The sequence below is a fragment of the Paenibacillus nitricinens genome (assembly GCF_052056485.1).
GTDB classification, from domain to species: Bacteria; Bacillota; Bacilli; order Paenibacillales; family Paenibacillaceae; genus Paenibacillus_AQ; species Paenibacillus_AQ nitricinens.
On sequence record NZ_CP183948.1, the window covers coordinates 5,997,214 to 6,054,884 of the forward strand.

Here is a 57,671-nt window from a genome sequence, read left to right on the forward strand (position 1 = left end):
CTGAATTTTTATTGATAAATTGTTCCGTTCTTTGGTACATTTTCTCATCACCAACTGCTACAAGTACATCATGTTCTCTGAGGATGACATGAGGACCTGGGGAGATCGTTATATTAGCACCTCGGCGAAGCGCTATAATCGTAGCACCTGTATTCTGCCAAAATTGTAATGCTCCAATGGTTTTGCCAACCACATGTGATTCTTCATGGATTGTGATTTCTTCCGGATGGTACGGCTTTAAATTCTTCATCCGGTCTGATGCTTCGATAATTCCAGTGAGTACCCTTTCGAACTTACCGTCGAGCTTCTTTTTTTCAAGCAACAATTGCTCTAGGTCCTGTTTCAACGAATAAGCTGATTTCAGATAGTTATTCCTGGTAATATACTCATACGCCTTTTGATCAGAGATGACAATAATCTCTTTCCCCTGTGAAACAAACACTATATTCTCATCCTTCAATAATCCCATAGCCTTACGAATCGTCTCGGGAGAAACATGATATTGCCCTGCCAATAGAGAACGCCCGGAAAGCTTACTCTGTACGGCAAATTCCCCGCTTACAATTCTTTGTGCAATATCAAGGGCTATAGACTTATAACCGGATATTTCTTGCATGGACATTGTCGATCTCCTTACTCTGGCGTGAATTATAAACATGCTCAAGTATACCTTTTTTCACTCACCAAATAAAGATGTCCTGCCTTATACAAACATTTGATATACCAAAAATAAATTTAACGATACAACCAGACCCGAGATAACCCAGCCGAGCGCAGCTGTCATCTTACGGTTCACTAACCCGCCCATAATCTGACGATTGCTTGTAAACACAACCAGTGGCACCAGTGCAAAGGCAATCCCAAAGGACAAGATCACCTGGCTGATCACGAGCGCCTTCGTTGGATTTACACCAAAGCCGATGATCGCCAAAGGTGGAATAATTGTAATCGCACGGCGTAAGTACAGGTTAATTCTTTTGTTGATGAAGCCTTGCATCACTACATCACCAGCCATAGTTCCTACAGAAGAGCTCGATAGTCCTGCGATGAGTAGTCCTAAACCAAAGGAGATGGCCGTTACAGGTCCAGCTAAATGACTAAATTGCTGAAACGCAACATCCAAATCCTCAACCACGATACCATTTTTGAAAAATAATGCGGCTGAGACAATAACCATTGCCAGATTCACTGCCCCTGCAATAATCATTGCAATAATAATATCTATGAATTCCAGTTTAAAGATCTGTTTCTTCTCCGCTTCATTTACTCCGACAATTCGGTTCTGTGTAAGGGATGAATGTAGATAAATGGCATGTGGCATCACGGTCGCGCCTAGAATTCCTGCGGCTAAAAGGATGCTATCCACCCCTTCAAACTTAGGTGTGAACATGCCTACAGCAACTGCCCCCATATCCGGCTTAGCTACAATAACTTGAAAAGCAAAGGCTAATACAACTATAAGAATCATTGCAGCAATTCCTGCCTCAAGGGAACGGTAACCCCGGCGCTGAAGCTCTAGGATAGCAAATGAACCCACCGCAGTGATAAGTGCTGCCGGCAGCATGGGAATATCAAATAATAGATAAAGCCCCAATGCCGCCCCGATAAACTCCGCCAGATCCGTAGCTATAATCACCAGTTCACTTTGAATCCATAAGAAGATCGAAACACTCTTCGGAAAACGATCATGAGCGATCTCCGGCAGGTTCTTTCCTGTAGCAATACCTAGCTTGGCGGATAACGCCTGAATAAGAACGGCCATTAAATTCGAGGCTACAATCACCCACAATAAAAGATAGCCGTATTTTGAGCCTGCCGTAATGTTGGTGGCAAAATTACCCGGATCCAGATAAGCAACCGCAGCGATAAACGCTGGACCTAAGAAAGGCAGTAATCTTTTAATGCCTTTGGTCTCCCCATTAAGTACGGCCTGCGCCGAAATGGAGTTTTTATGTTGTCTCATTTGCGGTTGTTCTATATGTGGTTTTTCTATTAAAGTTTGTTCCAACATGTCAATTCCTCCTCTTGCCCAAAAAAAGTTGTCTATATACACGAAAGTTTCCTATGTGCAACTTATATTTAAAGTATATGCTCATTCCTGAAAAATGTAAATATGTTTCATAAGAAATTTTCATATGCTTGTCCACCTACGACCAAGAACAAAAAAAGCTGGACGATGATCAGAAATTACCCGATCTTCGCCCAGCTTAAGCCAATTACTCCGAAATGCTTATGGTGTGAGACTTTGAATATCTCTATGTGCTGTGAATTACGAATTTTTCTTCCATGTATCCTTCAGCGGTACAATTCGGTTCAGTACCAGCTTATCTGCTGTGGTATATTTCTTATCCACACAGAAGAATCCATGCCGGATGAATTGAAATTTATCTTCTGGAAGTGCACTCGCCATGGAAGGCTCCAACAAACAATCTTTCAGAATGGTTAGAGAATCTGGATTAAGATACGCGTCCCAGCGTTCATCCTCTTCTTTAGGACCCTCGTTATCTTTTAGCAACCTCTCATATTGATGAACTTCCGCCTTGATCGCGTGCTCAGCCGATACCCAGTGGATGGTCGCCTTAACCTTCCGTTCATTAAATCCGCTTCCACTCTTCGTTCTCGGATCATAGGTGCAGCGAAGCTCTATAACTTCTCCAGTTGCTTCGTCCTTGAGCACCTCATTGCACTTAACGAAGTAGGCGCCCTTTAACCTAACCTCATTCCCTATGGTCAGCCTGTGATAACCTTTGGGTGGCTCCTCCATGAAATCCTCTTGTTCAATATAAAGCGTCCGTGAAAAAGGAACTTCCCTTTCCCCAAGCGTCTTATCCTCACTGTTATTCTCAATCTTCAGCCATTCGCTTTGATTCTCAGGGTAGTTAGTAATAACTACCTTTAGAGGCTTTAGAACAGCCATCACGCTAGTTGCCTTCGCCTTCAAATCTTGTCTTAGCGAATGCTCCAACATGGCAATATCTACAATGGTGCTATTCCTAACAAATCCAATTTCCTTCACAAAATTCCGAATACTCTCCGGCGTAAAACCTCTTCTCCGCAGTCCGCGAAGCGTTGGAAGTCTTGGATCATCCCAGCCATCCACATAATGTCCTGTAACCAGTTGTCTAATATACCGTTTGCTAGTAACGACGCCGGTGATATTTACGCGTCCGAACTCCCTTTGCTTTGGAGCCTCAGGGGTATCCAGTTCATTCAGCACCCACTCATACAGTGGTCGATGATCCTTAAACTCAATCGAACATAGGGAATGCGTAATCCCTTCGATCGCATCTTGTATAGGATGGGCAAAATCATACATCGGATAGATGCACCAATCGTTGCCTGTTCTATAATGCTCCGCATGAATGATTCTGTAAATCACTGGATCACGCAAGTTGATATTAGGTGAGCTCATATCTATTTTGGCCCGTAATACTCTGGCTCCCGTCGGATAGGCTCCATTCCTCATCTCCGTGAATAACTTCAAATTCTCTTCCACAGAACGCTCCCGATAAGGACTGTTCGTTCCCGGCTCCGTAAGCGTTCCTCTATAAGCTGACACCTCTTCAGGTGATAAATCGCAGACGTAGGCTTTCCCTTTTCGGATTAACTTTACCGCGCTATTATATATTTTATCTGAATAGTCTGATCCGTAGAAAGTATGGTCTGGCGGGTAGCCCATCCATAGCATATCTTCGCAAATAGCATTTACATACTCCAGATCCTCTTTTAAAGGATTGGTGTCATCGAACCGCAAATGGAACTTTCCGCCATACTTCTTCGCCGTCGTATAGTTCGTGTGAATAGCATACGCGCTGCCAATATGCAGATACCCATTAGGCTCCGGTGGGAATCTCGTGCAAATATCTCTACTGTAAGTCCCAGCTTCCAGCTCTTCTTGAATCAATCTGTCGATGTAACTCTCTGCTAATACTTCCGGTTCCTTGTTCATTGTTATTACCTCCTGTTTATGAGTGATATCCGCTTTGTTCATCTGCAAAATAAAAAGAACCTCACCTCCAAGACTTATGGTCTTGGGGACGAAATTCTCGCGGTACCACCCCAGGTTCATTAATATGTCGCCATATTAATCTCATCAAGTACGGCAATGCATCTTACGCAGTGCTTATACTCTAGCTCTATAACAGGAGCTCCCGTCATACCATCCCCGTCGATCGGTTCCGATATGCCGCTCAGAGGCTTGTTTCGATACAATCGTCCTTACCCTATTCTCATCATCCAGGGCTCTCTGTGAAGGAATGAATGTATTTACTCTTCTCGTCATCGCGTTTAATTATTTTGTATAGGATACCAAATAGAGGGTCCTATGTAAATGGTGCTTTCACTTCTATTTAGCTTACTCTCTATTCCTCGCTCAAAGCCGTTATCAGTTCCAATACCACTTCATTATCCGGCTCTACAGCCAAAGCTCTACGCGCGTATTCCAGTGCAGCCCCTTCAGCTCCAAGCTCATAGTTACAAATGGCCATGCTATAAAGCACTGATGCTAACGGTTCTTCCGTGTTGATATGCTTAGAACGCTCTAAGTAGACTAATGCCTCCTCGAACTTATCCATTTCATACAGCAGTAATCCAGCGTCCAATGAGAGGTCATAGCTCTGTTCCATCGGATAATAACCTGTCCACATGAGCTGTATGCCTTGCTGGAGATCCAGCATTTCTTCATCACTAGCGTCGGGTAACAGCTCCGAAATCTTCTCAGCACTATGGATAAACCATTCCGCTTCGTACCCACCCAAACGCCAAAAGGCCAAAATTTCCTGCAGTCCCATCGTATCTAATTGCAGATCCATCCATTCCTTCATACTGAAGAAATCATCCGGACCAAAACGCTCTATAAACCGCTTGTAACCCAGCCGAGTGTTCGTATAACTTTGAGGGGCTTCCACCATAAGAATACATCCAATGTTCAGGTTCTTATAGTGATGTGTAGTAAATAAAGAGTGTGCCCCTTTTTGTTCCAACATATGCTGGATCGCATGATAATTCGCCGTTAAGGAGAAACTACCGTGATGAATTAGCATAGGCGGTTCCGCAAATTCCCAATTCTCTATTCGGTGATCCCCCTTATCCGCTGTAAGGAGTACGAACCCTTCTGTAGACAACCTAGCCAGCCGCTCCAGACAAGTAAGCCCCACCACAGGAAACAGAATATGTGAATCCTCCAGCTTCTGCTGATAAAGTTTTATAACATCGTGATAAGGGTAAGTCTCCGCTTCGTAACTAGCCCCACGACGATAATGATACTGTGGAATGATTGTGCCCAGAACATCTGAGGGGTTATCCGAATCTGCATCCTTTGAATACTGAATAGATACCTCACATTCAAATATTTTACCTTCATCCACATAAATCAATTCCTGCGGGATACTATCAAAAAAATAATTCGCAACAAGCAGCAGCGGCTGCTGTAAATCACCGGGCCTGATACTGAGCTTCGCACGTACTAAATACAGTTCAGTATCCTGTACTGCATCAAAACGTGCGAAATCAAGAATACCCTGCTCTACGAATGGAAGTAAGCTTGGGTGCTGCTGCCAGCTGGTTATATTTTTAGCAGGCAAATCACTCATCACATAACGAAAAGGAGGAATTGGAGTCCCTGCGTAATCTATGATTTCGCAAAGCTTCTCAAGGATATGAAACGCTAATCGTCCCGCCCCTGCCCCTAATTCCAGTATGGTAACTGTTTCAGAGAAATGTCCTTGTCCAGCCCGATCTTGCAGAAATCCGAAGATCATTTCCGCATAGGCAGTCGCTATCATAGGATTACTCGTAATATACTGTGGGACCTGATCATTATTCCAAGCCTTTAATCCCTGTTCCTCATAATAAGCTCGTTGCAATTCCCAAATTGGCGCTTCACTGAAGCGATAGCGCTGCCCTTCTTTACCTGTCATCTATTTCTTAACCTGCTCTCTATATATCTTGTTGAACATGCAATGATCCTTACTCCGCTCTCAAGGTACGTGATCTGAAAATGACATATTCGGCCTCTGCCGGAATGGAAACGGAAAATGACAATAATGCCGCTTTGGAGGTTAACGAATCAGGCCCTTTTAACGTTTGGTAGTAAGAGTTCCCTTTACTGTCCACACTCACCAGCTCCAGTTCCGCATTCCCTTTAGGGATAACAAAGCCAGAAGTATTTTGCACGCCTAAGGTTAGTCTGAATTCTTTCCCAGATGGAGTCTGTGTTAGCTTAAATGGATATAACGGATATGGATGGGCTGTCGTTTCCACTGGGTAAGGGGCAAGCGCTCGATCCGCCTCAGGCTTTGCCCATTCCTCGCCTTTTCTGGCGCCAATACCAAGGGTTAATTTATTCACATTATTGAACTGAGTTTCCCAGCGAAATGTCTTTAACCCCTCTAGAATAGGGGATGCTGGAACAAATAGGATTCCATCCTTGATCTCTGGGGCGATCCCTAATGAATCTTCTGTCTCCCCATTAAATTCTGCCTCAAGTTGCCCTGCTTTAATCTTTCCAACCGATCGATCCAATAGTGAAACCGTAACACTATTCGTTAACGCGTCATAGAGCAAATCTGCACCAATCGCACTCGAGAAAGCCCGAATCGGCACCATTAATTTACCTGATTTAAAATAAGGAGCGAGTTTACCTGGAAAAAGGACGTAATACCCCCCGTATGATAGTGGCATTACCTGAGTCCCTAACTGAACAGCTGCCGACACCGATGTAGGTGTAACCGCGGAACCCGCGGCGAACATGATTACCAATAGACCTATGACATAAGCTCTTATTCTCCCTAATCGTTGCAAGGACTCCTTAATGTGATTCATCTCAAACCCCTCTCCCTCTCTACTCCGTCTAGAACAAAGCCTCTATTAGTAATAATCAATGATCCCCTTCCGCATGTCAACTTGTTCCACTTCTGCTATTCATCATAAAAGACAGGATTCCGCATATATTTTCATTGAGTTATTTAGAATCATGAAAGGAGTGCGATGGATGACTGCAGATGGACAGGATTCGCCAAGAAAGACAAATATCCCCCAGCCCATTCGAAGTGATGGCGCAGGGGGATTAGATAAAGGACCGCGTGATATCATGCGGGATTTGGAGAATCCGGACATGTTTGTCCCTCCCGTGACCGATGCCGGTCTCGTCCCCAATTTAAAATTTTCTTTCTCCGATGCACATATGCAGCTTAATCATGGTGGCTGGTCGAGAGAGGTGACGGTCAGAGACCTCCCCATCGCCACTACACTAGCTGGCGTCAACATGAGCCTAACCCCCGGTGGAGTACGTGAACTCCATTGGCATCAGCAAGCGGAATGGTCTTATATGCTGCTAGGTCGAGCTCGAATTACTTCCGTAGATCAAAATGGTCGAAACTTCATCGCAGATGTGGGGCCAGGTGATCTATGGTATTTTCCGCCAGGTATTCCCCACTCTATACAAGGTCTTGAAGAAGGCTGTGAGTTTCTGCTAGTATTCGACGATGGAAGTTTCTCTGATCTAAACACCTTGTCCATTTCCGATTGGTTTGCCCATACTCCGAAAGAAGTTCTTTCGGCTAACTTTGGGGTGCCTGCCGCTGCATTTGACTCTATTCCCACCGAACAGGTCTATATTTATCAGGATCGGGTTCCGGGCTCATTGCAAAGTCAAAAAGTAGAATCTCCATACGGTGAGATTCCACAAACCTTTAAATATTCCTTATTGGCTCAGCCTCCGCTGAAGACTCCCGGCGGGAGCGTCAGAATTGTCGATTCCAGTAACTTTCCGATCTCCAAAACCGTCGCTGCCGCATTGGTAGAAATTGAACCCGGAGGGATGAGAGAGCTGCACTGGCATCCAAATAACGATGAATGGCAGTATTATCTTACCGGAAAAGGACGCATGACCGTATTCGCTGGAAATGGTGTAGCACGAACCTTTAATTATAGAGCAGGTGATGTAGGATATGTTCCTTTTGCGTTTGGACATTATATTCAGAATACAGGCGATGACTCCTTATGGTTCCTTGAAATGTTCAAAAGCGATCGTTTTGCCGACGTTTCTCTGAATCAATGGATGGCTCTCACTCCCCAAGAATTGGTTCAAAGTAATCTGAACGTTGGACCAGAGGTTATAAACGCCTTAAGGAAAGTGAAATGGCCCGTTGTGAAATACCCTGAGCCAAGTAAAAACGCCTCCGGCTTTCCTAAAGGACGATAAATGTTATGCTGGAAATATAAGGATAAGGTATAAAAAGAAAAGGATACTTCACCTGGTAACTATTCACCGGTCTCCGCAAATCGTTTGATTCTTTCCTCAATCTGGTCACGCACACGCTGGAACACTGCCCACTTCTCTTCATCGGTCCCTTGCGCTTTTGCCGGATCATCGAAGCCCCAGTGTTCCCGTTTGACCTTCGGAGGCGTCATTGGACATTTATCCGCAGCGTCCCCACATAACGTAACGACTAGATCAGCATTATTCAGCAGATTAGAATCAATCATATCCGAGGTCTGTCCGGTGATATCTATGCCTACTTCGCTCATGGCTTGTACAGCTTTTGGATTTAGACCATGGGCTTCAATTCCAGCGCTATACACGTTCCATGCTTCCCCTAGATAACGCTTCGCCCAGCCCTCAGCCATCTGACTCCGGCAAGAGTTTCCTGTACATAAAAAATAAATCGTTTTCTTGTTCATCTTGATCTTCCCCTTTTCAAATTAAGTAATCAACAACCACAGATAAAGACCTAAAAGTGTAATAAACAACGTTGGAATAGTTAATATAATACCCGTCTTAAAATACGTTCCCCAGGATATCTTCACCCCTTTGGCCGAAAGCACATGGAGCCACAGCAGCGTTGCTAGTGAGCCAATCGGGGTGATTTTAGGCCCTAAGTCTGAACCTATAACATTCGCATATATTAACGCCTCTTTAATAACTCCGGTTGTATGCGTTGCATCAATTGCGAGTGCGTCAATCATTACAGTAGGCAGATTATTCATCAATGATGAGATCAATGCAGCAATGAACCCCATACCCATAGTTGCAGCGAATAGACCCTCATCAGCAATCATTCCTATCGCCTTAGCGAGCAGATCAGTTAGACCCGCATTCCGAAGTCCATATACCACGACATACATTCCAATGGAGAAGAACACAATCGCCCAAGGTGCTCCTGTAAGCACTTCTTTCACCTTGACGGAAGGGCTTCTTCTCGCGAGGAGCATGAACACAATTGCAATGATTCCCACAACCACTGATACCGGAATCTTCAAGAATCCACTAACGAAATACCCTATTAAAAGAATAGCCAGTACAATCCATGATAGACGGAACATCTTCTTATCTTTGATAGCCTCTTGCGGATCTTTTAGCTGGGAATCATTAAATCGCTTCGGAATACTTTTACGAAAAAAGAAATAAAGCACTACGATACTCGCCATCAACGAGAATAGTGTAGGTACAATCATTTTCCCCGCATACTCCATAAAGGTAATTCCAAAAAAGTCAGCCGATACGATATTCACAAGATTGCTAACCACAAGCGGTAATGAGGTAGTATCCGCAATAAAGCCGCTAGCAATAATGAATGGAAATACTTTTTTCTCATCAAAATTCAGCGCTCTTACCATAGCAAGTACAATAGGGGTAAGTATTAGAGCCGCTCCATCATTTGCAAAAAAGGCAGAAACCAATGCACCAAGAACGATGACATACACAAACATTCGTGTTCCGTTCCCCCGTGCCGCTCGCGCCATATGTAAAGCAGCCCATTCAAAAAATCCGATACTGTCTAAAATCAAGGAAATTAAGATGATTGCAACAAACGCCAACGTAGCATTCCATACCATCTGTGTTACATCCAGAACATCATTAAAGCTAACTACCCCAGCTAGTAAAGCAATGATCGCTCCGCCGCAGGCTGACCATCCAATCGATAAATTTCGAGGCTGCCAGATTACAAAAATTAAAGTGACTATAAAAATAAGTATGGCTAGCATGACCACTTTCTCAACACTCCTATAATCTGCGAATGAATCCTATATCACCATATAACTATATAGTTATATACACTCTAAAAAAACCACAACTATATTTTAGTCACAGCAAGGTGCTTTAACTTCTTTATTCAAACTAGCCAATATCGCGGCTGAACTGGGCATTTGTTGAAGAACAGCCCTAAGATGCGGTTTATCCTCGACATTTAATGAATAATGCACCCACTGTCCTCGTTTGCTTTCTTTCACGATCCCTCGACTCTTCAATTTCCGTAAATGCTGACTAATCGCCGGCTGGGATATATCAAAAATATCAAGGAATTCACACACGCACCATTCCCGTTCTTTCAAAAGTGATAGCATGGCCAGTCGCGTCTTATCTCCTAAGAGCTTCAAATCATCTGCAATATCCGTCAGTGATTGCATCCCTACTTCTCCTCCTTCCAATATATATATAAGCGAATACTTATATTGTAATGAACTAGACATTGAGAAGCAAGAATTTATTTTAAATTGTCTTGCTTACACCACTCGTGCTCCAGCATACTGAACATCAAAGAATCACGCCAGCCATCTTTTATGAGTAAAGCATCTCTTAATCTGCCTTCATAGGTCATGCCAATCTTGGTGAGCACCTTGGATGATCCACTATTTCGAGGGTCACAGGTCGCGTATATTCGATGTAGATGCAGCTCTTCAAAACCAAACTTCAACATTAGTCCGGCTGCTGCTGTAGCGACTCCCTGTCCCCAGACATCAGGATGGACAATATAGCCGATTTCACCGCTTCTGTCCGTATGGCTTCTTATATTTAGTTCAACCATGCCGATCAAATTTTCAGTTCCTACTGCAACTATGGCTTGTGCGAACCTAGTTCTGGGAACTTTTTGAGAGTCATCTAGTGCCTGACTCACAAAGGAAAGGGTTTGATCAGGAGTATTTGGGCCCCAGGCTTGAAAACGACACACACGATCCTGTGAACAATACGCATGAACATCTCTCCAGTCCGTTTGCTTCAATTCGCGTAAATAGATTGGATTTAGATCTTGCATCATCATCCCCCTCTAAGTTTCCCTTTAGCTTTATCCCATTAGCTATTCATGTGGTTTAGGTTCTAGGAATCGTTACAACAAACTGTGTTCCTTCTCCAACTTTACTCTCCACTTCAATTCTACAATCATGTATTTTCAGAATCTTCGTTACAATGGAAAGTCCAAGTCCATTCCCTTTAAGAGCGCTGCTACGCGCCTTCTCCACCATATAAAATCGATCAAAGATAAGCGGAAGTGCTTCCTCAGGAATGCCTTTTCCAGAATCTTTAATATATACCTTCACAAATTGCGCGTTCATCTCAATTTCAACATGAATGGTACCTTCTTGCCCCGTATATTTTATAGCATTATTTATTAAGTTCTGCCAGACCTGATCAAATAAATCTTTATCCACCGTGATCTCGCAAGGCAATAAATCCAATTCAATCATAATATCTTTCCGTGCCCATTGTGGTTCCGCTAATACGATCGTTCTTCTTAATTGTTCATCTAATTGGAATGTGGTGGGATTAACCGGATGGTGTTCTGAATCGAGTGAGGCTAATCGGAGCAGATTATCACTAAGCCTAGATAATCGTAAGGTTTCCTCATAGATAATATCCAGATGCTCTTTTTGCTCTTCTAATGGAATGACACCGTCTTGTAGCGCTCTTGTAAATCCTCTAATCGATGTAAGTGGTGACTGCATTTCATGAGAAACATTGCTGACAAAATCATCACGAACTGAGTCCATTTTCTGCAGCTCACTTGCCATACGATTAAAGCTCTCCATCAGTTCACCAAATTCATCCTTATTACGATAGGTCAATCGGACAGATAAATTACCTGACGCCATTTCCTTAGCTGCAACAGTCAGCTTCTTAATAGGCTTCACAATATACCTGGACATGAACAAAATAAGCAAGCTTCCGATGACTAGTACAGCTAATAGTGTAAACAGAAGCGTAATTCTCAAGCCTCTTACAATCGATGAAAAATCAATCTTGATAATGAAAGCACCTTTCCCATCATCTATCTTAGGAATCCCTACGATAGCAAGTCCGCCCCTACCCGATAAAAAGACCGCATCGGTTGTGTTGGATTTGAATAAGGTAGCAACCTTCTCCTTGTCTAATGAAAAAACAGATTCACTTGGCTCATTAACAACCGCTATATCAACACCAAATCGATTAAGCAGATCTGCAAATGCGTTTACTTTTTCCGGATCATCTATTAGATTTGTCACCTTAGCTATATCTTTAGCAATATTAATGAACATATGGTTTGGGGTATTATTTTTTTCTGAAAACTGCATAAAAAGAAAAAAGGAAATAATTAAACTGACTAAAACAATACCAATGAACGTAACGACGATTCGAAGACGCAAACTTTTTCTCACCATCTAGGCTAGCTCCAGTCGATAACCAAGTCCTCTTACCGTAGAAATAATGACCTGAGGAATAGGCTCAAGACGTTCCCTTAAGCGTTTAATATGCACATCAACCGTACGATCATCACCTTCATAGTCCATTCCCCATACATTTTCTATAAGCTGAGTCCGTGTGAAAATTTGCTTTGGCGAACCCGCCAAAGCAAATAACAATTCACATTCCTTCTTTTTCAATTCAACCATTTGATCGGCATTAGAGACTATTAAATTCCCTAGATCAATCGTTACTTCCCCTAATTGAATAACATTCGAAGGTGTTACATGATATCTCTTCAATAATGATTTGACACGAAGAATCAACTCTATGGGATCAAACGGCTTTACTAAATAATCGTCTGACCCGGCATTAAATCCCCTGACTTTATCTTTAGACTCTCCCTTGGCTGTAACCATCAGGATTGGCATATCGATATAAGATCGAATATCTTCTGTCAGTTCAATACCATCGATATTCGGCATCATCACATCCACAATCACTAAGTCAATTTTTGTATGAGCTAGAATGTCTAATGCTATTTGACCATCTTCCGCTTCCACTACGGAAAACTGATTTTTTTCAAGATATAATCGGATTAGCTTGCGGATATGGGAATCATCATCAACCACTAGAATTGTGCTCATACATCAATTTCCTTTCCAACATTGTATTTATTCGTATCGTAGAGATTCCATCGGATCGAGCTTGGCAGCCTTCGATGAAGGCATCAAACCAGCGATAATACTAATCCCTGTACTTACAACTAATCCGAATACGATATAAGATCCAGATAAGTTAATAAGCTTTACGCCAAATGCATTTTCCAGAAGTATATTTAAGCCAAAGCTAATGATAGCTGCAAAGATTATGGCGAAGACACCGCTAAATATTCCCAATAATGCGGATTCGGAAAAGAATATTCGCTTGATATCTTTCTTTCTTGCCCCAATCGCACGAAGGATCCCAATTTCTTTAGTCCGTTCCACTACACTAATATAAAGTACAACCAATATCATAATCCCTGATACGATGAGCGAAATCCCCGCAATACCAGATAGAACGATCGTAGCCATATCCACATAAGTTGTGATACGCTCCATGATTTTTGCCGTTTGGGAGCCCGAGAAGCCCGCATCAACAGCCGCTTTATTAATATCATTCACATATTTCATATCCGTTGCAAAAGCATTAACCTGAATCGGGCCAATGGTAATCCCTTTATCAGTATACATTTGCTCCAGTGTCTGTGTTGGAATATATCCTGTTGGTGACATTTGCGCTCTTGGATCAGTGGCTTCATAAACACCAGAGACCGTGATTTCTTTTTCCAATGTGATCGGTTTATGTTTAGCATCCATTTCATTAATATACAGATGAATAGACTTCCCTACCATAGCATTCGGTTGGTCATTTCCACTTAATTGACTCGCTATTTTCGTTGGTAATAATACTTCATTTTCTTTCGGTAAAGCCCCTGCTTTAATCGTCGCTTTATCAAACGTATCGTTTAAGGTGGTTAATTGTGTAAGACTACTCGTTTGTTCCCCAAAAACCGTAGTAGATTTGCCTGTAATGGTTGTTATGGACTCTACATGATCTACATTTGGAAGGTTACGAATCGTTTCAACATCGGCCTTTGTAAATGTAACGCCGGGTAACATCATCGCTTCTGGGCCCTTCATGTCCTTGGCTTCTGGATTTGGCTTAGTGATATCCACCAGCAAAGGGTCCATACTTGAATTTATTTCATTATTAATATAGCTCGTGATCCCATTTCCTAAGGAAAGCATCAAAAGTACACTTAAAATACCTATCGAACCACCCAATGCTACCAATACATTACGTTTGGCATTAAGCTTCATATTTTGAAGAGCCATTTTGAAAGAAGCCATTAAGCTGAGGTTTCGAGCCGAACCATCTCCACCATTGTAGGTAGCCATGGAACGTTCCTTCAAATGAATATCGTCTTTAACCAATCCCTCTTCAAGCTTAACGATACGGCTACCGTAATCAGCTACTTTCTGCGAGTGGGTCACGGTAATGACCAAAATCCCTCTTTTCGCTATGCTGTCCAACAAGACTAATATTTGATCCCCTGTATCCTTATCCAGCGCACCCGTAGGTTCATCTGCCAGTATAATATCTGGATTGTTCGACAATGCGCGTGCAATGGATACCCGTTGCTTCTGTCCACCGGACAGTTGATTCGGACGTTTTTTCAGATGATCCTTTAATCCTACCTCCGTCAAAATCTCTATAGCACGCTTATTACGTTCCTTTTCGCTTGTATTCGTCATCTGCATCGCAACCGTAACATTTTCCAAGACGGATAAGTGTGGAATCAGATTAAAGTTTTGAAATACGAAGCCGATGTTGTTTTTGCGATAGTCATCCATTTCCTTTTCGGTCATCTTGCTTAGGTTCTTCCCGCGAACAAGGACATCGCCTTCATAATCAGAGTCCATTCCACCAATGATATTCATTAGTGTGGACTTTCCGCAACCAGACTCACCGAGGATGGAAACAAATTCACCTGTCTCAAAGCTTAAATTCACATCATGGAGTACTGGAACCTTTTCCTTACCATACAAAGTATACGATTTTTTAACATTCTTAACCTCTAATATGTTCATTCCGATCTCTTCCTCTCCTGGGTCACGCTCTTTTTCTCTGTCTTTGATGTTGCCTATCCTAACAAATTTATGTGAACTGATAATGAACTGGAGACTTTCATGATTTGCAGCGAAAAAAGACAACCTTCAATAACTGAGGTTGTCTTGTCCTGATCTATAAGAAATTAGTGAGTCATATAATAGGCAATTCGCCCAATTTCTTTACCTGCGTAATAAACGATATCAAAGATTAGCACTGCTAAGATAAATTTAGAGAACAACGGATACTTGTTAAATAAAGGCTTAATACTCTTCTCTATGAACTCCATTCATGTTCCCCTTTCTTTAAGCTAGCGCTCTTTTTCGTAACAATCTAATTTGGCCTCTGTGATTAATTTCATCTTCGAATACATGAAACCACATGAAATAGTAGTTCGCCTGTTTGTTATGCCAGAATTCCTCTTCTGTATATAACCAGTCATCATCAACGTTTGCGAACAATGCATACGTTCTTTCTCTTACTTCATTTAAACGGTCTAAATAATAGTTAAGATCATTCCCTTTAATCATTGCTCGCCCTTCGTCACCTAAGCTTAACGCTGGCCCCCATATGGTTAATTCTTCCTCAGACAAATCTCTTCCCTCAAACGTTGCCACTTGATACGCATATTCTACCGCAGCGTAGTGTGATAATAACGCTCCAATGGAGTTGCTTTCTGAGTCCAATAAGTAGTCCAGTTGTTCCACTGTTAGACCGGCAACGGCTTGTAGTGTTGTGTGTCTGGCATAGTTCATCATGGATAAAAGACGACTAATTTGCGGTGAATAACCGGGGATATCTGTAATCAGATATATTTTGTCCATGTCGATCATAGTGTGATCTCTCCTTCATATCTTCGAAATTGTAAATTTAACAAGACTATGTATTTGTCCAGTTCAAAATTGCTCCGTTCTAACAAGTCCCAGCCGTTTTCCCTCCACGATAGCTTCGGATCTGGAGTGTACACTCAGCTTCTCAAAGATTCTCGTCAAGTTATACTCCACAGTTCTTTGTGACATTAAAAGTTTGCTGGCTATGTCTTTGTTGCTTTTTCCACTGGCAACTTCTTGGAGTATCTCTTGTTCTTTTTGATTAATAGATACTTCTTCAATGAACTGATTATCCCGGTTACTGGATATCTTGATATCACTTCTGCGCAGCTGCTTTAGTAAAGCTACTGGAATGACAGCCTCATTTCTTAGTGCACAACGAATGATATTTAACAACTGTTCTCTGGAAGCTGTCTTAGAGATAAATCCTGTAACCCCTGACTCTATCAACAGGTTATAATGCGCACTGATTTCATATCCGGTATATATCACTACTTTAGATTCGGGATCACGCTGAACGGCTCTTTTGGTGAATTCGAGTCCGCTAATGGTAGGCATATTAAGATCGCATAATATCACATCAAATCCTTGCTGCTCCAGCCTATCGAAAGCTTCCATTGCTGACAAAACAAAGGTTACCTCCATATCAGCATCCTGCTCAATCATGTTTTTGGTTCCTTCTCCAACTGAAGGATGATCGTCAACCAACAAGATACGTATCATCGTCATCGCCTCCTCTATTTTTCTCCTCTACAAGTGTCATTGTCGGTAAATAAATAGTAACCTCCAACCCTTTACCCTTCTCCGAGTTAAACTTACATTCTCCTTCTAAACTCGCTACACGCTCTTTGATACCGGACAAGCCCATATGATGAAATGATTCTTTAATATCTCCGATATTCATTCCTACTCCATCATCCTTGTAACGGAAATAGAGCTGCTCTTTCTGTTCCAGTTCAATCTCAATCTGATTTGCCTTGGCGTGCTTCCCGGCATTTCTCAGAAGTTCCTGCACAATTCGATAAAGAGCTATCACCAATTCATCACTTAACTCGCCTATCGGATTTGATGTAAAGCTAATAAAATAATTGGACTGCAGCTGAGCATACTCAAATAAAATTTCCAGCGCCTTCACAATCCCAGCTTCCCTAAGAAGCGGAGGACGCAGTTCATTGCAAGTCTCCCGGATCTGATAGATAACATCCAACAGCCCCTCTTTGATCTGAAGCAGCTCCGGTAAGATTTCTTTTGAAATGTCGTGATCGGAGATCAGCGTTTCTAGCCTACGAAGCCAAATAAGTTGATCTTGAAGAGCAGAATCGTGTAAATCTGCCGCCAGCTTTCTTCGCTCATTCTCTGACAAGTTAAAAATCAGGCGCAGAACCCAGGGTGACCCATGTTGCTCTTTTTTCATTTCAGCTTCAAGGTCTTCAATCAGACCTTCAATCAGATATAAATTCTCATAGACGATGCTTGCATAGTTTGCGATGGTGTTTAACCAATTTAGCTCATCCCTATTCGTCTTGATATGATTCTTCTTATGATCGATCCATAGGAGATGAACACTCTTTTTATGGCGACCTATCACTAGTAGGATCCCTTGCTGAAGTTGAATGACCTCCCCTACTTTAAGAACAGGGTATTGTGATACAAATTGTATATAGATGTCTTGGCCAGAATCATCCACGATTGGCTCGAGACTATGCAAATTCTCATCCTCATCTATCTCAAAAAAAGCCAACCGATTAACCGGTAAAATCTCATTGATCTCCTTGTTGAGTGCAGCTTCCAAATCAGATACCTTCATAACCTTTGAGATTTGCTTAGAGAATCGTTCCAAACTCCCTTGATAATGATGAAGTTCATGGACCAGCTTAGGCCGGAAATAATGATCTATTTTCTCCTTAAAAAATAAGAAAGTCGTAATCGATAAATACACCACCAAAAACATCTGAACCCATTTGATCCAATCATATTCCGGCCTACTCTGAATGATCGCCAGTACTACCACAATGATTAGCGCCGGAATGAAAGCAATGAACAGATCATATTTGAATCGACTAAAAGCGAAATCAATATCAAATAGCTGTTTAGCAGTGAGCAGATAAAAATAGGTAACTGGCATTAAAAACAAGAAAATCGTAGTGATTTCGTAAGGAATCAAGTCGATCCCAAAAGCTATCGGCACAGCTGAAAGAAAAATAAATGGTGTAAACGCAAGGATTTGTCCGGTTAGCATAATTTTAAGCATCGATTTAAGTGCTGTGCTCCGATAATTGATGTATACATAGAGCAGCTTAAATATGCTGTATAAGATGCCTACAACAAAAAAACCAATAATAATTAGACGCATAAAGGAATATAAGGCTCTATCCCAGGAGTAAATAACTAAACTAAAGCTTGAAACCATACCAAGTAAAATGACGAATCCGTAGGATGTCTTGATAAGAAAATTAGAAAGAAATAGAACATTAAATCCTTTCAGATGTACTTGGACAAAGTGGATAAACACCAGCGGGATTAAAGGTAGTAAGCCACTCATAGTAATTCTACCGATGAGATCTGATCTGCTTGAGGCATATCCGGCGAAGTACGTCACTCCCACCAATAAAAAGAACAAAATCAGCAGTTCAGCTGCGCGTTCTCCATTTTTTCTACGGTATAAAAGAAGACTTAACACCATCAAAAAAACAAAGGTTGCTCCAGGTACTACAAGCTGTGTGAACGTATGATATACCGACAATTTATTCTTGATATCATAATGTTCTGCGATCAGGATACCCTCTTTAGAAATACGGAGGAGATCAATGGATTGAACTTGCGTGAGATTTCCGTATCTCACCGGTCCATCCACTTTTTCAATCGGTGTTCCATTAACCGCTACTAAAATATCCCCTTCCCGTAAATTCTGCTTATAGCCCTCACTGGAAACGTCGACCTCTGCGATATAATATTGTCCTTGTTCATTCTGCTCCAGGCCAACTTCAAGTAAGATATTGGAGTGAATGATTCCCACAAAATGAATGATAAGAAAGGCAAAAACGCATAGTAACCCTGATATGAAAAAATAACGGAGTTTCATTCTCATTTGAATCCCCCGGAAGAACAAAATTATACATATTTGTAATTCAGATCATGTATCCTCTACTATCTTAAATGAATTAAATAGGGAATAATATACTTTTATGCATGATATTCCTTCATTTATAAACGAACGCAAGAGTTATTGCGCTAAACTGATCGGCTGCCGTTTAATCCTGAGGTTTCGATTCAGAATCCAAACTGCTACAGCACCATATAAAATTACCGGGACCCAACCACTCTCTCCAGCTACATACTCTAGCATCGGTGATGAACTCGAAGTAATATTGCGCAACACACTATCTAGAGCATTATTAGTTCCATGTAAAAGCACTGCCGGCCATATACTGCCAGAGGTCAGACGCAGTTCATTAATAATAATTCCCGCAAATACAACGGATAAAGTGAACAGGGTCAACACAAGCCAGCGGTTCCCTGAAGAATGATAGGCACGTGGGCCAAGAATCGCGGGATAATGCCATATTGCCCAGATAAAACCCATTGTGATACTGGAACTAACTCTTCCCATCCATTGAAAGCGCGGAAGCAGCCAGCCCCTCCATCCTATTTCTTCCCCCAATGCAGATAGCGAACCCAGAACAATATAAACGACCAAATATATAGCCGTCTTGATCCATGAATCTGGAGGATTCAAGCTTGATGCCCATCCTGTCCAATAGACAGCATAACCCGCTCCCAGTGAAATTAAGGGAATAACCAAAGCCAATATGTATTCTTTTCCACCTCTAAATCTGAAACCTAACCTTCTCCAGCCCTCAGCACGATAACCATCGCGTACAATCAAGAACATCATGAGAAATACTGTGAGCAACGGGGTAAAACCGTACAGACCTTGTGCTGATTCTGGGAGTAGCAGCATCCCAAGTGCCATTGCCCACACCATAATAATAAATAGAAGAGATTGTTTCTTGTCAGAGAGCAATATTCTCACCTACCTTTTTATAATTAAACGCCTGTTTTTCCTATATAATCCAATTCTACAATAGAAGCCAGGTCATTTCACCGAAAATAACTGCCGTTAAACCCGCAAGTCTTTTGCGGTGGTGCACCTCAACACCTCCTCATCTGGCATAAAACTCAAACTACCTTCTCATACTATGGGGAGAATATGGAGGTGAATGTCATGCCAAAAAATAACGCCAGTCCCAAAGGTGAACCAGGCAAACATCAACCAAGTAAGAAAAACAATGCACAGAATAACAATAATTTTAATGAAGCGGCTCAGATGGTTAACATCGATAAAGCTGCCGATTATGTTCCCAGCTTAAACGGTGTTTCCAAAACCGACGTCTAAACCGCACTGTTAAACAAAAAACACTCCTCAGAATATTCTGAAGGAGTGTTTCATTTCAAAGATTATATGCGATACGTTAAGCCTACTACACCGTTACTGTAAGCTTTTGAGTCCACAAGATGAAGTGGGACTTGATTCGTGATCTCGTCAAAAAGACGCAATCCAGAGCCAACGACTACGGGACAGATATTAAGCCTAAGCTCATTTAACAATCCATTTTGTAATAGGGATCTGACTAATTTCGGACTACCAGGGATCTGAATGTTCTTTTCAGGCTGTTGCTTTAGCTTCATTATCTCCTCGAAGAGATTGCCCTTGATCAGGCTTGCAGGTTGCCATTCGAGCATGTCCTCCGTAATCGTACTGGGGACCAGATATTTGTCAGAATGGTTCAGGAATCTTGCCATGGGTAAAAATCGTCACCCTAATCCTGCTAGAATCTTTCTAGATGAATTTTCTGCATCTTGTTCATGATAATCTACAGGCACACTCATCACTCCTTGTACCAGAAATGAGTACTTAACACTCGATCCGCAATATAAGACATTCTTGATTATTTCAAGTTTTCTAACTCGACGGTCACTTTTTCAATCAGATTCACGAAGGAAGCCAGTTCTTGAGAGCCCTTCACCTGATCTCTGGAATACATGGAATTGTGTTCTGATTCTTTTTTTACCTTGGACAGTGTGGAGTTGATATTATTCAGCTTCTCATCAATCGTTCCTATTGAATCTTTAGAGCGGCGAGCTAACTTGCGTACTTCATTCGCGACGACTTCGAAACCTCTTCCGTACTCCCCTGCTCTTGCTGCTTCAATAGCTGCGTTTAAGCCCAAAAGATGCGTATGATCAGCCACTTCCCTAATCATTGTACCCACTTGATGAATAGACTCTACCTCTTTGTCGAGATATAACACAGTTTGATGTGTTTTCTCTTGATAATCAGCATTCTTACTAGCTAATTCCTCGATGGATTCACTGCTATCTTTCAGTTGAACCATTAAGGATACTAATTCTTGAACCGCAGAACTAACACCTGTAAGCAAGTGGTTTTGCTTTTCCAATAAATTTTCTATTTTTGCTTTTTCATCGACTTCGTAGGCTTCAAGAACCAACTGTGAATCCAGATTAAACATCTTGGTTAATGCATGTATGACGGGTTTCCAATCAGTCGGTAATATCCGTTCAAAATAAGCTGTAGCGAGATCTAAATATAATATGTAAGTACCCAAATACCAATTCGTTGTCAGACCAATACGCGAGTGAATTTTACCTATAAGCAGGCGTCTTTCAATAAAGGCTTCATCAATCACACCCGAGGCCATGGATAAAAAATACCACTGCTGCGTTTCCTTCAATCGATCAAGTGTACTGTGCTGTTCAATGATATGGAGTAGCTCAGGCTCCTCTATCATCTGCTTATACAATTCATCTACAAGGGAGCTTACGATTTGCTTGAATTCTTTTTCCTTCCCTTTCAATACATTTAAATCAGCCTCAGTAATCCCAATATAGCTAATTTGCTGTTGTCGCTCTAAACTAAGATTGATCATAATTTGGTCAACTTCCCTCTCATTTTGTTTATATAATGATCATCGCATCTTCCATGCCATCCCCTATGGCATCTATTTATCTTGATAATAAAGGTATTATTTTTATAAATTTTAACACTTTATTTACTTAAATAGTTTATTAATTTTACAAACTTTGCATTTCGTAGCATTATTCTTAGATCACACAAAAAAGAGGAGCTCCTGTAAAGGAAGCCCCTCTTAACATTATAACCTTACCCCACAGCAACAACTTGTTGCAGTAATTCTATCGTCATCCGGTCAATGAATTTCCTGAATTTCTCTTTGCCTTTAGCGTTGGCCTTATAGTAGTTAATCAATGATAAAATTACTGGAATGATTTGATCTTCACTTAGCCCTGACCTAAGGGATTGTGCAATCGAAGTTTTAAGCCCTTTCGGTTCTCCTCCAACAAAAATCTCATAGGTATTACGCATTTTGACAACGCTAATGTCTTTCAGCAAAGGCTCACTAGTACCGAGTGCACAGCCCGCATAACCAATCTTCAGTGGCATAGGTGTTTCAATCCCTGCTATGGACTGATTTAATTTCTGTGCAACTGCCAGACCTGCTTCCTCAGCCCCTCTGCAGAAATTACAGGCAATCAGGCTTTTCGTGACAAAACCAGCTGAATATACTTCCAAGCCTAGAAGCTCAAGTTGTTCTACGATCTCTTTACGCTGTTCCAGAGGAACCTCCAAATAAAGCTGTTTAAAAGATGTCATTTCAATTTTTGCATTCGTCCCTAGAATAGCTCCTATTGTAGCAAGCTGCGCTGGCGTAAACAGGCTTCCCCCCACTTGAATTGGAGGCGCAATTGCAATTTTCGTGACCTCACCCAAGATCTCCGTCTCCATTCCTCTAACCATTTAGTTACGGATCTTCACACGTTGCAGACGTAGTGCATTAAGAACAACGGAAACCGAACTGAGAGCCATTGCCGCACCCGCTACCCATGGAGCCAAGAAACCAAGTGCTGCAATTGGGATGCCAAGTGAGTTGTAGCCAAGTGCCCAGAATAGATTTTGTTTAATATTAGTCATCGTTTTACGGCTCATGTAGATGGCATCAGGAATACTGGATAGATCGCCTCGCATTAAAGTAACATCCGCTGCTTCCATAGCCACATCCGTACCGGTACCGATAGCCATCCCAATATCTGCAGTTGCAAGGGCTGGAGCATCATTAATGCCATCGCCAACCATAGCTACTATCTTTCCTTGCGCTTGTAATTTTTTCACTTCCTCCGCTTTTCCTTCTGGAAGCACCTCAGCGCGTACATGATCAATGCCAACTTGAGCTGCGATGGCCTTTGCCGTACGTTCATTATCTCCGGTAATCATGATGACCTGGATGCCCATTCCTTTCAAGCGACTGACAGCAGCCTGAGAGGTTTCTTTGATGGTGTCCGCAACAGCTACCATACCCACGTACCCTTTATTTATAGCCACAAGCATTGCTGTTTTACCGGATTCTTCTAAAGTAGACATGATGTTATAAGCATGACTTGCCTCTACGCCGTATTTGTCCATGAGACGCCGAGTACCAATTAACAGCTCCTTGCCTTCCACGACAGCCTTAATCCCATACCCCGGTATCGCTTCAAAAGAGTCTGTCGCTGGCATTTCAATATTTCTTTCCCAGATGCCTGCGACAATAGCTTCTGCCAGTGGATGTTCTGAATTCTTCTCAGCTGCACCCACCAGTCTAAGAAATTCTGTCTCATTACCTTCGACCAAAATATCGGTAAGCTCGGGTTTCCCCTTTGTTACTGTACCTGTTTTATCTAAGATGATCGTGTCAATTTTATGTGTTTGCTCTAAATGCTCTCCGCCTTTGAACAGGATTCCCAGTTCAGCTGCACGTCCGGAACCAGCCATAATGGAGGTTGGTGTAGCCAGACCCAAGGCACAAGGGCAAGCGATAACTAGAATGGCGATTGCTTTTTCCAGAGCTCCTGCAAAATCACCCGGTGTTACGATGAAGTACCACACCAGGAATGCAATAACGGCAATCCCAACAACAATAGGAACAAAAATACCGGAGATAACATCTGCGACCCGTTGAATAGGAGCTTTCGAACCTTGCGCTTCTTCTACCACTTTAATAATCTGCGCAAGAGCGGTTTCTTTCCCTACTTTTGTGGCCTTAATTCGAAGCATACCGTTTTTATTAATCGTCGCTCCAATGACGGAATCTCCGGCTTTCTTTTCCACAGGAAGGCTTTCCCCTGTCAGCATGGATTCATCTACCGACGAGATCCCTTCCAGCACTTCACCATCTACAGGTACTTTATTCCCTGGACGAACAAGTACTATATCACCAGTAATAACTTCCTCTACAGGGATGCTTAATTCTTCACCGTCACGGACAACTAAAGCTGTCTTGGCTTGCAGTCCCATCAAGGATTTAATAGCTTCAGATGTCCGTCCTTTTGCCAAGGATTCGAACAATTTTCCCATTAGAACCAGGGTAATCAATACTGCACTCGTCTCATAATACATTTCTGGTCCATGATGCGCGCTCCCACCATTTGCAGCCCAAACTATGGTTAGGTACAAACTGTAAAAAAACGCTGCCGAGGTCCCAAGGGAAACTAGAACGTCCATGTTCGCACTGCCGTTACGTATTGCTTTATAAGCACCGATGTAAAATTGTTTACCAATATAAAATTGAACTGGTGTTGCCAAAATCAATTGGAACCATGGATTCATAAAAAGGTCAGGCAGCCAAATCCACGAAGTAAACGAAAAGTGGCTCACCATAGCCCACAGTAATGGAAAGGATAGAATCGCGGAGATTAGAAGCTTGCGTTTTTGCTTGGTTAAATCTTGTTGTCGCTGTTTGGCTGGATCACCTTGCTCTTGTTTGAGAACAGCCTTGTATCCAAGCTTATCCACCCGCTGCTGCATATCAGATACAGAAACTTCAACGGGATTATATTCGACATGTGCTGTTTCCATCGCAAAGTTCACGTTGGCTATGCTTACACCTGGTAGCTTATTCAGAGTCTTTTCAATTTTCAATGCACAAGCAGCGCATGTCATACCTACAAGCTGTAAATCTACAGCTTCTTTAGCCGTGCTATACCCGAGCTTCTGAATACTTGCTTCCATTTTACTTACGTCCACTATACTCGGATCATAAGTCACTGTAGCCCTTTCCATTGCAAAGTTTACGTTGGCTTCTGTTACACCTTCTAACTTGTTCAAGCCTTTTTCTATGCGGTTTGCACAAGCAGCACAAGTCATCCCTGTGATTTGTAATGAAGTTTGTGATTGTCCCGCCGCAGCAGTAGTCATTATATAAACACCTCTTCCACTTTTGTGATGATTTCTATTGTTTGTATCTTCCTCTTCTAGACATTAGTATACCCCCCTACCCTATATTATGTCAAGCGACAAGCTATACACCAAACACTTAAAAAGGAGTCCTCTCAGTAACAGAAATCCTGTTTCTGAGAAAACTCCTTCATGAATCCTCTCTGAAGAGAGTCCTACTGAGTTAAGCGGCCATTTCACGGCAAATTTTCGCACAGGCAAAACATGCTTCTGCACATTGCTGGCAATGATCATGGTCATGTTTTTGGCATTCGTTGCCACAAGCTTCACAAGCCTCTGCACAAGCTAAACATAAGGCCTTGGCATATTTACTATTCATTGAAAGGGCATGCGCAGTGAATCCGCATATATCTGCACATTCACGATCCAGGCGAATGCACTCCTTCATCATTGCTACATGATCTTCCTCCAGGCAAGATGAGTAACAGTGATTACAAGCTACCATACATTTTAAACACTCTTCAATACACGCTTTATAGTTTTGATGTGACATCATAAAAGCTCCTCTCAGGATGTAATTTAGTATAGTCCCCTACTCTATATATACCCAATCGTGAGCTAACTTATCATGCTCAAAGAAATTATCCGGAACTAAACACTAGACAAGTAACTGTTTCTCAATTTCTTGACGATTGAACACAAATCCGAAAAATACCTGATTGTTAATGAAAATGGTAGGAACCAGCCTTTTTCCAGTTCGATTAAATAACGTATCTGCATGGTCAGGATGATCTGCAATATTAAATTCAGAAAATGGAATATGATGCTCACTTAAGAACTTTTTAAAATTTCTGCAATCCTCACAAGTCGGTGTTGTAAATACCTCTACGTTCATATGGGTCGTCCTCCTTCAGTATATCTCCTAACAACACTAGTATACCCCCCTACACTATATATGAATCTAAATAAAAAAAGGATTCCAACGAATCCTTTCTATTATCAATTTATTTAATTAATTTATTGATAGTAATTAATAACTCATCTAACACTTCATTTTCACCATCTTGAATTCGTTCCACGACACAGCTCTTCATATGATGTTCTAACAAAAGTTTCCCTACGCCGTTCAAAGCAGATTGGACTGAAGAGATTTGATGCAGCACATCATCACAATAGGTGTCCTTCTCAATTAATCCCTTTAGCCCTCTCACTTGTCCTTCAATTCTATTGAGTCGGCTAACCAGGTTCTTTTTAGTCTTCTCAGAGTGATGACTTTTCCGTTCACCCGTGCTACATGATTCGTGCTCGTGCGTATGATCTTCCATGCACCAATCACTCCTTTCCATATGGTTTTATTATACTATACCCTCCCTAATCTATTCAAAATATAAAATATAATTAGACTTTCATCATTTCATGGGATATCACCGATGTCTCAATTTGAATAGTAGTATGCTGGATTTTGAAGCTTTCCGCTATTAACTGAATGGCTTGCTGCAAAATACGTTGATCATCTTCCTGATCTTTGATTAAGAGATGACAGCTTAGTAAATCAAGGCCTGAGGTAATTGTCCAAATATGAAGATCGTGAACATTTATAACGCCCTCGATATTTTCTAAAACTGCCTTCACCTCAGCTGGATTGACTGTAATCGGTGTACCTTCCATAAGAACATGAACGGTATGTTTGATGATTCCCCAAGCGCCTCTAAGAATTAATAGAGCAACTACTACGCTTATAATTGGGTCGGCAATATACCAGCCAAAAATCATCATAACTAAACCCGCAACAATAGCCCCTACCGAGCCCAAAGCATCGCCAAGCACATGTAGATAAGCGCTGCGAAGGTTAATGTTATTCTTTACATCCCCTTTTCTCATAAGAGACCAAGCACTAGCAACATTGGCTAGTAGACCTATACACGCGATCAGCATCATAGAACCACTTGCAACCGTAGGCGGCTCAAAGAATCGACCATAAGCTTCCACGATAATAAAACCAGCAACTACAAATAAGGTCACCCCGTTCAATAGTGCCGCTAGAATTTCAAACCGATGGAATCCATACGTTTTATTGGGAGATGCAGGTTTAGTTGCAAACCAGACCGCCACTAGGCTTAATGCTAAAGAGCTTGCATCGTTTAGCATATGCCCACTGTCCGATAGCAGCGCTAAGCTGTTAGTGACCAGTCCGCCAAAAAACTCCAAAAACATAATTCCTACCGTAATTATTAATGCAATCATTAGTCCTTTTTTGTTTCCGCTAGGATCAAAATGATGATGACCGTGAGGTCCGTGGGAATGATCGTGTCCTGCATGGGAATGATTGTGATCGCTGTGATCGTGATCGGAGTGTTGCACGTCTACATGTTCAATCTGAGGGTTGTGATTATTCTTGTTCTTATTCATGATTTACCTCCTATTTACCTTCAGCAAGATAGTATTTGTATGCGCGCACAGCGGTATTCAAAAGCTCCAGATCATAATAACATATGAATAAGTGCTCATATGTTATTATGATCTGGATTTTTCTTCTTGTCAATAACAAAGCAGAAGAGGGACATCCTCAGCCAGAAGTCTCTGTCTAAGCTAATAATACAAAGAGGATCCTCCGCAGCTCTACCTGCATGAAGGATCCTCTGAAACCATAACCGTGAATTAAATCAAATCTGATTGTTGTAGTAATCTTTGAATGATAGCCGCAACTTCCGCTCTCGTAATAAAGGCTTTTGGCGCGAGTACATTTCCGCTTCTACCTATGATAATTCCTGCTTGCAGAGTATCTGCAATGCCACTCTTAGCCCATCCCGATGCTTCAATCGCATCCGTGTAAGAATGCAGCAGCTCACTCGCTTCTATGGAAGGAAGCTTAGCTTTCAAATCGGTAATAATCATAGCTTTAGCAATCATACTCATCGCCTGTTCGCGAGTAATTTTGTCTGTTGGACGGAAAGCTCCATCTTCAAAACCATCGATTAGTTTATAGGAGTAAGCTGTCTGTACCGCATCATTATACCAATCTGAGATCTTTACATCTGTAAAGGTTGTAGTGCCTCTCTCTAACTTCAATCCCAATCCACGAACGATAATAGCTGCAAATTCTGCACGTGTAATTTCCTGACTAGGGTTGAACAACTCGTTGCCGATACCATTAATAACCTTACGTGATGCCATTTCATTAACAATATCCTTAGCCCAATGGGTGGTGACATCCTTGAAGCTCTGCGGATCTTGAACTATGAAATACGTACTGTTCGTTAAACTGTGTATTTTCGCATAACCTTTACCATCAATAACAACGATCTGCGTCGGTACATGACGGAACGTGCCTCCCGCTTCAAACACTAGTCCAGTTGTGATCTTCTTCAGGTCTACGCCATCCGCAAGAGGAATCGTTCTTTCTACATAAGTATTAAACTGAGTGACTTCAATAGTTTTCCCAGCGTAAGTAACCTTCACTGTGAAATCTAATGGCTGAGCTACCAGCGTTAGCCCTTCCTTTTCTGACAACATTTCTATCCTTTTCAGTACATCCGCAGTAGGAACAGAAATTGAAATTTGCACTTTCATATCTTTTAGAGCAATGCCTGTGCCAAACTGTTCTGAAATAGCACTGATATCAATCTGTGCTGCTGACAACGTATAAGTTCCTTTTGGAGTACGAATGATTAACTGTGCCTGTTTTTGCTCCATATTCTTGATAATTTGACCATTTAGCTCTCCAATGATCACATCTGAGGTAGCAGTTACAGGAATAGTTATAATTGCATTCTGACCTTCCTTGTCGATACGTTGCTCTATTTTCGCCTGATCCACAACAATCGTTGTAATCGTCTGTCCATTTTGCTCAGACACCGTTGCTGTTCCGGCATTTTCAACCTTACCGTTCACCAATACCTCAACGATATTACTTGATGGTGTTGGTGTTGCAGTTACAGTTGGAGCCGTTGTTGATGTTGGTGTTTGTGGTGTAGGTGTAGGTGTAGGTGTAGGTGTAATCTCAACCTCCGTTGATGACTTCGGTGTCACGGAGTTCGAAACTTCAGAGGCTACACTACTACCAGCGCTATTAATCGCTTTAATTGAAAACGAATAAGTTGTTCCATTCGCTAGACCTGTTACCGTTATTGGACTTGTTGCCCCAACCGTTACGATATTACCCGGAGAAGCAGTAACCTCATAATTCGTAATTGGGGTTCCCCCGTTCGAATCAGGAACTGCAAATGTTACAGTTGCCTCGCCATCTCCGGCTACTGCTATTAAGTCCGTAGGTGCAGATGGTGATGTTCTTGGTTTCGTGCTAACTTCGTTAGAAGCTGCACTCTCCCCTCCCGGATTGGATGCCTTAACTACGAAATAATAGGATTCGCCATTGATTAGCCCTGTCACATCATAGTTATATACCGATTCGCTCACCGTAGCTACTTTCGTCTCGTAGATTCCAGAAGAAATCCCCTGGTAGATAGTGTATCCTATTGCACCCTTCACCGGATCCCATGTTAAGCCGATGAGGCCATTACTTGCCACAGGTGAATGAAGGATTGGCGCACCTGGTGCTGGAACCTGAGGCGTTCTAGTTACTTCATTGGAAGCTGGACTGATACCGTCAGGATTAACAGCCTTAACAATAAAATAATAAGCAGTTCCATTAATTAACCCTACAGCATCATAACTGTTCTCAGAGCCACTTATAGTAGCTACCTCAGCTCCATAAACACCTGAAGCTGTAGACTGATATACAGCGTAACTATCGGTACCATATACGGGACTCCAAGTAATACGAATATGTCCGTTCCCTGCCGTCACAGTCTCAATACTTGGCGCAGCAAGTTCAGGCCAGGTAAGGTCAATAACTGCACTAGTAATCTCTGCAAGACCTGTCGCATCAAACGCCAGCTGTGCTCCGGTAATTCCAGCTGCATTCGTAGCTCCCAGATCGGTAAACGTGACGATACCCGCTACTGCGGTCTGCGTCATATTCCCCGTCAGTGTCCAGCTTCCTGCATCCTTCTTCGACGCAGTCACAACCGTACTGCTATCGCTCGTATTCACGTTACCGAACTGATCCAGCAGCGTAATGACTGGCTGCTGAGCGAAGCTGCCGCCATTCGTCTGCGGCGCACTCACCCCTGTAGTCAGCTTCATCGTCGCTGTGCTGCCTGCAACTGAAATTATGTTCAGCGCTGTTGCCGCTGGCGATGCTACGCCTGCTTGGCTGAACACCACAGCTTGCGCTCCGGCTTTGTTCAGCTTCAGGTTCACCTGAGCTACACCTTCAACGAAACTTACGTTGATTTTGCTAGGTGATGCCGCCAAAGCGGTCCCCCCAAAACTTCCGTACGTTCCGTCTGGTGCAGCACCATAACCCGCTACCGTCACTTCTTTGGTTCCGGTGAATGTTGTATCTGTATCGCCCAGCGAGTTCTTCACTGTCAAAGTGATCGCATTATCCACACCTACAACAGGGGTTAAAGTCGCCGCTGTTGCGGTGAGGCTTTGTGCTCCCTGTGGCTGTGGAAGATTCACTGCAACGCTGGTGATCTGTGCAAGATTAGTAGCATCAAACGCCAGCTGTGCTCCGGTAATTCCAGCTGCATTCGTAGCTCCCAGATCGGTAAACGTGACGATACCCGCTACTGCGGTCTGCGTCATATTCCCCGTCAGCGTCCAGCTTCCTGCATCCTTCTTCGAAACACTAACAACTGTACTATTATCGTTCGTATTCACGTTACCGAACTGATCCAGCAGCGTAATGACTGGCTGCTGAGCGAAGCTGCCGCCATTCGTCTGCGGCGCACTTACCCCTGTGGTCAGCTTCAGCGTCGCTGTGCTGCCTGCAACTGAAATCATGTTCAGCGCTGTTGCCGCTGGCGATGCTACGCCTGCTTGGCTGAACAACACAGCTTGCGCTCCGGCTTTGTTCAGCTTCAGGTTCACCTGAGCTACACCTTCAACGAAACTTACGTTGATTTTGCTCGGTGATGCCGTCAAAGCGGTCCCCCCAAAACTTCCGTACGTTCCGTCCGGTGCAGCACCATAACCCGCTACCGTCACTTCTTTGGTTCCGGTGAACGTTGTATCTGTATCGCCCAGCGAATTCTTCACTGTCAAAGTGATCGCATTATCCACACCTACAACAGGGGTTAAAGTCGCCGCTGTTGCGGTGAGGCTGTATGCTCCCTGTGGCTGTGGAAGATTCACTGCAACGCTGGTGATCTGTGCAAGATTAGTAGCATCAAACGCCAGCTGTGCTCCGGTAATTCCAGCTGCATTCGTAGCTCCCAGATCGGTAAACGTGACGATACCCGCTACTGCGGTCTGCGTCATATTCCCCGTCAGCGTCCAGCTTCCTGCATCCTTCTTCGAAACACTAACAACTGTACTGTTATCGCTCGTATTCACGTTACCGAACTGATCCAGCAGCGTAATGACTGGCTGCTTAGCGAAGCTGCCGCCATTCGTCTGCGGCGCACTTACCCCTGTGGTCAGCTTCATCGTCGCTGTGCTGCCTGCAACTGAAATTATGTTCAGCGCTGTTGCCGCTGGCGATGCTACGCCTGCTTGGCTGAACACCACAGCTTGCGCTCCGGCTTTGTTCAGCTTCAGGTTCACCTGAGCTACACCTTCAACGAAACTTACGTTGATTTTGCTCGGTGATGCCGCCAAAGCGGTCCCCCCAAAACTTCCGTACGTTCCGTCTGGTGCAGCACCATAACCCGCTACCGTCACTTCTTTGGTTCCGGTGAATGTTGTATCTGTATCGCCCAGCGAATTCTTCACTGTCAAAGTGATCGCATTATCCACACCTACAACAGGGGTTAAAGTCGCCGCTGTTGCGGTGAGGCTGTATGCTAGAGTAGGTCCTAGGTTTAAGGTCATTTTGGTAAAATGATCTCCCACGACCTTAAAATTATTACCATCATAAATGATGCCATTAAGATTAGAGGTAAGATCTGATGTTTCCTGAGTCCACGTGGATCCATCTGCCGAAGTGAATAACTCACCTTTTAATCCAACAGCCAGAAAACTCCCATTACCAAAGCTGATATTATTTAATGCATCAGCTGATATTGTAACCTTCGTAAAAGTTACCAAATCTTCTGTGGTTAGAATTACCGCCTGCTGACTAAGTGTATCTTCTCCAACCAGAATATAAGCTCTACCATCATAGGCAATTCCCTTTAAAGAGGTATTTGGAAAACCAATCTCTAAGGGCGTACCCCACTGTACACCATCTGATGATTTTGCTATAACAACATTATCGGGCTCATAGGTACTAGGATTGTAATTCATCCCGAGAGCTACAAATTGATTATTCAAGTAGGTTACTGTATTAAACGCATAATCCCCGTTCTTAAATCGCTCTGTCCATGCGTTTCCATTTACTGAAGAGTAAATTCCACCATAATCAGAAACAGCAACGTATTGATTTGCGCCAAAAGCGACGCCGCTTAAATTGTCCTGCACACCGCTATCTGTCACCGTCCAAGTGTCACCGTTAGTCGAGGTAACCACTTTGGCATTAAGATTGTAGTTTTCTTTATTTGTAACCGCAATAAACTTCCCTGCTCCATACGTGACCGCATTCATTCCCGGCAGCTTTGAGGAAGTGACATCATTCCATACTGCGGAGCTATTAGATTTGTAGATAGAACCATATTCCCCGGATGAGACGGCAATATAATTACCATCACCATCCTTAGCAATACTTTTCAGATTGCCGCTGACATTACTCCACGCCGATAGGTCAGAAGAAACCAGCAATCCGCTGCCCCCTGAGGCAACATATTTGCCATTTCCGTAAACCATATTGTTCACCATCATTGTTGTATGGGTATCCGAAGATGTCCACTGGGTGCTGTCCAACGGAGCCGCAGCAGATTTATAAATTACCCCTTGTCCATATAACAAATAGCTCCCATTTAAAGAAGCCCCCCCATAAAATTGCTTATTATCCCATGAAGCATCAACGGTCCAGTTAGCGCCGTCTGTAGAGGTAAATACTTTTTTAGCAAAAGGAGTCACGATATAACTAAAAAAACGATCCTTTAAATACATTACATTCGTAACAAAAGGCCAATTCGAATTATAGTGGTCGATCACTAGATTGGTTAAGGTAACCGTTGTCCAGTTGATCAGATCTGTTGAGGTGTAATAGACTGCATTGTTAGCAGAGACTACGTATTTGTTCTGTCCGTAAGCAATATCCGTTAACATTTGCATACCGAATATTGTATTGGTAGAAGTAATTCTTGTATCTGTCCAGACAACGCCATCCGAGGATTGCAGAAGAGTTACATCATAAGAAGGTGGATTGGTACCATTTTTATATACTGACTGCCATACAAAGAATTTTCCATTAACCGCTTTCAGTCTTTCCGGAGTGATCGATAACGTAGTTTTGGTCCAGCTTTCACCATCGGCTGACTTATATACTGCCTTTTCACTGCCATCGATAGCTAAGAACAGCCCATTAGCGAACACGATTGAGTTAAGCTTGGGACTTCCCACCTTTTTAGAGATAGACCAATCCACACCATTCGTTGAAGTAGATATTCCTCCTTGGCCCACCGCAACAAAAATACCATTGCCAAATGCAACACTGTTCAAATCTCCAGCTGATGTGGAACTTTGATCAATGATATTGCTATTGCTGGGTGCTGCATCCGTTACTCCAGGCATAAATAGAGAACTTACGATAGAAAATACTAAACTTATTGCTAATAAAAGATTGCCACTCCGCTTAAACACAAGTTTCCCCCTTTGGCATTACACCATAATATAAATCAACAGTTCCACCATATGGAAATTGAATGTCTTTTCTAAGCTTTTTAGCCATTTGGTTTGTTTTTTATATCGGTATAATCCGAGAGAATTATTATGAATTTAACATTAAATTTTGATTAAAAATGAAGAATCTTTTTATCGCGCACATGTGGTTTCCATGACTTTACAAATGAGAAAAAAACCTATTAAATATCAGGTCTTCATCCTGTATTCAATAGGTTTTTTATGAGAATGCACATAGCTTCTTATATTTTATTGTTAAAGAGAAATCGCTGCTTCTAATGCAACTTCCATCATGCTGTTGAAAGAATTTTGTCTTTCTTCAGCCGTGGTTACCGCATGAGTCACTAATGAATCTGAAATAGTAAGAATACATGCCGCTTGTTTACCTAATACTTTCGCATTATGGAACAATGCATAGCTCTCCATTTCTACACATACACAGCCATGTTCATTGTAAAATTCATTGTGGCCGGGCACGTTGTCTTCATGGTAGAATACATCGCTTGAATGAATTCTCGCCGTTAAAATTGGCTTGTTAATACGTTTAGCTGCTTCTTCAATGACTTCGTTCAATTCTTTACTTGGCAGCTGCACGTCTCCTTCTACACCACTTTGCACATAGGCGTATGTAGATTCACTCCAGGCACTATCTGCCAGTACCACATCAAATAAATTCAATTTATCTGTGTAGGCACCTGCACTACCGATACGAATGATGTTTTCCACACCATAATTTTTGTATAGTTCATAAGAATAAATACCGATACTTGGCATTCCCATTCCCGAACCCATTACTGACACTTCTTTACCTTTGTAAGTGCCTGTATATCCAAACATATTCCGTACCGTATTAAATTGGGTTGGATTTTCCAAATAGGTTTCTGCGATATACTTCGCTCTTAACGGATCTCCTGGCATTAATACTGTTTTGGCGATTTCACCATTTTGTGCTGCATTGTGCGGTGTCGACATAATTTATTCCTCCTAAGTTTGTTACTCAACTACTATCTTACTATACCATCCATGAATTTAAATATACGTTTAAAATATTCTTTTGTTATAATTTATTCGCAATTCATTTAGTTTCTGGAACATTATTTTGATTTCCTCCATCTTCTCTATCGAATTATCATTTGGTTCGTAATCCCCTTGATTTTATTTGCTCATTGGCGCATAAAAAAGCCCCCACTTTGTGAAAAGTGAGGGCTTTGGATCTTTGCTTTTATTAACCGTATCGATTAGTTACGGATCAGATAATCAAATGCACCTAAAGCTGCAGTTGCACCAGATCCCATCGAAATGATGATTTGTTTATAAGCACTATTAGTGCAATCGCCAGCAGCAAATACTCCTGGTACGTTTGTGGCACCATGGCTATCTACAACGATTTCGCCAACGCGAGTACGTTCAACCATGTCACCTAACCAATCTGTATTCGGAACCAGACCGATCTGTACAAATACACCTTGCAATTCGATATGGTGAGTTTCTTCTGTTGCGCGATCGATATAAGAAATACCATTTACCTTATCAGTTCCGGTAATTTCTTTCGTTTGCACGTTCTTAAGTACAGTAACATTAGGAAGGCTGTAGAGACGGTCTTGCAGTACAGCATCTGCTTTGAGCTCTGGAGCAAATTCCAGAACCGTGACATGCTTCACTATACCCGCAAGGTCAATAGCTGCCTCAATTCCAGAATTACCGCCGCCGACAACGGCAACATCTTTGCCTGCGAATAAAGGACCATCACAGTGTGGGCAGTAGGCTACACCTTTATTCTTGAATTCAGCTTCACCAGGCACACCCATATTGCGCCAACGAGCACCTGTCGATAGAATGACCGTCTTACTCTTTAGAACAGCACCGTTCTCGAGTTCAACTTCAATTAATTCATTCTTATCTAAACGTGTAGCACGTTGTAATTTCATCACATCAATGCCGTACTCTTTCACTTGCTCTTCGAGTTTAGCCACTAGCTGAGGACCTTCAATGTAATTCACACTGATAAAGTTCTCAATACCAAGTGTGTCGTTAACCTGTCCGCCTAAACGTTCAGCAACAATACCTGTGCGAATCCCTTTACGTGCCGCATATATTGCTGCACTTGCGCCTGCTGGACCACCACCAACAACAAGCACGTCGTACGGTGCTTTGTTGTCAAACTCTGATGCATCCACAGTACTACCCATTTTAGCTAGAATTTCTTCAACCGTCATACGACCACTTTCGAAAAATTCACCGTTAAGGTATACGCTTGGAACAGACATAATTTCTTTGCGCTCTACCTCTTCTTTGAACACTCCGCCGTCAATCATCGTATGTGTAATGCCAGGATTGAAGATACTCATTAGGTTCAATGCTTGTACAACATCAGGGCAATTATGACAGCTTAGGCTGACATAAGTTTCAAACTTATATTCGCCACTAATGCCTTTAATCTGATCAATAACACTTTGCTCCACCTTAGGAGCTCTTCCGCTAACCTGCAACAGAGCCAACACTAATGAAGTAAACTCATGTCCAAGCGGAGTTCCAGCAAAGGTTACGCCCGTATCTTCACCCACACGATTTACGCTAAAGCTTGGGGTTCTAGGGAGTTCGGTTTTTTCTACCGAAATCCTAGCTGACATTTTGGCAATTTCATCAACCAGCGCTTCCATCTCTTGCGAGGCTTCGTCTGTGCCTGCACTGATTTTCAGTACTACGTCGCCTTCCAAGAGTTCTAGGTATTGCGCTAGTTGAGCTTTTATTTCTTGATCTAATTTCATTAGCTTTCGCTCCTTAAATCTTACCTACAAGATCCAGACTTGGTTTAAGAGTTTCTGCACCTTCAGACCATTTAGCTGGGCATACTTCACCTGGATGATTGCGTACATATTGTGCTGCTTTGATTTTGTTAACAAGTGCACTAGCATCGCGACCAATACCACCAGCATTAATCTCAACGGTTTGGATAATACCGTCTGGATCAATGATGAATGTACCACGATCAGCAAGACCGTCAGCTTCGATCAATACATCAAAGTTGCGGGAAATCACATGAGAAGGATCGCCGATCATGATGTATTTTACCTTGCCAATAGCTGCGGAGCTTTCATGCCATGCTTTATGTGTAAAGTGAGTATCTGTGGAAACGGAATATACTTCAACACCCAATTGTTTCAGGGTTTCATATTGGTTTTGCAAATCTTCAAGTTCAGTTGGGCATACGAATGTAAAGTCAGCTGGGTAGAAGCAAACTACACTCCATTTACCTTTAAAGTTTTCTTCTGATACATCGATGAATTTCCCATCTTGAAATGCGCTTGCTTTGAAGGGTAGGACTTCTGTTCCGATTAGTGACATATTATTTAAATCTCCTTTAAGTTTTATTTTTTGTGAGCACAATATTCAAATCTGCAAACATCACATATCTGAATACTATTTGTAATTATTATAATTAACCAAATTAAGGCCTGTCAAGTTATTTATAATAATTCTAATATGATAATCGTTGTCAGTCGCTAAATGTTCATAAATTATCATACTTATGAGCTAGTATGGGTTAGTTTTTACGTTTTATGTAGAGCAATTTCTACAATTCAAAGTCATCTGCTATAGAATTAATAATAGTTAAGGATTCCTTTGCTGCCTTTTGGTTAGAAGATCGATTTCCATGATATGTAATTAATGCTTTCCATAAAGCCCATCCTCTTGCTCTGTTCCAAGTCCCTTCATCCATCTTTAATACATCCTTGAATACCTTTCTGCTATCCTTATCAAAAAAGTTCCAAGCCATTGCCGCATCACAAGCAGGATCGCCTACCCCCAAGATTCCAAAATCAATGACGGCGCAAATCCTCCCATTCTCAACCAAAATATTCGCTGGCGCAATATCACCATGAACCCAAACCGGCTGCGAATTCCGCTTAGAATCTAATGCCGTCTCCCAAATTTTTTTCAACTTACCTTCATTAAAAATATCTTTATTCTGTTCCAGTGCGTGTCTAGACTCTTCATCATATACAGCTAAAGATCCACCTCTATAGAAATTATGCGCTCCTGCTAAAGGTCCTCCACTAGCCTCAATAGATTGTAATTCGATTAAAAATGCTCCTAAATCTCTAGCGACTTGATTAAGATCATTAATATTTTGATACGTTAATGTTTCACCCTCTACCCACTTATTGATAGACCAAGGCCATGGATATGTTTCACTAGGCTCCCCTTTAGCTAATGGTGTTGAAATCGGTAGTGTAAGTTCTTTAGCTAAAATAGGCAACCATCGTTGTTCTTTCTCCACTTGTGGAGCGTAAGCTGCCGCACTGGGTAACCTCACGCTCATATGCTCGCCTAAATGAAACGTTCGATTATCATGCCCACTGCATTTTACCGGTCTAATCTCTAAACTGGACCATGCGGGAAATTGTTCATTTATTAATCTCGCAACTAAATCAACGGTAATTGTATTCATAAGACCCTCCCTATCCTAAGTTTTACTAGCCAATTTCGTAAGAGACATCTAATATTATGTTAGTCTTACTAGTATCTACTTGCAATCTCTGCATTTAGATCAGTCACAAAAGGGACAAGCTAAGAAAGAAGCAGTTGAAAGGTTTTTTAACATAATATAATTACGAGGAAGAAGGGTGTTCCTTAATGACAAATAGCAAAACGAATCCTAAGGTAGACGGATTTTTAAGGAAAGTAAAACAGTGGCAGGAAGAATACGAGACGTTGAGAAATATCGTCCTTGATTGTGAATTAACCGAAGATTTTAAGTGGATGCATCCTTGTTATACGTTAGAGAACAAAAACATAGTCTTAATCCATGGATTTAAAGAATATATTGCGCTGCTGTTTCATAAAGGTGTCTTATTAAAGGATACCCATGGGATTCTGATTCAACAAACGGAGAATGTTCAAGCAGCACGCCAGATTCGGTTCGCCAATGTTCAAGAGATCCTAGAAAAAGAAAATATCATAAAAGACTATATCTATGAAGCCATCGAAGTTGAAAAGGCTGGCTTGGAAGTAGAATTTAAAAAGAACACGGAATTCAGCATTCCTGATGAATTTCAAAATAAACTCGATGAAATGCCTGCCTTGAAAACTGCTTTCGAAGCTTTGACGCCTGGACGACAAAGAGCCTATCTTCATCATTTTTCTGAACCCAAGCAGTCCAAAACTCGAGTCTCTAGAGTTGAAAAATGGATGCCGCAAATTCTGGATGGAAAAGGATTAAATGATTAATGTTATAGGAAGAAGCAACCTTAGAACGGTGGGAAATCCGAACTGAGGCTGCTTCTTCTCTTTTTTACTAAGACAGAATTATTCTATTTCAGGTAGGTTCCTGTTACTCCAATTCCACCGCTACCGTTCAATACATAGACTCTCGCATTTCCTTTTCCGGAGCATTCCAGTGTGATTGTGCCGTTAGTAACGGTTTTGGTATCGCCAGTCACCGCATCCACGTAAGTTCCATTCGGAATTCCGGTAAATGTCGCATTTCCTGAGATCGTAACTAATGCAAAGCTATCAATACCACTGGTGCTGTCGGTGTATCTTCTTTTAAATGCCAAATCACCGGATACATTTTCTGTGGAATATTGACCTTTTTGCAAGGCTGGAACAGCTCTTCTGATTAAATTAAGCTGTCTGATATGTTTGGCCAACGGATAGTTCAATGAATCGGCAAGTGTGCCGGTTGCGTTTGTATATTTACCGTAGTCCTGAACCGTAACGCTACCCTCGATATGATCTCCGAAGTAAGCGCGCCCTGTTGAGCTGAGCGGAGCATTTGGACCTACATCGATGACTGAACCTTTTTTAAATTCAATTTCTGAACCATAATAGATCGCAGGGATTCCTCGGAAGGTGAACATCAGGGAGAGATTCTCAGCCCAAGTATCTTGTGTTCCTGCAAACCGTTGATTCTCAGGTGCTTGGTCAGGTGCATAGTCATGAGAGTCAACATAAGTTACATTCCAGGTCGCATCGTTATAGAATTGATCCCCACTCCTCATACTGAAGGCTTCCTGTGCTGTCTTGAACGCCCAATGCATTGGAAAATCAATGACATCCATACCGGATTTCATCGAATAATCAGGCGCATGATAATTATTGCCGAGTAAAAATGCATTGTTCGAGGTTGGCTGTCCTGTTGTAGTAGAGTTATCCGCCCACTCTTGTTCTACCGACAGCTTATTGGAAGCGTAGTCATTTTGTCCATCACCCGGATAGGCTTTCGAGCTTTTCCATGTATAGAATGGCGTCGATATTGCCGGGATTCCACTGTTCCACACATCTCTGTACCGAGTAGCTACTTCCCCAAAGACAAAGAAGTTGGAGCCCCCTCTTGTTTTCCAAGCAGGAACAAAGTATTTGTTAAAAATATACCGGCTAACATGCTTCACAGTATCGACCCGGAAAGCATCAACACCCATGTCGATATATTGATTATAGCTGTCAATTAGGTACTGATTCACTACAGGGTTTTCTGTGTTCAAGTCTACGGCATCTCCTGCAATCTGTCCTGTCTGCACGGTATAAGATTCCCAGGAAAGACTTTTTTCGGTATGGTACATGTTATTGTTGGTGTCCGCATTTTTCATGATGGCGAGTCTTGCCTGATATTGTTGATCAGGGGTCATCGTATCGTAGTTGGCTGGCAGTTTATCCGTAATTTTGATCATATTATTCACGGTGTCGGCTGCGGCTGGATCTTTTTTGAACATAGGTAACAGATTCTCTTCCCCAAAATTACCGGTATGATTCACGACAATATCCTGAATGACCTTTATCCCTTTGGCATGAGCCGCATTGATTAATTCCTGATAAGAGGCTCCCGCTGATTCGTACCTTGGATCTACTTTGGAAAAATTAATCGCATGGTAGCCATGATAATCATACCCGCTGGCATTCTGCACCACTGGTGTAATCCAAATCGCACTGAATCCGAGCGCTTTGATGTAGTCGAGCTTTTGGATCAATCCCTTAAAATCCCCTCTCCAAGCTGGGTCTGAATCCGGATTCCCCGCCTTAGCATCATCCCATGAATGCACATTGTTACTCGGATCACCATCATAGAATCGTGAAGTAATTACGAAATAAATGGTGTCTTCGCGGAAATCGCCTTTATTTCCAATCGTGTAGACGAAGCTCTGTTTCGTTTCATTTCCCGCACCGTCGACGACTAGGAATTTCAGTGTTGTCGTCTTATTAATGAGGATGGACGGTCCTGCCAGAGCCGTTAAAGCATTTCCTGAGATGTAGACTTTTGAGTTAGCCGTTGGTTCCGTACCATTATCCGTGTAATATGCGGTGGTGGTTGCCGCTTTGTTATCTTTTATATTAAAAGATACGGTTACTGCAGAGCTTGAATTTCCAACAGGTAAATTCGCTGTAATCGTTGGCGCTTGCAGGTCGAGATTTAGGTCAATAACATAAGCAAAAGTGCCTACGCTGCCTGCTTGACCTAAGGAGTTCACACCAAAAGCCTTGATAGTCATAGTAGAGACTACTTGGATTGGAGTCGTGTATAAGGTAGAAGATGTCATAGGTGTCGACCCGTCTGTTGTATAGTAGATTTTATCGCTGCTACTGAGACTGGAAAGCTTCACGGTTTGAGCAGAATCATATGTCTTAGGCGTAGGAGAGACTGAAATCACAGGGATCTTCGGAATTTCTGGATTTGCGTCATACCACACATTATCCGAGGAATACCAGCCCTCTTTTACACTGCGGGACAAGTCGGCGGTCTGTTTGCCGTTGCCATCATTAAAGATAAGGCTTGTGCCAGAGGCGTTGGCAATAGTATAGCTGTACCAGTCATTCCCATCCGATTTCATCAGAATTCCCGGCCAAGCTCCGCTTGTTGGAACCGTCGTCGGACTCAGATTCCAGTAATGGATTCGGATCGTTGAGCTCCAGCTTGCTGGTTTCTTAAAATGAACCGTTAAGCCAGCCGAAGTTGGCGTTGGTGCAGGTGTTACGGTTGGTTTTGGTGTAGGTGTTGCGGTAGGTGTTACGGTTGGTGTTGGTGTAAGAGATGCGCTAGGTGTTGCTGTAGGAGTCACTGTTGGCGTTGATGTTGGCGTTGATGTAGGTGTTGCGATAGGTGTTGGTGTAGGAGTCACTGTTGGCGTTGATGTTGGTGCTGCGGTAGGTGTTGGTGTAGGAGTCACTGTTGGCGTTGATGTTGGTGCTGCGGTAGAAGTTGGTGTTGCTGTGGCTGAAAGAGTTAGATAGTCGATATTGATATTCCCAGTATCATCCGAGTCATATTTGTAGGCGATTGAATTATTGCCTGCCTGTAAAGAGAGCGTTTCAGGTTGGTCACCCCATGCATCCCAGCTTGCCAAATTCGCTAAAGTGGTCTGCTTTACCTTTACACCATTTACATAAATGGAAACGATCTTAGCACTGCCAGACCCATTGGCGTAGTGGAGCGTGGCATTATAGGTACCAGTCGCGGAGGATTGAACACTAAAGGTGGTTGTTGCTCCTATGGTTGTGTATCCATCCACAAAACCGGTGCCAGTATATCCGGTGTGATTCGTATTTATTTTGGCGCCACCTGACAAGGCTGCGTTCTCAGCTTCGTATTTACCAGCAACCGGGACAACAACCGTCCAGTTCTTCCCTCCGTTGCTATCCCAACTATCTGTCGGGGCCGTAATATGATAACAATAAATGAGTGTGGCGCCTTCCTGAACATTGAGGTTGGCCGTAAATGTGGTTCCATTTTTAGTCATAACCGTATCGGCAATATCCGTCCAGTTATTCGTGGTCCAATGCAGTGTTACAGCAGATGCTGTGGAGTTCGTGTAGGAGACTGTATAATCAGTATTGCTGGCTGAAGCCCCGCCGGATAAACCAAATAAACTAAAAATAAGCGAAAAAATAATCAACCAAGAAACAAACCGCCTAGATTGTTGTCTTCCCAAGTAAATAACCTCCTCATTATTTAGGTGCAACCACTTGTGCAAACGTTTGCAAAAATAAGAAAAAAAGAGACTTTCTAACTTATCAAATCCCTCCTTCAAAGAAAGTATGGAGAAACTTCATTGTATGCGTTTACAATTAGACCTTTTGAGAAATCCTCAAGTTCCAAATCACTCCATATCTAATGAATTTTCCCTGTTTATGATTATAGGCTCCAACCTTTTCCAGGTCAATGCATCTTTTAGGCTAAAAACATAAAAATTTTAAAGTCTAGATATAAAAATACAATCGTTTTCATTCATCAGTTGTTCAAACATATCAAAATCTTAGACTACCGCTATTTATAGAACTAGGCTAATTATATCGTTGCTGATGAGGAAGAAGCTGCTTGGACAGCTTTTACACAATCAATTGCAACAACTAACGCAATCATGATTGCCTCCATCTCCTCATTTAGTATTTGAACCTTGTAGCTATCGCCCCAAGTAAACCACTCCTTGTTCACTTTACCTATGACTACACCGTACTGCAAGACCTGAAAATCCATGTCCCACCAGTTACCATGTACCTCAATGTCAGCCGCATGAATCGTATAGTGCGCTTTAATGAAAGTAAACTCTTTCTTAATCGTTAACACCTCTCGACCATTGACCTCAACAAAAAACTTCGGTAAAAAACTAAATATCTTCTTCGTAATAAGTCCGACTTCATCTCTTGTGGTATTCGTAATGGAGAACGTCTTTGGTATTTGCATAAAACTGCCCTCTACATAATAGACATCCTGCTCCTGCTGATTCTTTACCGTAAATTTACCACTTAGACTAAATACCTTCTGCTTTATATAAAGTTGCTTCATTCCAATGCCTCCTTCGATATAAGCATATTATTTAAGCGCAGTACTTCCGAAATCAGTTCTCGGGATCATGTACTTTAGTCACCCATCCGTGTTTGGGATGGTTCTAAAACTTCCGTTTATGATACGGAAGACCCACGCCTTCTTCACAATACTGTTTAAGACTGTACAAAAAAATAGCCCAGTTATAATTACATAGGCGATAAAATGCGGTTACATTCTCCCAATTCATCTGACGAAAATTGATTGAAGTCTTCCCGTTTTTTTCCTCTAAATTAAAAGAAATTGTCGTACCTATCCATTCTGGATCTGAATCAACACATTGCCACAAAATCTTTTTATCGGTAACAAGCTCATCAACTCGCATCTTTGTTAAGCCTTTGCCGCCGAATCGGAACTCGTTTATACAACCGATCTGATCATTGACTATTAGTTCATTTGTCCATATTTCTGAAAGTCCTTTTGCAGTGGTTAGTGCTTCATATACCGTTGAAGCCGGAACATTCACGGTCTGCAAGTGCTCGATATTTGCCATATAGTGCATTCCCCTTTTTCATAAGGATTTAATTTATGTAATTATTTGTATGCGAATATTATACCATGGTACGGTTGATTTGATTGCTTAGTCCATAACCTTTGTTAATTTTTTACCATTTGAAAACAAAACATCGATTATGATTTTTTTCATGTGGTATATCAGGATTCCAATCCACAGCAAAGGATTCATCACCGAGTTGTTTCATGTTATCTGCTCCTTATAGTTTCCCGCCGATTTCTTATAACGTCTTATTCACGAAATTACTGAATTATACTGCCTTTTACTTCAATAAAACGGCAGCTGATCCTCTGATCGGCTGCCTTCTTGTTGCGATTGAACTATCGTGTCCCGTTAGCGTAATGGAAGATTGTTATTTTCGCTACGGATAACACGGAAATCACTCGCTTTATATCCGTCTGTATTAGCTTTGAAAGTAATTTGAACTATATCCGAGTTAGAATCTTGTGTCATAACTTCCCCTTCAAGTACGCTCATAATTTTAAGACGAAGTTCAAAAATTAGGATCTCATCCAAGCACTCCCGTTGAATGTCGACGTTATATTTAGTTGATGACTCCTCATCGTAAGCTTCAGCACAATCCATTACTGTAAAGTTGGTGACCCCTATTATCAAAATCAAAATTAGACCTCTCCACCACATGAGAAATAACCCCCGTCTATTTTTGGTTATTTTCCCCCAATCGATTATTAAACTATCCTACCCGTTGGCATAACATTAACATAGCATACTGATACATAGGTTCTATCCATCAAATGAATATAGAAGAATCAATTAGTGAAGGACGATTCTATAAAAAAATGGAGCTACATATTAGTTATCTAATACGTAACTCCACTTATTATCATTAGCTTCTATTAGTAGAATCTCAAGCAATGGTCTCCATTAAAAATTCGATCACCGGGTAAGAGATCATATGCCGATCACGGTAAATCGAAGTAATTGCCTCTGGCTGTGTGCTAAGGACACCCTTTTGTAGAATGGCTGCTTGAAAACCTCTTTCTTGTGCACCGTTAATAGTAAAGGTTACGCAATGTTCTGCGGCGAAGCCCGCAACGATGATGAATTCAACACCATGTTCACGTAGCAGTTGTTCCAAATCCGTTTTCCAAAAAGCATTAGAGAATTCTTTCGCCATCTGGATATCCGTGGGTGCAACTGTAATTTCCGGTATACTATTTCTAGCTTCTGGATCCGTATCTGTATTCGCCCCTTCCATGTCTTGTATATGGATAACGATTTGGTCCTTCGCACGAAGTAACCCAGACACATGATTAATATATTCACAAGCCTCACTTACATTTAATCTCTCCATATGATCGTGTAAGAAAAGGTTTTGCATATCAATAATTAGGAATCCGATTTTTATTTTGAACTACCCCTCTCAGAACAAATCTAGTTTCTATATTAATCTGGATGTAGATTCAGTTCAAGGGAATAAATGAATTAGACGATTTTGTACAATAGCATCATATGTTACGCCACGCCTCTTCATTTAGTTCGTTATTAATGCCGACCCCAGCTAAGGAGCCCATAGAAGCGGCAATAATGGCTTGATGAAGATGTGTTGTTGCATCACCGGCACTATAAACGCCTGGAACGTTCGTTTTACCGAGATTATCGATGATTACTGTTCCTGTTTCTGTGAATTCACAACCAAGGGCTTGTGGCAAATCCGACCCGATCATAAGCTTCGGTCTAAAAAATATCCCCGTACATACTATGCTAATACCATCCTTCAACACAACTTGCTGCACCATGCCATTGTCAGATTCGATCGACTGAATCGGTGAGTCATAGACAGGAATGTTATGTTGATTTAGCTCTTCGCGTTGTGCATCCGTCAAGTCATCAGATCCATTAGTACATATGGTTATCTTTTTCGTCCAACCAGATAACACTCGGGCCATATGCGTTGCATCGGCTCCCTTAACAATTACGACAAGAGGCTGATCTCTTAGTTCCCATCCATCACAATAGGGGCAGATAAAGGCGCTTTTACCATATACGTCTTTGAGTCCCTTAATATCCAACGGGAGGTCTTTCATCCCTATGGCGAAGAGCACCTTTTTACTTTGAAAGGTCTGACCCTGAACCGTCTTAATTTGAAAATCACCATCGGTTCCCGTAATCGATATGGCGGTATCTTCCGCAAAAGTAACGGAGTGATAGGCACTAATCTGCTCCTTCGCAATTCTCCTGAATTCGCTTGGACTTATAGAATCTCTAGTAAGAAAGCCATGCGTTTCTCGAGTCACCCTATTACGTGCGCGACCTTCATCAATCACAACCACACTTTTTCTTGCCCTGCCTAGCACCAGAGCAGCATTTAGACCTGCCGGTCCTCCACCGATAATTACACAATCATGAGTCATCCTAATTCTCCCTTTCGCTTTCAATTTATATTAAAGATATTAGAGACTTACGTTATCCATTATGGATTTAAAAAAAGAACACTCCATAATCAGGAATATTACACTCGACTCTTTAATTAAAGACTTTATGAATCTATAATAACTTCAATAATTCTAAAAGGCAAGGATTTTTCTATTTAATCATTGCCCTCTTGGAATCCCAGCTAGATTACCGCAAAAGTGTAGTAGCCCATAAAAACAGCTTGTTGTCAGGATTAACAAATCCCTTTTTATTTTTATCTAATGTCGATATTTGTTTCATTTCCTCATCAGATAAACTAAAATCAAAAATTTCCAGATTCGCCTTTAATCTTGCAGGATTAACCGATTTGGGAATAACTCCAACATTGCGCTCAATGTTCCACCTTAACATAACTTGAGCCGTTGTTTTACCGTGTCTTTCAGCAATGCTTGTTAATATAGGGTTATCGAATAAATCTTTATTTCCATGTCCAAAAGGACTCCACGCTACATGTTGGATATTCTTATTCACCATATAATTATGCAAATCGGGCTGCTGTAAAAACGGATTCGTATGAATTTGATTTACAGCAGGGACTATTGAGCCATGCTTCAATACATCACTCAGGTGCATTTGTTCAAAGTTAGACACACCAATGGCTCTAATTTTACCCTCTTTGTACAATTCCTCTAATATCAACCAGCTCTCAACATATTTCGGGGATGGCCAATGGATCAAATAAAGATCTATATAATCTGTTCCCAGTTTTTTCAAACTCATTTCAAAAGCCTGTTTCGTTCTTTTACCATGATCTGAATTCCACAGCTTTGTTGTAATAAATATATCCTTTCGATTTACACCTGATTTTTTAATTGTACTTGCAACAAGTTCCTCATTATGATAAAAAGCGGCGGTATCAATATGCTTATATCCATTTCTCAATGCCCAAATGATTGCATCTTCGTGTTCATTTTTCATTTGGTATACACCCAATCCGACTTTCGGTAACAAAACTCCATTATTTAACAAGTAATTTTCCAAAGAATAATCCTCCCATACACTATTATTTTATATCAGCAGAGTCAGTCGATTCTGATAGCATTCCAGCAGCTTCGTTCTATTCCTTGAATAAGCTCTGGTGTCTCAATTATTTTTCCATGTTGAATTTCTTTGAAGAAGCTAACAAATGCGCCATAAACAATACAGATTAATGCATTTGAAGGAAGCGAGCTGAACACCTCTCTCTCTTTGCCACTTTCTATGATTGCGACTAAAAAATTCATAAATCCATCAAACACGCTCCGGCTCTTCTCATTTAAATAATATGACTCTGCATGTGAATCTATAAATAGCAGCGCGTATATATTGCTTTTTGCAAATCCGACCATTTGATAAAACACATGGCGAAATTGCTCACGAATTTCATTTGAGTTTGGAAAATCAGTTTTAATGGTCTCTGAAAACTCCATCACTACTTTTTGAAACAATGAATTAACTAGTGACTCTTTACTTTCAAAATATCGATAAATTGTTCCCGCTCCTACTTTTGCCGCTTCCGCAATCATTGGAACAGTCGTTCCATCATAACCTCTTTCTGCAAATAATTTTAAAGCCGCTTTATAAATTTCCTCTTCCTTGTTTGTAGACAATAAGAACACCTCTCCTTCTTGCGGAATGAATATTCATTCTTCTTCACAATAAAACTCCTTTATAAAAAAAGCAATCAAAATATTAGAATTTTTTTCCTATAATTTAAAGATGAAAAGACAAATAAGGATGTCTCTGAAGTATTTGCTTCAAGACATCCTTAAGTACAATTTCATAATAAGCCCTATCAATAAGGGATGCTGTACTTTCAATTAGAGCACTACCGGCCGGATTCTGCCGTCTTCCTCATAATGGAGCTCCGTAAATTTCATACTGCGTTTATGGTCCACACCGCCAGACAGCGATGCGTCATGATAGAACAAATACCATTTCTCGTTAAATTCCACAATAGAATGATGGGTCGTCCAGCCAATGACTGGATTCAGGATCGTTCCTTGGAAGACAAAGGGTCCGCAAGGCTTGTCACTCACCGCATAGACGATCTTATGGGTTGTGCCAGTAGAGTATGAGAGATAGTATTTCCCTTTATACTTGTGCATCCATGGACCCTCGAAGTATCTCCTGTCTTCATCACCCGCAAGGATTAATTTCCCTTCTTCATCAATAATGGTGATCTCCTGAGGATCAGATTTGAATGTCAGCATGTCTTCACTCAGCTCACCCACCCAAGGACCGTAAGCCGGTTCCTCTGGGCCCTTTTCTACCGCATCTTGTTGAAAAATACCGTCTTGCCACTTTTCTAATTGTCCGCCCCATAAGCCTCCAAAATACATGTAGGCTCTTTCGTCCTCGTCCACGAATACGGCTGGATCAATGCTGAAGCTCCCTTTGATATAGCTTTCTTGAGCCTGGAAAGGACCAGACGGAGAAGTTGACGTAGCCACTCCGATACGGAAAATCCCCTCCTTGTCACGGGCCGGGAAAAACAAATAATACATCCCCTGCCGGTACGCGGCATCGGGCGCCCACATTTGCTTCGAAGCCCAAGGCACATCCCGAAGATGAAGTGCCTCTCCGTGATCTACACAGGGAGATGTAGGATCTTCCAAGGAAAACACATGATAATCTTCCATTGCATACTGGTCACCATTATCATTCGTAGGTCCATCATGGTCGATATCATGGGATGGGTAAATATACAGCTTGCCCTCAAATACATGAGCGGAGGGATCGGCTGTATAGAGATGGGTAACTAACGGTTCATTTTTTGTGGCCATAATAGGACTCTCCTCCTGATTGAGATTACTTATTTGAAGCCAGAAGCCAATGTTATTCTTTGACGCCACCAAGCGCTACGCCGGCGATAATATATCTGGATAACAAGAAGTAAACCACAAAGAGCGGTAAAGCCGTCAAAGCCAGACCCATATAGATCGAGCCGAACTCCGTTTTGTAGATATCACCTCGGAGCAAGCTGACCATGATTGGCATAGTATATTTCTCCTTCTGTGTCAGCAATATCAGCGGCATGAACAGGTTGTTCCAGTTAGCCACAAAGGCAAAAATGGCCTGTGTTGCAACTGCCGGCATCATCAGCGGTAAGATAATCCGGTTGAAAGTGAAGAATTCACCTGACCCATCTACGCGCGCAGCTTCCACGATCTCTATCGACAGAGTTGCGAGCAAGTATTGGCGCATGAAGAACACCACCGCCGGTGCAGCAATTGCTGGTAGAATCAGCGGGAGAAAATTATTGGTCCAATGTAATTTATACATGAACTGATAGAATCCGATGGCGCTTGCCTGGGAAGGAATCATCATCACGCACATGATGAAGGTAAAGAATGGCCCCCGTAGCTTCCAGCTGTAAGTCACCAGCCCATAGGCCGCCAAAGACGAGAAATAGACCGTGCAGAGGGTTGCAGAACTGGCGATAATGAATGAATTCATGAAACCTTGAAGCGGATCAAAGCTCTTGTCGAGCAGTACTCGCAGATTGCTCATCATGTGGCTCGAAGGAAGCAGTGAAAGACCGCCTTGGATTTCCGGTGTAGAGCGCGTGGCATTTACAAACATGATCCAAAACGGCAGGATACTGAGCACCGCCAAAGAGATGCAAACCACATAGATAATCGTCTTGTTGATCTTTCGGTTAACGGTCCCGCTTTTCTGATTATTTGCCATGTGTTACGCCTCCCTCACGGGCTGCTGCTGCAGCTTTTCTGTACTTTTGTTTTTGTATTTTTTTAAGTCTTGATGCATCGCGGTCACGCATCACGTAGAACAGAATTCCAGCCAATATTGCTGAAATCAAGAACATGATCATGCTCGCTGCTGCAGCACGATTGTACATATAGCTGCCCTTGAATGCTTGCCCGTAGATAAACATAGACGTGGTAAGCGTAGAATCGTCCGGACCGCCTGCAAGAAATAATTGCGGAATATCGAACATGGTCAAACCGCCCACCATCGATGTAATCAGTGTGAACAGCAATATCGTACGCAGACTCGGCAGTGTGATTCGGAAGAAGGTTTGAAAACCATTCGCCCCGTCAATCGCTGCGGACTCGAAGAGGGCAGGATTTATACCCATAACGCCAGCGATCAGGACGATCATGGTGTTGCCGTACCACATCCAAAACTGGATGAACGCGACAATGCCCCGTGCTGTCGTCTTATCCTGCAGGAAGAACACCGGAGCGTCTGTCCATCCCAACATTTGAAACAAACTGTTTACAGGACCCATCGGGTAGGCGAATAAAGTGCTGAACAACACGGCAATCGTACTAGCAGTAATGATATTAGGCATATAGAGCAGAACCTTGAACAAGCCTTGTCCCTTTATGTTTAGACGCTTATTCGTGAACCATGCAGTTAGCAAGAGCGCGAGAAGCATCTGAGGAACGAAGTTAGTAATCCAGAGTAAGCCGGTGTTGAATAAGGACTTCCGGAACGAGGGATTATCAAAGAGAAGATCTTTGAAGTTCTGAAAAGGATTATCAAGGATATGGATCGGTTTGGGTATGATTCCTTTCATATCGGTGAATCCAATAACTGCGGTATATAAAATGGGATACAGTGAAAAAATCAGAAATGCAAGAACAAATGGAAAGGTAAAAATATAACCGTATTTCGCATAGTTCACATTTTTGCGGCGCATGCTCTCACCTCTTTAGTTGATATGAAGGGGCGGGATTACTCCCCCGCCCCTCCGAATCCTTCTTATTCGCTTTCAATGCCAAGTTGGTCTTTGACTTGTTGCTTAAAGGTTTCGATCGCTTTGGCACGGTCCTTATTGCCTGCGGTGTATTCGCGTACTTGATCACGCCAGAGCTTATTAATTGTTTCGTCGTACTGGGTCAAGTTCTTACCTGAAGCGTTAGCATTGGCCGGTACAAACACGTCGAACATGTTCTGGCCGCCGAGCAGCGGAACTTCGCCATTTGATTTGGACATGACAACGGAGGATGCAACGCTATCCTTCGTTCCTTGCTCGCCTTCCTTCATAGTACCGTTAGCCCAGTAATATTGAAGTCCCGTTTCAGAGGTATCGAGTGTAACCCACTTCACAAAGTCCGCAACAGCCTGTTTCTTAGCATCGTCCTTGGTCACGTCTTTGTTGGCAAGCAGCCAAGTACCGCCCCAGAAGAAACCTGTTGTTGGTTCGGATACAGCCCAGTCGCCATTCGTGTCTTTTACTTGACCGTTCATCACATAGTTGATGAGCCAAGCAGGACCGAAGAATCCGAAGATCGGTTGAGCGCCGGCACCGGACATATCCGCATACCATGCTTCCGTCCAGTCTGTCGTATCATTGTGATAACCATTGTCTTTCAGCTTTTTAGAAAGATCCAGGAACTCTTCACGCTTTGGATCGATATGAAGCTTGCCATCAACAATCCAGCCCTTGTCAGAACTATTCTCGATCGGGTGCCAGATATCGCCGTCGCCAGAAACGATGCCGTATCCTTTAGCTTTCAGCTTCGCGGCTGCATCGTAGAATTTATCCCAGCCTGGTCCAATTTCATTTTTGATGGTGGCTGGATCGTCTGTTCCAAAAACATCCTTCGCAATAGAGCGGCGATAGATAAAGGCACCGCCAGTTGCTTGATAGCCGAGGGCTTTTAATTTTCCATCTAAACTGCCGATATCAACCGAGTATTGCGCGATGCCAGCGTCCTTAACCATTTGGTCATCAAGACCCATATCAGAATAGTTGGCTGCATAGCTGGATGCATCGCCTTGGGTATACTTAAGCACGAATGCTGATTCTGCTGCATAAATGTCAGGGGCATCTTTACCTCCCGCTGACAGAGCCTGATCAAGAGCAGGCTGATAAGCGCCGTCAGTGGTAGCGATAACTGTAGTTTTGAACTCTACATTCGCATCAGGATGGGTTTCCATATACTTCTTGGTCATGTTAGGAATCTCGTCCGTAAAGCTCCAGAGATTGATAGTGACTTTCTCACCTGTTCCTTTTGATGGAGCTTCGGTAGCATTTGCTGCTGGTGCAGTCGTTTGACTTGGGCTAGATGAGTTAGAATTTGAGTTCCCACCACATGCTGCGAGAGCAGATGACATCACAAGCAATGTAGAGATCCCCACTAAACTACGTTTCATACTTTTCATATCTTTGCCTCCCCTTTTGTATTATTACTTCGGTTCTTTGTAACCGCATACATAATTATAGATCCTGCAATCCTTAAGCATAAGGACACCCTCTTTAGGAAAACTTCCACTATTTTTAGATTCAGTTCTATAGAGCGCAAAAAAAAGAGACATCAAAGGATCTATCCCTTGACGTCTCCATGATCTGTTGATATTTCTGAACATTACTTATCCGCTTTTAGCGCATCATCCTGTTTCTTGATAAATTCTTCTGGCGTGACGGCTTCACCGAACAATGCCTGAATCTGATTCATGTGTATAGCAGATGCGACTGGCTTCATTTGTGTATCCAGATAAAGAGTTACTTTATTAGCCTTATTTAATTCGTTTAATAGATCAATGAACATTTGCGGTAGCTTGATGGCTGCAGTATCTACTTTGGTAGCCGGGATTACACCTGCATTGACAACAGAATGCTCTCCCCACTTTTGAACGAAAAAGCTCACGAATTCTTTGGCCTCCAGAGCATGCTTCGAATTTTTGGAAACGAACAATCCAGTGCCCGGACCACCGACCCAATCATCCACATTGCCTTTGCCGCCTTCAACTGTCGGGAACTTGAAATAACCGATGTTGACTTTAAATTCTTGGGCTATATTCGTAGTGGTCGTGAAATCTGGCAGCTCCCAAGTCCCTGTAACGAACATGGCTGACTTTCCGTTCATGAACTGTACCTTGGCTTCATCATTGGATAATCCGTTGTAGCCTTTGATGAATGTGTTCAGGTTTACCAGCTCTTGCACTTGTCTTGCAGCCTCTAGCAAGGAAGGATCTGTGAAGTCCTGATCCGCAACAGCTTTATCCATCAGGTTAGGTCCCCCAATACGATCAGCTAGATACATGTACCAGAAGGAAGCCGGCCAACCGTCTTTACCGCCAAGAGTAACAGGTGTTATGCCATTGTTATTCAGTGTTCGAATGATCGCTTTGAGATCATCCAAGGTTTGGGGAGGCTGCAGATTGAATTCTGAAAATATTTCCTTATTATAATAGACCGGGACTATGTTTAGTTCGACAGGAAGGGCATACGTCTTCCCATCAAAGGAGTACCCCTCCGTCGTACCAGCTACGAATTTTCCTTTCAACTCATTCTGTAAAAGATCGTCCACGGCTGCAAACTTATCTCCCCTAACATAAGGATCCATAAAGCCTGCTGCCCAGGTGAATCCGATATCCGGTAGATCGTTGGAAGCGGCAAGTACCTTCAGTTTGCTTTTATACTGCTCATTTTCAAGCACTTCCGTCTTGATGGTGATATTCGGATTAGCTTCTTCAAATTCTCTGATGATTTCTTTTACCATTTTATTTTGCGCGGAGTTATTGCTATCCGGCCATAGATGCATCATTTTCAAAGTGATTTTCTCGCCGTCGCTCTTGCTGCTATTCCCCTTAGCCCCATTGCAACCTGTTGTTATCAACAACAATGTTAAGAAAAGGGTAATGGATAATCCGATCCTCTTCGTAGATATCCCCCCTTGCCGAGCCGCTATTGGATATTCGCTTCTATACCATTCCTCATGGAAGATCGATACTGCCCTGGACTCATTCTTTCGTATTCCTTGAACAGCTTGTTGAAATATTTAACCGTCTGGTAACCTGTAAGGCTGGCAATTTCCGCTATAGGCAGATTGGTTTTCAGCAGTAATTCCTTCGCTTTCTGCAATTTTCTGCGGGCGACGTATTCGCTGAAATTCATCTGGCATTGTTCCTTGAAAAGAGAACTAAAATAGCTCCCGTTCAGATGAACAAGTCCGGCTACTTCCTGCAGGCTGATCGCCTCTTCTATATGCATTTCCACATAGTCAATCGCCTGACGGACCGGATCGCTTAATGCGGCATCTTCATCTCTTATGGCCATTAATTGTGGATCGGCCATCTTCCGCATGAAGCCGATATGTTCCTGCTCTTCCCCTGCCTTCAGGGCATTCTCCACAGATGTGATTAGCTTTTCCCGGCTGGCTGGCTTGAGTAAATATTCAACTACGGACAACTGAATCGCTTGCTGAGCATACTCGAACTCGGCATGACCGGAGATGAGAATAACAGATGGCTGACGCTGTATTTTTTTATCCCTTATTTGGCTAACTAAAGAAAGACCACTGATTCCAGGCATGCGGATATCCGATATCATGAGTTCGACCGGTATTTCCTCCAGAATTTCCATCGCCGAGATCCCATTGCTTGCCGTAAGGATTTCATAATGACCGGCTGCCCACACCTCTAGTATTTTCTTCATTCCTTCTCTAGATCTCGGTTCATCGTCGACAATAAGAATTGTTCGGCTTCTCATGGCATTTTGTCTCCTCGAACAGGAATTTTGATGTTTATACGGGTGCCTTGCCCCTTTTGGCTATCGATGGTCATAGCCGCACCCTGCTCATTCTCTCTCGAAAAAAATAGTTGAAGCCTTCTATGCACATTAGCGATTCCGACGCCGGAATCTTTTGAAGAAGATACCTTTCCGCTATCCAGCCCTTCCACAAGAGAGCGCAGCATCTCCTCGTCCATTCCCATCCCGTCATCTTCCACCGTAATGGTGACCCATTCTTCATCTCCAGCAACCGTTAGCTTTATCCATCCCGGTTCAATCTTGCTCTCGACCCCATGCAATACGGCATTCTCTACAAGGGGCTGCAGCAATAGTCGGGGTAACTCCACATTCGAAAATTCAGAAGGAGCCTCAATTTCCCACTCCAAGCGATCTTCAAATCGCATCTTCATAATAAGCAAATATCGCTTTACATGCTCCAGCTCATCCTGTAACTTCACCCATCCCCCTTTACTCGAGCCGGTGATCGTATAGCGGAATAAATCAGACATGGCGACAACATACTCCGCCAGTTGATCTTCATCCCTATCCAGCAGCGACCAGTACAGAACATCTAGGGTATTAAACAAAAAATGCGGATTAATTTGCGCTTGAAGTGCCTTCAACTCCGTATGACTCCGGGATAACTCCTTCTCATAAACCAACTGGATCAGTTCGTTGATATTATCAACCATTTTGTTATAGGAATAATTTAGTTCCTGAATTTCCATAGTGGACGATACGTTTTCGATAGGCTTCAGAATGCCTAGACGGGTACTTCTCATAGCTTTGATCAATCTGAACACAGGTCTGGTAATAAGTATAGATAGGAAAAACGAAAGCAAGGTGAACAGTAAGGTACCCATCAAAGCCGATACAACAATGGTCGTCCGCAAGACCGATATCCCCTTGGTGATGACGTTAACCGGGGTTAAGATGAGCAGCGTCCATCCTGTCACGGAAGACCGCTGTTTGACAACGATAAAGGACTGCTTGCCGATGGAAGCAATTTGTTCGTCGGATTCTTCTACCAGCTTTGCTGCTGTCTTTTGTGAAATCGTGTCATCATTGGACGTGATGAACTGGCCATCTGGAGCGAGGAGCAGCACCGTTTCCCCGTCCCCCTCCCCGGATAGGGAGTCTTTAAGCGCAAACTTGTCACGGTCTGAACGAATGAGTAAATACCCTCCAGTTGTGAAATGCCGATCAATAAGACTGATCTGTCGAATCGCTACAAGCGATGTAGAATCGAGCGGATCAATACCGAACCAAACGAGACTGCCATCCTTTCTCGTCGCCATTTCAATCCAATCCTCGGGTACCTTATCTCTAAGGGTGCTGCCGTCAAGAGGATACAGCCTCACTCCGTCTTTATTATAAAGCTCAACAGATTTGATGCCGTCCGTGTAGATTTGGACCAGATTGATAATAGATGGCAGGGCTTGCCGTTCCGTAAAGGTAGCGGGATGACCCTCTATATCGCGTAAAAGGAGTTGCTGGATATAATCGTTAGTAGATACCAGTGTCGTCAAAGAATTGATCTGCTCGAGAACGCTTTCTAAACGTCCGTTAGCTTGAATCGCAGTCTGTTGAATATGCTTCTCCGCATTGTTCTTGAGTAGCGTCGAGACTGAATGGAACGTAATCCCTCCAACGAACGTCAGAATGATGAGCATGACGGCGAGGAAACCGAGCAACATTTGATTTCGCAGCGTATTTAGCTTTAACATCGACAGTATCCGCCGCATGCAATTTCTTCCCCTCTTTGTCATGTGAGCATGAGATGATCGCCCCTAACCGCTAAAAGTAAGGGCTTTCAACCTTTTCAGTCATTATATTAGCATGTTTGCTAATGATCCGCTAAGAAAGAATTATGGATTCGACAAAAAGAACTGATATTTTCGCACCCAATAACGACTAGCAAGCATATTAATCCCATTTCCAGTAACCCTTTATATAAGAATGTCTTACTCCTAATTAAAAAAATCCCGATGATGTATTCATCATCGAGGCTAACTACTTTTTTTATATTTTATTTTCGCCAAAAAGTTGAACAATCTGCCTTGTCCATAATGTTAAACTCGATCATTTTCTCAAGTAATGAGAAATCAACCGGGCTATCCCACCGGATCCGTAACAACTGCTTGGTGTGATCATAGCCTGCCTGTACAATTTCATCAGAGAAATGATTAATCCCTGCGATTTCAGGCGCAACAGCCATATGTTGTTTGGATACGCTAAAGCCAATAATATAGGTGTCGTGATCGGTGAACATAGGCTGATTCCACGCAATTTTTGGTTTTAAATCTGTGAATTTCTTAGTTACCCAAGCCAACACCTCTTCCATTCGCTCCCGATGCTGTGGGTTATCAATTTGCGCTAAATAGTCTGCAAAAACCTCCATGTCGATCACTCCTAACCTCAGAATCGCCTTTTGTTCAGGCGCAGCTACAAAAAAACACCCCGTTAGATAATC

49 protein-coding genes and 1 other annotated feature (1 of these 50 running past the window's edge) are annotated in these 57,671 nt (G+C 42.4%); of the genes, 3 read left to right on the forward strand and 46 right to left on the reverse strand.

Going from position 1 to position 57,671, the window contains the following annotated elements; translation table 11 throughout:
- The 5 genes from ACN6KS_RS26680 to ACN6KS_RS26700 all read right to left on the reverse strand — a co-directional run.
- Window positions 1-622: the 5' portion of a TrkA C-terminal domain-containing protein gene (locus ACN6KS_RS26680; RefSeq protein ID WP_256989861.1), read on the reverse strand. The gene continues 14 nt to the left of window position 1, outside the view; 622 of the gene's 636 nt are visible here — the first part of the coding sequence; it begins with the start codon at window positions 620-622; its stop codon lies beyond the left edge, outside the window.
- An 81-nt stretch (window positions 623-703) separates the two neighbouring features.
- Window positions 704-1,963: an Nramp family divalent metal transporter gene (locus tag ACN6KS_RS26685; RefSeq protein ID WP_094871093.1), complete on the reverse strand. Its 1,260-nt coding sequence runs from the start codon at window positions 1,961-1,963 to the stop codon at window positions 704-706.
- 306 nt (window positions 1,964-2,269) lie between these two features.
- Entirely contained in the window at window positions 2,270-3,949 is a 1,680-nt protein-coding gene (locus ACN6KS_RS26690; RefSeq protein ID WP_094871046.1) for a glutamine--tRNA ligase/YqeY domain fusion protein, read from the reverse strand.
- 81 nt (window positions 3,950-4,030) lie between these two features.
- Window positions 4,031-4,291, reverse strand: a binding site (T-box leader).
- A gap of 70 nt (window positions 4,292-4,361) precedes the next feature.
- Complete coding sequence (locus tag ACN6KS_RS26695; RefSeq protein WP_440960827.1) at window positions 4,362-5,918, reverse strand: tetratricopeptide repeat protein; 1,557 nt, start codon at window positions 5,916-5,918, stop codon at window positions 4,362-4,364.
- A 49-nt stretch (window positions 5,919-5,967) separates the two neighbouring features.
- Complete coding sequence (locus ACN6KS_RS26700) at window positions 5,968-6,822, reverse strand: copper amine oxidase N-terminal domain-containing protein (RefSeq protein ID WP_341135777.1); 855 nt, start codon at window positions 6,820-6,822, stop codon at window positions 5,968-5,970.
- A gap of 169 nt (window positions 6,823-6,991) precedes the next feature.
- On the opposite strand from ACN6KS_RS26700, the gene ACN6KS_RS26705 reads away from it, so the two are divergent.
- Window positions 6,992-8,203, forward strand: a complete 1,212-nt coding sequence (locus ACN6KS_RS26705; protein ID WP_094871051.1) for an oxalate decarboxylase family bicupin — start codon at window positions 6,992-6,994, stop codon at window positions 8,201-8,203.
- 59 nt (window positions 8,204-8,262) lie between these two features.
- On the opposite strand, the gene arsC is transcribed toward ACN6KS_RS26705, so the two are convergent.
- The 12 genes from arsC to ACN6KS_RS26765 all read right to left on the reverse strand — a co-directional run bounded on the left by arsC (window position 8,263) and on the right by ACN6KS_RS26765 (window position 19,957).
- Window positions 8,263-8,682 carry an arsenate reductase (thioredoxin) gene (gene arsC, locus ACN6KS_RS26710; RefSeq protein WP_094871053.1) on the reverse strand — a complete coding sequence of 140 codons (420 nt, stop codon included), beginning with the start codon at window positions 8,680-8,682 and terminating at the stop codon, window positions 8,263-8,265.
- A gap of 21 nt (window positions 8,683-8,703) precedes the next feature.
- Window positions 8,704-9,987 carry an arsenic transporter gene (locus tag ACN6KS_RS26715; protein WP_179281633.1) on the reverse strand — a complete coding sequence of 428 codons (1,284 nt, stop codon included), beginning with the start codon at window positions 9,985-9,987 and terminating at the stop codon, window positions 8,704-8,706.
- A gap of 96 nt (window positions 9,988-10,083) precedes the next feature.
- Window positions 10,084-10,410 (reverse strand): ArsR/SmtB family transcription factor, encoded by a 327-nt coding sequence (locus tag ACN6KS_RS26720; protein WP_094871057.1) that lies wholly within the window; start codon window positions 10,408-10,410, stop codon window positions 10,084-10,086.
- Window positions 10,411-10,487: 77 nt separating this feature from the next.
- Entirely contained in the window at window positions 10,488-11,042 is a 555-nt protein-coding gene (locus tag ACN6KS_RS26725; protein WP_440960828.1) for a GNAT family N-acetyltransferase, read from the reverse strand.
- A gap of 49 nt (window positions 11,043-11,091) precedes the next feature.
- Window positions 11,092-12,417 carry a sensor histidine kinase gene (locus ACN6KS_RS26730; protein ID WP_440960829.1) on the reverse strand — a complete coding sequence of 442 codons (1,326 nt, stop codon included), beginning with the start codon at window positions 12,415-12,417 and terminating at the stop codon, window positions 11,092-11,094.
- On the reverse strand, window positions 12,418-13,086 hold the full coding sequence (locus ACN6KS_RS26735) for a response regulator transcription factor (protein WP_094871063.1): 669 nt from the start codon (window positions 13,084-13,086) through the stop codon (window positions 12,418-12,420).
- Between the two features lie 27 nt (window positions 13,087-13,113).
- A complete protein-coding gene (locus ACN6KS_RS26740; RefSeq protein WP_094876916.1) occupies window positions 13,114-15,075 on the reverse strand; it encodes an ABC transporter ATP-binding protein/permease in 1,962 nt (653 codons plus the stop codon).
- Between the two features lie 164 nt (window positions 15,076-15,239).
- The gene (locus tag ACN6KS_RS26745) at window positions 15,240-15,383 is read right to left on the reverse strand and encodes a hypothetical protein (protein ID WP_179283668.1); all 144 of its coding nucleotides are present in this window, start codon (window positions 15,381-15,383) and stop codon (window positions 15,240-15,242) included.
- A gap of 16 nt (window positions 15,384-15,399) precedes the next feature.
- A complete protein-coding gene (locus ACN6KS_RS26750; protein ID WP_094871066.1) occupies window positions 15,400-15,927 on the reverse strand; it encodes a DinB family protein in 528 nt (175 codons plus the stop codon).
- A 63-nt stretch (window positions 15,928-15,990) separates the two neighbouring features.
- Window positions 15,991-16,647, reverse strand: a complete 657-nt coding sequence (locus tag ACN6KS_RS26755) for a response regulator transcription factor (protein WP_440960830.1) — start codon at window positions 16,645-16,647, stop codon at window positions 15,991-15,993.
- A complete protein-coding gene (locus ACN6KS_RS26760; RefSeq protein ID WP_440960831.1) occupies window positions 16,625-19,012 on the reverse strand; it encodes an ATP-binding protein in 2,388 nt (795 codons plus the stop codon). Before ACN6KS_RS26760 ends, ACN6KS_RS26755 begins: the two co-directional genes overlap by 23 nt.
- 135 nt (window positions 19,013-19,147) lie before the next feature.
- Window positions 19,148-19,957 carry a CPBP family intramembrane glutamic endopeptidase gene (locus ACN6KS_RS26765; protein WP_143812152.1) on the reverse strand — a complete coding sequence of 270 codons (810 nt, stop codon included), beginning with the start codon at window positions 19,955-19,957 and terminating at the stop codon, window positions 19,148-19,150.
- A 192-nt stretch (window positions 19,958-20,149) separates the two neighbouring features.
- Here ACN6KS_RS26765 and ACN6KS_RS26770 point away from each other — a divergent pair, with 192 nt between their 5' ends.
- On the forward strand, window positions 20,150-20,320 hold the full coding sequence (locus ACN6KS_RS26770; protein WP_156113190.1) for a hypothetical protein: 171 nt from the start codon (window positions 20,150-20,152) through the stop codon (window positions 20,318-20,320).
- A gap of 62 nt (window positions 20,321-20,382) precedes the next feature.
- Here ACN6KS_RS26770 and ACN6KS_RS26775 read toward each other — a convergent pair whose 3' ends face one another.
- The 13 genes from ACN6KS_RS26775 to ACN6KS_RS26835 all read right to left on the reverse strand — a co-directional run bounded on the left by ACN6KS_RS26775 (window position 20,383) and on the right by ACN6KS_RS26835 (window position 38,414).
- Window positions 20,383-20,727, reverse strand: a complete 345-nt coding sequence (locus ACN6KS_RS26775) for a dihydrofolate reductase family protein (protein ID WP_094871072.1) — start codon at window positions 20,725-20,727, stop codon at window positions 20,383-20,385.
- Window positions 20,728-20,873: 146 nt separating this feature from the next.
- Window positions 20,874-21,872 carry a globin-coupled sensor protein gene (locus tag ACN6KS_RS26780; protein ID WP_280787954.1) on the reverse strand — a complete coding sequence of 333 codons (999 nt, stop codon included), beginning with the start codon at window positions 21,870-21,872 and terminating at the stop codon, window positions 20,874-20,876.
- Window positions 21,873-22,105: 233 nt separating this feature from the next.
- Complete coding sequence (locus tag ACN6KS_RS26785) at window positions 22,106-22,732, reverse strand: nitrite reductase (RefSeq protein WP_440960832.1); 627 nt, start codon at window positions 22,730-22,732, stop codon at window positions 22,106-22,108.
- 27 nt (window positions 22,733-22,759) lie between these two features.
- Complete coding sequence (locus ACN6KS_RS26790; protein ID WP_440960833.1) at window positions 22,760-25,192, reverse strand: heavy metal translocating P-type ATPase; 2,433 nt, start codon at window positions 25,190-25,192, stop codon at window positions 22,760-22,762.
- Window positions 25,193-25,394: 202 nt separating this feature from the next.
- Window positions 25,395-25,724, reverse strand: coding sequence for a four-helix bundle copper-binding protein (locus ACN6KS_RS26795; protein WP_094871080.1), 330 nt, complete (start codon window positions 25,722-25,724; stop codon window positions 25,395-25,397).
- Window positions 25,725-25,829: 105 nt separating this feature from the next.
- The gene (locus tag ACN6KS_RS26800) at window positions 25,830-26,066 is read right to left on the reverse strand and encodes a glutaredoxin family protein (RefSeq protein ID WP_094871082.1); all 237 of its coding nucleotides are present in this window, start codon (window positions 26,064-26,066) and stop codon (window positions 25,830-25,832) included.
- A 109-nt stretch (window positions 26,067-26,175) separates the two neighbouring features.
- Window positions 26,176-26,496 (reverse strand): metal-sensitive transcriptional regulator, encoded by a 321-nt coding sequence (locus ACN6KS_RS26805; protein WP_042131123.1) that lies wholly within the window; start codon window positions 26,494-26,496, stop codon window positions 26,176-26,178.
- A gap of 73 nt (window positions 26,497-26,569) precedes the next feature.
- Window positions 26,570-27,580: a cation diffusion facilitator family transporter gene (locus ACN6KS_RS26810; RefSeq protein ID WP_440960834.1), complete on the reverse strand. Its 1,011-nt coding sequence runs from the start codon at window positions 27,578-27,580 to the stop codon at window positions 26,570-26,572.
- A 249-nt stretch (window positions 27,581-27,829) separates the two neighbouring features.
- Window positions 27,830-33,922, reverse strand: coding sequence for an S-layer homology domain-containing protein (locus tag ACN6KS_RS26815; RefSeq protein WP_440960835.1), 6,093 nt, complete (start codon window positions 33,920-33,922; stop codon window positions 27,830-27,832).
- Window positions 33,923-34,216: 294 nt separating this feature from the next.
- Window positions 34,217-34,933 carry a purine-nucleoside phosphorylase gene (deoD, locus tag ACN6KS_RS26820; RefSeq protein WP_094874689.1) on the reverse strand — a complete coding sequence of 239 codons (717 nt, stop codon included), beginning with the start codon at window positions 34,931-34,933 and terminating at the stop codon, window positions 34,217-34,219.
- 266 nt (window positions 34,934-35,199) lie between these two features.
- Window positions 35,200-36,729 carry an alkyl hydroperoxide reductase subunit F gene (gene ahpF / locus ACN6KS_RS26825; protein ID WP_440960836.1) on the reverse strand — a complete coding sequence of 510 codons (1,530 nt, stop codon included), beginning with the start codon at window positions 36,727-36,729 and terminating at the stop codon, window positions 35,200-35,202.
- 13 nt (window positions 36,730-36,742) lie between these two features.
- A complete protein-coding gene (ahpC, locus tag ACN6KS_RS26830; RefSeq protein ID WP_042192019.1) occupies window positions 36,743-37,306 on the reverse strand; it encodes an alkyl hydroperoxide reductase subunit C in 564 nt (187 codons plus the stop codon).
- Between the two features lie 229 nt (window positions 37,307-37,535).
- Window positions 37,536-38,414: an aminoglycoside phosphotransferase family protein gene (locus ACN6KS_RS26835; RefSeq protein ID WP_094874691.1), complete on the reverse strand. Its 879-nt coding sequence runs from the start codon at window positions 38,412-38,414 to the stop codon at window positions 37,536-37,538.
- Between the two features lie 185 nt (window positions 38,415-38,599).
- Here ACN6KS_RS26835 and ACN6KS_RS26840 point away from each other — a divergent pair, with 185 nt between their 5' ends.
- Window positions 38,600-39,193 carry a YdeI/OmpD-associated family protein gene (locus tag ACN6KS_RS26840; protein ID WP_094874692.1) on the forward strand — a complete coding sequence of 198 codons (594 nt, stop codon included), beginning with the start codon at window positions 38,600-38,602 and terminating at the stop codon, window positions 39,191-39,193.
- Between the two features lie 83 nt (window positions 39,194-39,276).
- Here the strand turns inward: ACN6KS_RS26840 and ACN6KS_RS26845 are convergent, their stop codons facing one another.
- The 16 genes from ACN6KS_RS26845 to ACN6KS_RS26920 all read right to left on the reverse strand — a co-directional run bounded on the left by ACN6KS_RS26845 (window position 39,277) and on the right by ACN6KS_RS26920 (window position 57,599).
- Window positions 39,277-42,888 (reverse strand): alpha-amylase family glycosyl hydrolase, encoded by a 3,612-nt coding sequence (locus tag ACN6KS_RS26845; protein WP_440960837.1) that lies wholly within the window; start codon window positions 42,886-42,888, stop codon window positions 39,277-39,279.
- A gap of 356 nt (window positions 42,889-43,244) precedes the next feature.
- A complete protein-coding gene (locus ACN6KS_RS26850; RefSeq protein ID WP_440960838.1) occupies window positions 43,245-43,742 on the reverse strand; it encodes an LURP-one-related/scramblase family protein in 498 nt (165 codons plus the stop codon).
- Window positions 43,743-43,845: 103 nt separating this feature from the next.
- Window positions 43,846-44,274, reverse strand: coding sequence for an SRPBCC family protein (locus tag ACN6KS_RS26855; RefSeq protein WP_440960839.1), 429 nt, complete (start codon window positions 44,272-44,274; stop codon window positions 43,846-43,848).
- Window positions 44,275-44,628: 354 nt separating this feature from the next.
- Window positions 44,629-44,937 (reverse strand): hypothetical protein, encoded by a 309-nt coding sequence (locus ACN6KS_RS26860; protein WP_440960840.1) that lies wholly within the window; start codon window positions 44,935-44,937, stop codon window positions 44,629-44,631.
- 226 nt (window positions 44,938-45,163) lie between these two features.
- Window positions 45,164-45,664, reverse strand: a complete 501-nt coding sequence (locus tag ACN6KS_RS26865; RefSeq protein ID WP_094871721.1) for a cysteine hydrolase family protein — start codon at window positions 45,662-45,664, stop codon at window positions 45,164-45,166.
- A 100-nt stretch (window positions 45,665-45,764) separates the two neighbouring features.
- Window positions 45,765-46,670, reverse strand: coding sequence for an NAD(P)/FAD-dependent oxidoreductase (locus ACN6KS_RS26870; protein ID WP_440960841.1), 906 nt, complete (start codon window positions 46,668-46,670; stop codon window positions 45,765-45,767).
- Window positions 46,671-46,878: 208 nt separating this feature from the next.
- Complete coding sequence (locus ACN6KS_RS26875) at window positions 46,879-47,712, reverse strand: aldo/keto reductase (protein WP_094871725.1); 834 nt, start codon at window positions 47,710-47,712, stop codon at window positions 46,879-46,881.
- A gap of 41 nt (window positions 47,713-47,753) precedes the next feature.
- Window positions 47,754-48,320, reverse strand: a complete 567-nt coding sequence (locus tag ACN6KS_RS26880; protein WP_094871726.1) for a TetR/AcrR family transcriptional regulator — start codon at window positions 48,318-48,320, stop codon at window positions 47,754-47,756.
- 210 nt (window positions 48,321-48,530) lie between these two features.
- Entirely contained in the window at window positions 48,531-49,496 is a 966-nt protein-coding gene (locus tag ACN6KS_RS26885) for a glycoside hydrolase family 43 protein (RefSeq protein ID WP_440960842.1), read from the reverse strand.
- Window positions 49,497-49,548: 52 nt separating this feature from the next.
- Window positions 49,549-50,403 (reverse strand): carbohydrate ABC transporter permease, encoded by an 855-nt coding sequence (locus ACN6KS_RS26890; RefSeq protein WP_094871729.1) that lies wholly within the window; start codon window positions 50,401-50,403, stop codon window positions 49,549-49,551.
- Window positions 50,393-51,379 carry a carbohydrate ABC transporter permease gene (locus ACN6KS_RS26895; RefSeq protein WP_094876669.1) on the reverse strand — a complete coding sequence of 329 codons (987 nt, stop codon included), beginning with the start codon at window positions 51,377-51,379 and terminating at the stop codon, window positions 50,393-50,395. The genes ACN6KS_RS26890 and ACN6KS_RS26895 overlap by 11 nt, the downstream gene beginning before the upstream one ends.
- A gap of 62 nt (window positions 51,380-51,441) precedes the next feature.
- On the reverse strand, window positions 51,442-52,848 hold the full coding sequence (locus tag ACN6KS_RS26900) for an ABC transporter substrate-binding protein (protein ID WP_094871732.1): 1,407 nt from the start codon (window positions 52,846-52,848) through the stop codon (window positions 51,442-51,444).
- A gap of 203 nt (window positions 52,849-53,051) precedes the next feature.
- Entirely contained in the window at window positions 53,052-54,239 is a 1,188-nt protein-coding gene (locus tag ACN6KS_RS26905) for an extracellular solute-binding protein (protein WP_373455891.1), read from the reverse strand.
- 134 nt (window positions 54,240-54,373) lie between these two features.
- Window positions 54,374-55,177: a response regulator transcription factor gene (locus ACN6KS_RS26910; protein ID WP_094871734.1), complete on the reverse strand. Its 804-nt coding sequence runs from the start codon at window positions 55,175-55,177 to the stop codon at window positions 54,374-54,376.
- Complete coding sequence (locus ACN6KS_RS26915; RefSeq protein WP_256989895.1) at window positions 55,174-56,943, reverse strand: sensor histidine kinase; 1,770 nt, start codon at window positions 56,941-56,943, stop codon at window positions 55,174-55,176. The genes ACN6KS_RS26910 and ACN6KS_RS26915 overlap by 4 nt, the downstream gene beginning before the upstream one ends.
- Window positions 56,944-57,227: 284 nt before the next feature.
- Complete coding sequence (locus tag ACN6KS_RS26920) at window positions 57,228-57,599, reverse strand: iron chaperone (RefSeq protein WP_094871735.1); 372 nt, start codon at window positions 57,597-57,599, stop codon at window positions 57,228-57,230.
- Window positions 57,600-57,671 lie beyond the last annotated feature (72 nt).

Bases quoted from the DNA above. Each gene is read 5' to 3' on its own strand.
- ACN6KS_RS26750 (WP_094871066.1), bottom strand. From the start codon at position 15,927: ATGATCGACATGGACAAAATATATCTGATTACAGATATCCCCGGTTAT.
- ACN6KS_RS26745 (WP_179283668.1), bottom strand. From the start codon at position 15,383: ATGGAGTTCATAGAGAAGAGTATTAAGCCTTTATTTAACAAGTATCCG.
- ACN6KS_RS26735 (WP_094871063.1), bottom strand. From the start codon at position 13,086: ATGAGCACAATTCTAGTGGTTGATGATGATTCCCATATCCGCAAGCTA.
- ACN6KS_RS26685 (WP_094871093.1), bottom strand. From the start codon at position 1,963: ATGAGACAACATAAAAACTCCATTTCGGCGCAGGCCGTACTTAATGGG.
- ahpC (WP_042192019.1), bottom strand. From the start codon at position 37,306: ATGTCACTAATCGGAACAGAAGTCCTACCCTTCAAAGCAAGCGCATTT.
- arsC (WP_094871053.1), bottom strand. From the start codon at position 8,682: ATGAACAAGAAAACGATTTATTTTTTATGTACAGGAAACTCTTGCCGG.
- ACN6KS_RS26715 (WP_179281633.1), bottom strand. From the start codon at position 9,987: ATGCTAGCCATACTTATTTTTATAGTCACTTTAATTTTTGTAATCTGG.
- ACN6KS_RS26700 (WP_341135777.1), bottom strand. From the start codon at position 6,822: ATGAATCACATTAAGGAGTCCTTGCAACGATTAGGGAGAATAAGAGCT.
- ACN6KS_RS26695 (WP_440960827.1), bottom strand. From the start codon at position 5,918: ATGACAGGTAAAGAAGGGCAGCGCTATCGCTTCAGTGAAGCGCCAATT.
- ACN6KS_RS26860 (WP_440960840.1), bottom strand. From the start codon at position 44,937: ATGTGGTGGAGAGGTCTAATTTTGATTTTGATAATAGGGGTCACCAAC.
- ACN6KS_RS26720 (WP_094871057.1), bottom strand. From the start codon at position 10,410: ATGCAATCACTGACGGATATTGCAGATGATTTGAAGCTCTTAGGAGAT.
- ACN6KS_RS26895 (WP_094876669.1), bottom strand. From the start codon at position 51,379: ATGCGCCGCAAAAATGTGAACTATGCGAAATACGGTTATATTTTTACC.
- ACN6KS_RS26910 (WP_094871734.1), bottom strand. From the start codon at position 55,177: ATGAGAAGCCGAACAATTCTTATTGTCGACGATGAACCGAGATCTAGA.
- ACN6KS_RS26760 (WP_440960831.1), bottom strand. From the start codon at position 19,012: ATGAGAATGAAACTCCGTTATTTTTTCATATCAGGGTTACTATGCGTT.
- ACN6KS_RS26885 (WP_440960842.1), bottom strand. From the start codon at position 49,496: ATGGCCACAAAAAATGAACCGTTAGTTACCCATCTCTATACAGCCGAT.
- ACN6KS_RS26740 (WP_094876916.1), bottom strand. From the start codon at position 15,075: ATGAACATATTAGAGGTTAAGAATGTTAAAAAATCGTATACTTTGTAT.
- ACN6KS_RS26730 (WP_440960829.1), bottom strand. From the start codon at position 12,417: ATGGTGAGAAAAAGTTTGCGTCTTCGAATCGTCGTTACGTTCATTGGT.
- ACN6KS_RS26725 (WP_440960828.1), bottom strand. From the start codon at position 11,042: ATGATGATGCAAGATCTAAATCCAATCTATTTACGCGAATTGAAGCAA.
- ACN6KS_RS26840 (WP_094874692.1), top strand. From the start codon at position 38,600: ATGACAAATAGCAAAACGAATCCTAAGGTAGACGGATTTTTAAGGAAA.
- ACN6KS_RS26900 (WP_094871732.1), bottom strand. From the start codon at position 52,848: ATGAAAAGTATGAAACGTAGTTTAGTGGGGATCTCTACATTGCTTGTG.
- ahpF (WP_440960836.1), bottom strand. From the start codon at position 36,729: ATGAAATTAGATCAAGAAATAAAAGCTCAACTAGCGCAATACCTAGAA.
- ACN6KS_RS26855 (WP_440960839.1), bottom strand. From the start codon at position 44,274: ATGGCAAATATCGAGCACTTGCAGACCGTGAATGTTCCGGCTTCAACG.
- ACN6KS_RS26795 (WP_094871080.1), bottom strand. From the start codon at position 25,724: ATGTCACATCAAAACTATAAAGCGTGTATTGAAGAGTGTTTAAAATGT.
- ACN6KS_RS26755 (WP_440960830.1), bottom strand. From the start codon at position 16,647: ATGATACGTATCTTGTTGGTTGACGATCATCCTTCAGTTGGAGAAGGA.
- ACN6KS_RS26805 (WP_042131123.1), bottom strand. From the start codon at position 26,496: ATGGAAGATCATACGCACGAGCACGAATCATGTAGCACGGGTGAACGG.
- ACN6KS_RS26780 (WP_280787954.1), bottom strand. From the start codon at position 21,872: ATGATCAATCTTAGTTTAGAGCGACAACAGCAAATTAGCTATATTGGG.
- deoD (WP_094874689.1), bottom strand. From the start codon at position 34,933: ATGTCGACACCGCACAATGCAGCACAAAATGGTGAAATCGCCAAAACA.
- ACN6KS_RS26850 (WP_440960838.1), bottom strand. From the start codon at position 43,742: ATGAAGCAACTTTATATAAAGCAGAAGGTATTTAGTCTAAGTGGTAAA.
- ACN6KS_RS26920 (WP_094871735.1), bottom strand. From the start codon at position 57,599: ATGGAGGTTTTTGCAGACTATTTAGCGCAAATTGATAACCCACAGCAT.
- ACN6KS_RS26835 (WP_094874691.1), bottom strand. From the start codon at position 38,414: ATGAATACAATTACCGTTGATTTAGTTGCGAGATTAATAAATGAACAA.
- ACN6KS_RS26775 (WP_094871072.1), bottom strand. From the start codon at position 20,727: ATGGCAAGATTCCTGAACCATTCTGACAAATATCTGGTCCCCAGTACG.
- ACN6KS_RS26890 (WP_094871729.1), bottom strand. From the start codon at position 50,403: ATGGCAAATAATCAGAAAAGCGGGACCGTTAACCGAAAGATCAACAAG.
- ACN6KS_RS26915 (WP_256989895.1), bottom strand. From the start codon at position 56,943: ATGCGGCGGATACTGTCGATGTTAAAGCTAAATACGCTGCGAAATCAA.
- ACN6KS_RS26705 (WP_094871051.1), top strand. From the start codon at position 6,992: ATGACTGCAGATGGACAGGATTCGCCAAGAAAGACAAATATCCCCCAG.
- ACN6KS_RS26870 (WP_440960841.1), bottom strand. From the start codon at position 46,670: ATGACTCATGATTGTGTAATTATCGGTGGAGGACCGGCAGGTCTAAAT.
- ACN6KS_RS26690 (WP_094871046.1), bottom strand. From the start codon at position 3,949: ATGAACAAGGAACCGGAAGTATTAGCAGAGAGTTACATCGACAGATTG.
- ACN6KS_RS26810 (WP_440960834.1), bottom strand. From the start codon at position 27,580: ATGAATAAGAACAAGAATAATCACAACCCTCAGATTGAACATGTAGAC.
- ACN6KS_RS26800 (WP_094871082.1), bottom strand. From the start codon at position 26,066: ATGAACGTAGAGGTATTTACAACACCGACTTGTGAGGATTGCAGAAAT.
- ACN6KS_RS26790 (WP_440960833.1), bottom strand. From the start codon at position 25,192: ATGACTACTGCTGCGGCGGGACAATCACAAACTTCATTACAAATCACA.
- ACN6KS_RS26770 (WP_156113190.1), top strand. From the start codon at position 20,150: ATGCCAAAAAATAACGCCAGTCCCAAAGGTGAACCAGGCAAACATCAA.